Below are 57671 nucleotides of genomic sequence, written 5' to 3'. Positions count from 1 at the left end.
CACGAAAGATAAAAAGAGAGGCAGCGATTTGTTTAGTCGCTGCCTTTTTTGCTTTTCAAATAATGAGGTATTTTTAGTGTAGGACTATCCTAAGTGTTGTGGGAGTATCCTTTCTCAAGTTCTTCTTTACTTGTTGTTATTTCTATTGTGATATGATTTTTCACACTGGATTCATGTGCGATTTCTGCAATTACTTCTTTTATTTCCCTAGCCTTGTCTATGTCTGAAGGGTCTATAAGAACCGTGACGATAAGGGCGTTTTCTTCCCCGTCCAGTGACCAAATGTGAAAATGTGAGAGGTCTTTTACAGCAGGAACATTTTTAATGGAATTCGCCAAGCTCTTTACGTTTACATTTTCAGGCGAACCATTCAATAAAATTTTCATTGTGGTGAAAAATTCAGGAATGGTTTTGTAGAGGATATAGAGTGCAATCAAAATCGATAAGATAGGATCCAGACGATATGCCTCGGTAAAGTTCATTAGAATACTCACAATCAAGACTCCAATCCACCCTAATACGTCTTCCAGCATATGGAGGTTCAACATACCCTCATTTTTGGATGTGCCTTTGCTTAAAATCCAAGCAGCATATCCATTCAATGCAATAGCTACGAGAGAAAGCCAGAACATGCCACTATAATTTACGGGTTGTGGGTCAAGCAAACGTGGCACACTACGATAGATCATAAAGAACGAGCCACTAATTAGCACAACGCCAGTTATCAGCGCGCCCAGTAAAGAAAATCGGTTATAGCCAAAGGTGAACCGTTCATCTTGTTTTTTCTCTGAATAACCTTGAAAAAACCAAGCGAATCCAATTGAAATAGAGTCCCCTAAATCATGAACTGCGTCAGACATAATGGACACACTATTGAAAAGAAACCCAAAGAAAAATTCACTTATGGAGAAAATAAAATTTATGAAGAAAGCAATTTTAATATTTTTTTTCGATTGATCCTGATGCGAGTGATTATGATTTTTATCTGATTTTGACATTTTAAAAACCTCCTAAGTTTGTATGCTACATAACTAATTGGTTTTATTTTTCTAATTCACTGACATGAGTTAAAACTTGTTCGAGAATACTAAAAACATGAAGGTCATCTAAACTGTAAAGCATACTTTTTCCTTCTCTTCTTGATTTTACTAAGCGTGCGTCTTTCAACGTTTTTAATTGATGAGAAATAGCAGACTGTTCCATGTCCAGAGAAATAGCGATATTTCCAACACTACACTCTTTTTTCTGTAAAAGAAAGAGAACCGACAATCGTGTAGGATCACTAATCACCTTAAATAGTTTGCTTATTGACAGAATAGATTCTTTATCGATTGGAGAAGTTGTTTTTATATCCATAGTGTTTTTATTCCTTTCATATGACCTTTCGTTCATATCTATATTACCATATGAGCGAAACAATGCTAATCTTTTGTTTATAAAAGAGAAGTTGCGTTCTCTTTATCTTGACAAAACGTATATAGCGATATAAAATGAGAATACAAACATATGATTAGTTAGTCATATGTAAAGTAGATTCATTACGATTTACTTTTGGAATAGACGAAAGGATCCAGAAATAGCGGAAATTTTTGTGATTCAAGAAGTAAATGATGGAAAACAAAGGACTTATAAATTATATAGGGAGGCAATAGAAATGGAAACTGTCCAAAAACAACAGTCTCAAGAAAAGCATAATCACAACCACGGTCACGATCATGATCATGGGAAAATGCCAGTCGTTTTGTACTTTGTTGGTTTAGCATTAGCAGTGATTGCTCTATTTTTGAATGAAGATTATCAGTTGCTACAAAATGTTTTGTTCTCAATCGCTACAATCAGCGCTGGGTATCATGTCATTGTTCTTGAAGGCCTTGGAGAAACAATTGAGAACTCAAAAAACCAAAAAAAGTTCATGCCTAATTCTCATATTTTAATGGGATTAGCGGCAATCGGAGCTTCTTTAATGGGGAATTTTTGGGAAGGAACATTATTGATTCTTATTTTTTCTGGAGCACATTTTTTGGAAGATTATGCAGAAGGAAGAAGCAAACGAGAAATAACGAAATTACTCGAAATGAATCCAACGACTGCCCGGTTAATCCTACCTGATGGCAGTACAAAAAATGTAGATGTCAGTGAATTAAAAGTGGGAGATCAACTTCAAGTTTTGAATGGCGATCAAGTACCTATTGATGGCGTCATTTTGTCTGGATCTACATCCATTGATGAGTCGTCTATTAATGGAGAAAGTATCCCGAAAGAGAAATACAAAGGAGATGGCGTCTTCGGGAGTACAATTAATGGAACAGGTAGCTTCACGATGAAAGTCACCAAAGAAAACGAAGATACAGTATTTTCAAAAATTTTACAATTAGTGAACCAGAACCAAGATAACCAAACAAAAGCTGCGAGTATTATCCAAAAATTTGAACCCAAATACGTCACAGTTGTTTTAATTGCCATTCCGTTATTCATGTTATTGGCACCTTTTCTACTTGATTGGACATGGTCACAAAGTGTCTATAGAGGATTAGTCCTTTTAGTTGCAGCTTCACCGTGTGCTTTAGCAGCAGCTACTGTCTCGGCAACGCTATCGACGACTTCTAATTTAGCCAAAAAAGGAGTCCTTTCAAAAGGTAGTTCTTACCTGTCTCAATTAGCCGATATTAAAGCAATTGCATTTGATAAGACGGGCACCTTGACCAAAGGAAAACCTGAAGTAACCAATTATTATTTTGCTGATTCCGTGAACGAAGAAAACATGATTGATATCGTAGTAGCTCTTGAAAAAGAATCCAATCACCCTTTAGCAGATGCTATTCTAAGAAAGTTTGAGCAAAAAAACAAACTAACTATTGATGTAGAAAACCAGATTGGTAAAGGATTGACAGGAGATTACAAAGGGAGAAATTATCGTATAGGAAAACCGACTTCGTTTGATGATGTTTCAGATGAGTATAGTCGTTTAAATAATGAATGGGCTTCAGAAGGTAAGACAGTCGTGTACGTAGCAGTAGATGAAGAGGTTCTAGGCCTTATTGCCCTCATGGACATTCCAAGTGAACATGCAAAAGCAACCATTGAGTATTTCAGAAAACAAGGTATACACACCACATTAATTACTGGTGACTCAGAAATGACGGGAAAAGCGGTTGCTAAACAATTGGGAATAGATGAAGTGATTGCAAATGTCATGCCGGAAGACAAATCCAGAATAATAGACGAACAAAAAGAAAAATACGGTGTGACCGCCATGGTTGGAGACGGTGTAAATGATGCTCCTGCTCTTGTTAATGCAGATGTGGGAATCGCTATGGGAGATGGGACTGATGTGGCAGTAGAGGTATCTGATTTAGTTTTAATGCAAAACAATTTATCAAAATTGGTACAATCTCATAATATTTCTTCGAAAATGAACCGTGTTATTTGGCAGAATATTATTTTTTCAATGGCCGTTGTTGCTTTTTTAATTGTCGTTAGTTTCTTGGGCTTAACGGATATTGCCATCAGTGTCATTATTCATGAAGGAAGTACATTGGTTGTTATTTTGAATGGACTTCGATTGCTAAGGGCAGTCTAAAGAATGATTGCACACCTTCAAATTAATCGAGTAATAGAGATAATTAAGGATTACACTACATTTTTTATCTCTATTATTTATTTATATTTATCTAGATGTTCAAAGTCAAAATGATATGTCAACCATACTCTTGTGGCGTGACTTGAATACAAGACACATGAAATTGTATAAAATCATGTATCAAGAATCCTATACCTATAGGGTTCTTTTTTTTACTCCCCCCAAACACACGATTTAGTGTTATAATAACTATAATAATGTATTCGAACAGATTAAAAAGGAGGGATTGTCATGGGCTATAATGTTCAGCCACTACGGTCGCAACAGGAGATTAATGATTTTTTATTTTGCCTGCGACGGAATAAAAATGCGGAACGTGACGTTTTCTTGTTTCTAATTGGAATTAACAGCGGTCTGCGCATGTCCGACATCGTCAAACTCAAGAAAAAAGACGTGATTACCTCAAAAAACCCGCGCATCGTGGAGCAAAAGACAGGGAAAACACGCATTTTATACTTAAGCAGCTTACAGGACTTGATTCACGGCTATACCGCACCCTTAGATCCGGAGGCTTACTTGTTTCCCAGTACTAAGGGCGGCCATTTAGAAGTCAATACGGTCTACCAGATGTTTCAAAAGGTCGCGAAGCTGTTAGGAAGGGACGATATCGGCACCCACACCCTACGAAAAACCTTTGGTTACCACTATTACAAGAAAACCAAAGACGTGGCCACCTTAATGGAAATCTTTGGTCACAGCAGCGAGAAGATTACCAAACGCTACATCGGAATTAATGAAGATGAAATCAGTGAAACGTTATTAAATTTTCGGTTAGGTTTTTGATTGTATTATATAATAGATAAGCACAGTAAGACGGTTATAATCACCCACAGTATTGGACAAATCAACCTTTTTTTGGTATATTATATATACAAATGAGAGCAGGCTCATAGTCAACTTGATATAAATCCGGAACATAAGGGTCCGGCGGGTGGCGAGCACCAAAACTAAACTCGATACAAATCCGGAACGTAAGGGTCCGGCGGGTGGCAAGCACCAAAACTAAACCTGTACAAAAGGCTGCTCTTTTGAGCAGCTTTTTTTATTGGGAAAAAGGAGCATTCTTCGCACGTGGCAAAAAAAGAATACAAACGTATGTCTATAAAAGAGACAACCCAAATTACCAGACAGTTAAACGCGATTTATAAGGCTGCCCATCTCTTACAAGAACATTTTGTAGATAAAAAAGTATCCTTTGTCGGAGAAGTCTCAACGGTAGCGATTATTTTTTCGACAACTAATTTTATGCACCTCTGTGGCATTGATTATCGCAGAGGCACACACTTGTTTTTTCAAGATGCCTTAGACAGGAAAATAAATTTACAGGATATTCAAATCAAAACGGATGGGACGACCTTTCAGAAATTACAAGTAATAGGTAGCCTTGATTTATTATTGGGGAAGCATATTTCTATTGTTGGCAGAGGTGTTTACTCTTCTCTTCGCTATGATGCAGCTATTCGAACAAGGAAAAAAATATTGGCTCTGTCTTTGAAACAAAACGGATTAATCTATATCCCTATCTCTTTGTTAAACCTATCATCAAAGGAAATTGGACCTGGACAAAAAGTTACTGGCATTTTTAGCGAGGATTTAACATCCGGGGAACTTAAAATGATTATGGAAGTCATCGATTAATCATTAATAGTGATATGCGACGTCATTTTGAAGTAATTATTCTATTTTGGGTTATAAAATAAAGCATTTTAAGACGATTTCAAATCATTCATGTGGGTTATTTATCACGGATGAGCTTGAAATCGTTTTTTATACGTATCAAATTGAAATGTTCGGCATACAATCTATCGTTGTTACTACATTACTAATTGTCACTTGTTAAGGAACTTGGATCCTTTCTAAACATTCCCTAGAGATAAATTTTACTTTATCCCTCCGTTAATATCCAATTTAAGCACCTTTCCGATTCAGGGTTAATTTGCATATCAAGTGCAGCTTGTGTTCTAGTAAGATTAGCCCTTTTAGTCCGGCTGAGTTGACTTATGGATATAAGATATGGTCATAGCAAATAGATACTACGTATAGTCTGTTAATTTAGTGTCATTAATCTTAAGTTGGATAGGCTACAATTAACTAGACAGAAAAATTAAGGTGTGTAGACTAGAAGAAAACATACCAGGAGGAATTTTTATGTCTAATAGAACACGAAGAACTTTTTCACAAGAATTCAAGCAACAAATCGTCAATCTTTACTTAGCTGGAAAGCCACGTGTAGAAATCATTCGAGAATATGAACTAACGGCTTCAGCATTTGACAAATGGGTAAAGCAATCTAAAACGAGTAGTTCATTCAAGGAAAAAGATAATCTTACGCCTGAACAAAAAGAATTGTTAGAACTACGTAAAAGAAACCAGCAATTAGAAATGGAAAATGATATTTTAAAGCAAGCAGCGCTGATATTCGGACGAAGAGACAAGTAATCGATGCGAATAAGCATCTTTACCCTATATCAGCGATGTGCAGAATATTAGGTCTATCACGTCAGTCCTATTATTATCAATCAAAACCAAAGAAAGACGAATCAGAACTTGAAGAAGCAGTCGCTGAAGAATTTATCCGCAGCCGAAAGGCCTACGGCTCAAGAAAAATAAAAAAATCCTTATCAAAACGAGGCATTCGGATCAGCCGACGAAAAATTAGTAGAATCATGAAAAATAGAGGATTAAAATCGAGCTATACTGTTGCTTATTTTAAAGTACATCATTCTACTTGCAATGAAGCCAAAACGACAAACGTATTGAATCGTAAATTCTTAAGAGACAACCCATTAGAAGCGATCGTAACAGACTTGACTTATGTACGAGTCGGGAAAAAATGGAATTATGTCTGTTTCATTTTGGATCTGTTCAATCGAGAAATTCTCGGCTATTCTTGTGGAAAACATAAAGATGCCGTTCTAGTAAAAAAAGCATTTAGCCGTATCAAACAACCTCTGACAGAGGTTGAGATTTTTCATACTGATCGTGGAAAAGAGTTTGATAACCAAGCTATTGATGAATTATTAACAACTTTTGACATCAATCGATCATTGAGTCATAAAGGCTGTCCTTTTGATAATGCCGTAGCTGAATCAACTTATAAGTCGTTGAAAGTAGAATTTGTCTATCAATACACATTTGAAACCTTACAACAATTGGATTTGGAGTTATTTGACTATGTCAATTGGTGGAACCACCTTCGGTTGCACGGTACACTTGGCTACGAGACACCGGTTGGTTACCGTAACCAGAGATTGGCGCAGCGAATCCTTGATAATGAGCTCGGATGTGCTAACGCTAGCGAGGCAGTCTAACTTTAACTGTTAGCTCCTGCCGAAGATCGTCACATCCGAGGAGGCTCATTGTCAAGGACAATCGGAATAGCATACGGAAAGAAGTTCTGCACCTTATAAAATTTGTCAAAAAAACTGTTGCCATTCCAAATGAAGCAAGCAATATATGAGGGTGTCGAAATCTGGGGCTACATGGTTTGGAGCCCTATAGATATTGTCAGTTCAAGCACAGGGGAAATGAAAAAGAGATATGGATTGATTTATGTCAATAGAAATGACAACCAGAGCGGAAACTTTGAAAGATACAAGAAGAAATCCTTTTATTGGTACAAAGGGGTTATTGCTTCCAATGGGAATGATTTGTAGGAAGTCACTGCTTACTCATGAACTGTAAATGTACTTGATTTTTAGATTTAAAAGTCTCTGATATTTCAATTTAAGAAATATATTACTAAGATGAGAATTACAAGGAGAATTAATTGAGGATAAACTTATTTTAATTAATTGACTAAAGTCCTTTAATCCCCCCATTTATGTAAAGCTGAGATAGGATAAGAAAAGCTTAACAAGGAGTTGTATATCTTTTTTAATGCTACAAGGTGTAATCAGATATTGTTGAGTATCCATCGGATTACTATCAAAATCGGTTACTTGTATTTCAAAAATATGACAAAATATTTCTATTTGTTTCTATTTGTTTTAAATTCTATTATTTCGAGTATTGTTTATTCTATTTGCTATGCTTTATATAAATAATATTTATCAAAAGTATAGGAGAATTTTTGTGAAAAAAAATATTTTTATTTCCAGTATTTTGATGTTGTTTTCTATGTCGGTGGTTTCTGCATATGCGGAGGATATAGATAATGAGATTGGTAAACAGGAACAGAAAATTGACGTGATAAAGAAAGAAACAAAGACCATAGAGGAGCAAAAGTTAGATACTGATAATTCAATTAAGAAAATTGATGCCGAGATTAAAGAAATACTTGAAAATAAATCAGTTACGGAAAAAAAAGCAAATGAAATTTCTAAAGAAATAACGGAGCTGACAATAAAGATTAACAAAAGAAAAGAATTGCTAAGAAATCAAGCTAGAGATATTCAAACTTCTGATTCATCTAATAGTTTAATAGAGACATTACTTAGCTCAGAATCTATTAGTGATGCAATAAATAAAGCCGTTGCCTCTATTACGATTATGAACGCGAGTAACGGTGTAGTAGAACAGCAGCAGATGGATATAAAAAAGAGTGTTGCACTTGAAAAAGAATTAGAAAAAAAACTAACTGACATTGAAGATCAGTCTGCTGAATTAGATAAGAAACAAAGAAACTTAGTTGATATCAAATTGGGACAAGAATTAGAGTTAGCTGAATTATCCCTATCTTTAAATACTGAAGAAGAAAAGAAACAGAAACTCATTGAGGAAAGAGATGAGGCAGAAAAGAAAAAGAAATTAGCTTTAGAGGCTTTGGAAAAGCAACGAAAAATTGAAGAAGACGCTAAGAGAATGGCTGATTTGGAAGTATCTAAGAAACGAGAGACAATTATTGATAATTCAGCAGAGAATGCGGAATTGGTTGATGAAAAAGCTACAAAAGAAAATCCAAGCGAGACAAGTAAATCTGAAGAAAATGTTGTATCGAATGAAGAAAAAAGCAACGTAGATTTATCTTCCAAAGAAAAAGATGTTCTATCAACCGAGGAGTCTAGTTCGTCAAATACTGGTTGGAGTAGGCCTCTAGATTCTATTAATATTTCAAGCCGATTTGGGTTTCGCTCAGATCCCACAGGATATTCTGGAAATCAACATGATGGTTTAGATTTTACCGGATCTACTGGAACTCCAATTTTTTCAATTAATTCCGGAGAAGTTGTTGCAGCAGGTTATGGACCGTCTACTGGAAATCATGTGATTATAAAACACTCTAACGGTATGTATAGTTATTATATGCATATGAGTACCCCACCGGCGGTATCAGTAGGCCAGTCAGTCTCTTCAAGAGAATACTTAGGAGGGATGGGAACGACGGGTAATTCTACTGGAGTTCATCTGCACTTGGGCATGTCTACTGGATTGTGGTCCGGTTTTGTGGACCCAGCGACTTATATAGGCTTATAGAATTTCATGTTTATTATTTTAGAGAAATCTAGTGTTTAAGGCAGTATGCTTTATTACGCTAGATTTTTTACTGGATTTATACACTTTTTTTAAATTATTCGAAGTAATAGAATTATCTTTTAATACGTTAAAGACAAGTATAAAGAATATAAATTCCCAAATTTCAAGTGCAAGTTAGCCACTTATTGAAATTCATTGGTTATTTAGTTTTTGATGGTTATCTAGCGGCTAAGGATAGCTCCGATAGCTCGTTCAATAAACACTCACGCGGAGTGGCGTAACCCAATATTCTTCTCGGCAAATTGTTCATCCAATCCTGTACACGACGAATGGTAGTCAACGCTACATCTTCCATACGTGTTCCTTTCGGTATAAAACGGCGAATCATCCCATTATGATTTTCGTTGGTCCCTCGTTCCCATGAAGAATAGGGATGGGTGAAATAAACTTCCGTAATATCTTTAAGAAGTGTGGTTAGACCAGCGAATTCAGCACCATTATCTGAAGTAATCGTTTTGAAAAGCACTTCGAAATCGTTGCCCGCAGCTTCTTTTAAAGTAGTCAGTGCACGATCAACTGGATTAGCTGCTTTTCCATCGATTTTGATGATTATTTCGTAACGTGTTTTACGTTCGATCAATGTAAGCAATGCTTGGTCTTTGCCAACGCGCAGTCCGTTCACCGTATCAATTTCCCAATCACCAAAACGTTCACGAGTATCGACAATATCTGGTCGATTTTCGATCAAATCGCCGAGAATTTTTTTATTCTTCCTACTCTGTGATCGCTTGGTGTTTCGTCGAACCTTGAGATGCAGATCAATATTTTTTGTTTCCAGCCAGCCGAGATCAATATAGGTGTAAAGGGTTGTGGTACAAGGGATTGTCTCATTTGGAAACAAGCCGAGTTTCTTTGCACGACCAACAACGACATCAGGCGCTTGTTTTTCTGTCTTCATTTGATGATCGGCATACGCCATGAACTTTGGCGAAGAAACCCATTTCGGTTGTTTGCGAGAATTTGTTCGTGCGTTTTCGTAAGCGGCTTGACCAGCATCTGCGGAATAAACAAACGATTCATATTCGTAGGTTTTACCATTTTGGACTTGGCGCCTGATTTGGCGAACCGTACCGTCTTTTACTTCGCTATGAATGGTTTGAGGGGCACGTCCGAGTAATTTTGCGATCGCACGATTCGACAAAGGGCGATCGATTTGTTTCCAAGCTTCAATTTTATTTCGTTCTTCATAATCAAGGTGTTTGCCTTTGCGTAAAAATGTGGTATTCTCAGTTTGCGTCATTGTCATTTCATCCTTTATTGATTGTGTAGGAACTTCAATAATACATGAAATTGGGCAATGATGTTTTTTTATTTTCTTAATTGTCAAATTAAGTTAGACAAATCATCAATACTTACGTAACTCAAAAATACTTCCAAAGGTGTTCGATAATTCAGTGATTTTCTAGGAATATTATTTCGTTTCGATGCGACAGATTGAATAAAAGATTCATCTACTGAATTGAAATCCATAGATTTCAATAAACCATCTCTACGTAACAATCCGTTAGAATTCTCGTTTAGGCCTCTTTGAGACGGCGTTCCTGGATCAGCGAAATAAATGGCAATATCATTGGCATTACTGATCTGTTTCCAATTTGAAAATTCCTTTCCACAATCAAAAGTGATGGATTTGAATAGATTTTTCGGTACAGATTCAAACCAATGATTTAATTTGTTTTCAATATCAATCGCTTGTCTACCACACGGTTTCAATGTGATGATAACTTTTGATAATCGTTCAACTAAGGTAATTACAGCACTTTTATGTTTCAAACCTACGATAGTGTCACCTTCAAGGTGACCAAACTCATTTGAGAATTGGCTATAATCTTTTTCACGTTCATGAATAGAGCGACGGAAAGCTTGTTTTCCACGTCTTTCTTGATGTCCATTTGGTTTACGCTTGCCTTTCATCGGTAAGTCAGAAGGATTAAATAGCCCCTTTTTGAACATACGATAAATGGTACGAGCAGAACAACGAATAGGAAACGCTGCACGACCAACAATCACATCGGGTGTCCATCCTTGAACAACCTTTCTTTGAATATATTCTGATTGTTCCTCAGGTAAAACAAGCGGGCGTCTACCACAGTTTGATTTGTTTTTCTTATACTGTTGATAGTACTCTAAGGCTGATTTTCCTTGCTTGAAGAACAGGTATACTTTATGGATCGTTTGTCTTGAACGATTCAAGCAATGCGCAGTTTTCGCAACAGATTGATTTATTTTGAAATAAGACTCTATCATTACAAGTTCATCCGTTGTAAGATGGGTATAGGTCATTTGTACTCACTCCTTATAATTCTTTGGACGGAACTATTTTGAGTGTAGCACAAATGACTTTTTTAGTTGTCTAGCTTAATTTTACAATCGGCGTTTTATGAAGTGGCTAAGTTCATTTTAAAATTCGCCAAGAATATAAATTAGGTAATTATTTCAATATTTTTCAAAACACTTTAATCTCATTTATAGAATATGTTTTAGATATCGACGTAAATTTAGGTGGAAATCGATGGTATATATTCAAAAGCAATCGATCGAAGCTGATTGCACAGAAGAAAAACCGTAATTTTTTTAAAATGCATATGAATGATTTGACATATGTTTGATTAATCATTTATAATATTCTTATATTAACTAAAGGATGAGTAAGATGTCAAAAGAAAGAAAAAAAGAAATACGGAGAAAATTGATTAAGCTTTTAAATGAAAATCCTAACTGGTTAGATAGTGATCATACAGAACTAAAAAAAGAAATTCAGTTGTTGGGACAGTTTCTAGGATATAACTCCAAAAACAAAAAAATTGGAGACTTAACTTTAGAGAAATATTTAAAATTACTTAGCTTAGGTTTCAATAACCAAGAAATAAAAGGAATCTATCAGTTATCTGAGGGGAGCTTTAAGGAGTGGCTGAAAGAGCATGATTTTTATCGGCGAAATGTAGATGAGATTTTGAATGAAAACAAAGAATTCAAAAACTATGATTAATCATAAACAATATTTAGGAGGTAACGTAAATGGACAAAGAAGAAATCAACAACAAAAATCATTCTCTTAAAAACAAGACTAGTAACCATGGAGGCACTGAGCATAAACATAATGAAGAACACGATCATAGCCATGGGAATATCCCAGTATATTTTTACTTCATAGGGTTAATCACATTTTTAATTGCTCTATTTTTAGGAGAAGATCTACTTATACTTTCTAACATGTTATTTAGTATTACGGTGGTTTCTGCAGGGTACCATGTAATCATAGAGGGCTTTGGAGATACAATAAAAGATAGTTTGAGAACGAAAAAATTCATGCCTAATATTCATTTTTTAATGGTATTAGCAGCAGCTGCCGCAATGATTATTGGTAGTTTTGAGGAAGCCGGTCTATTGATTTTGATTTTTGCCGGAGCACATTTCTTAGAAGATTACGCTGAGGGTAAGAGTAAGAGAGAAATTACGAATCTACTAAAGCTAAATCCCACTGAAGCTAGAAGAATATCAACTGACAACTCTGTTGAAGTCGTGTCAGTTGATCAATTAGTGGTCGGAGATAAAGTGCAAGTTTTAAATGGAGGACAAGTGCCTACAGATGGGAAAATAATCTCTGGAACAACATCAATCGATGAGTCGTCTATAAACGGTGAAAGTATTCCAAAAGAAAAAACAGTGGGTGACGATGTATTCGGAAGTACAATTAATGGTACCGGTTCATTTGTTATGGAAGTTTCAAAAGATAGTAGTGATACTGTATTTGCAAAAATATTAAAACTAGTTGATCAATCGCAGAAAAATTTGAGTAAAACAGCAACAACCATAAAGAGGTTAGAGCCCAAGTATGTGACCTTAGTATTGATGATTTTCCCATTTATATTGGTCTTGGGTCCAACAGTTTTTGGATGGAGCTGGAATGTAACTTTATATCGAAGTATTGTATTTTTAATTTCATCTTCACCTTGCGCATTAGCAGCTAGTGCGGTACCAGCTACTTTATCAGCGATTTCTAATTTAGCTAAGAGAGGTGTACTGTTTAAAGGGGGATCATTTTTATCTAATTTAGGGGAACTTAAAGCTATTTCTTTTGACAAAACAGGGACTTTGACGAAAGGAAAACCCGTTGTTACAAATCAATATTTCATTGATGGGGTCGACGAAGAAGAGGTAATCGACGTTATTGTATCAATGGAAAAAGAATCAAATCATCCTTTAGCGACTGCTATAGTTAGTAATTTTCCACATACGGAGACAAAAACACTATCAGTAGAAAATGAGGTTGGCAGAGGATTAGTATCAACTTTCAATGATAATGAGTATAGAATTTCTAAACCTTCGGAATTTAACAGTTATGATAAAAACATAAAAGAAAAAGTTAATGAGTATTCAAAAGACGGAAAGACTGTTGTTTTAATAGCAATTAATAAGGAAGTTATAGGTTTAATTGCATTAATGGATGTCCCTAACTCGAATGCAAAAGATGCAATAGAATACTTCAATGATCAAGGTGTTCACACTACTTTAATTACAGGAGATGCTAAACTTACGGGTGAATCGATTGGCAATGAGCTAAAGATTGGTCAAGTAATTGCTAATGTTTTACCGGAAGATAAGGCGAAAATTGTTAAACAGCAACAGGATTCATATGGACTAACTGCAATGGTAGGTGACGGAGTCAATGATGCGCCAGCTTTAGTTAATGCGGATGTAGGAATTGCTATGGGCGATGGAACGGATGTTGCTATCGATGTAGCGGATGTGGTTCTAATGAAGAATGACATATCGAATTTAGTTTATGCTCATAAAGTATCTAGACGATTAAATAAAATTGTCTGGCAGAATATTATCTTTTCAATGTTTATTGTGTTGCTATTAATATCATTAAACTTTTTAGGTAAAATGACTATAGGAATAGGAGTTTTAGCTCACGAAGGAAGTACTGTGTTGGTTATTTTTAACGGATTGAGATTATTAATTCCTCAAAAAGAAATGTGAAAATTATAGGACGGAGATTCTAAATGAAAAATAAGGATTTAGAAAGATCAGTTGAGGGAGCCCAGAAAATCGTAAAAGTACTCAATGATCGAACCAGACTAAAAATACTGTTTTTTTTGTCGAAACAAGAAAGAAATGTCTCTGAATTACAGTCATTGGTCCAAAGATCACACACAGCAACATCGCATCATCTTTCTAAGTTGAAAAGTAATAGGATGGTTTCAGCAGAGCGTAAAGGAAAGTATATGTACTACTCCTTGAATGATGAACATATAAAAACTATTTTAAAAGTTCTGTTTGAACACACTATGGAAGAGGGTGAATTTTGTGGGACACCATCACAAAAAAGATTATTATAGAGATGACCACCATAAAAGTAACACTTACAAAAAAGAACATCATGGTAATCATGGTTCCTATAGAAGTAACAGAGGCTGCTTAGGCTGTTTAACTCAAATATTCCTAGTTTTAATTATAGTATCATTTATCTTTATCAGTGTTAATTTGTGATTATTAGCTGATGTGTTAAGTAATTGAGGTAAATATTTTGATACGGAGGAACTCAATGAATAGAGAAGAAATTTTACAAACAATCAAAGATCTAATAGCTAATGGCAATATTGAAGAAGCAAATGCTCTTTTGAATGAACAAGCTACATTCTTAGCAGATTATTATGATCAGGCAGCTGGATTATTTGAAAATTTAGATACTGTGCAAATACCTTTTTTTAATAACAAGGAAACTATATTGTTGTTATGGGAAAAACTTTCAAATTTATTCAATAAATAAATATTTAGATGATGAGGGCTTTCATGTTATTTGTAAGTGTAATATCAATATTCGTTCTTCTAAGTGTAGATCAGATTGCTAAATTATTGACAGTTAATATTTTTGCATTATATGAAGAAAGAGTCATTATTCCCGATATTTTTTCACTGACCTATATTCAAAATAGTGGGGCAGCTTGGGGGATTTTGAGTAATAATACAAACTTATTGATTGTTATATCGGTGCCCATAATCGCTATGTTGGGTTGGCTAATGTTAAAAAGTAAAAAAAAGATTCTGACGAGTGGCCTGAATTTTATTATTGCAGGTGCATTGGGAAACTTAGTAGATCGAATAAGGATTGGCTATGTAGTTGACATGCTACGTCTTGATTTTCTAAATTTCCCTGTATTTAATATTGCAGATGTAATGTTGACGTTTGGTGTGCTTTTGGTGATCACTGATTATCTATCAGATAAAATATCAAATGTAGAGAATAAAAATCATTGATTTTAATGGTCTTATGCAAGACATTCTGAGAAAAGTGCTATTAAAAAGTATCTGCTTAAATATATTCCATAAATTTTACTGATGTGACACAAACTGATTCTGTCACATTCGTTAAAATCGCTCCATCCTTAGAGGCTCTAAGAGGAAATCACTTTTCTTTTAGCGCCTTTTTTCTATAGCTTGTTTAAATGTGACTTATTGTCTGTTATAATCATATTAAGTAACATTTGAGAGGGGACTAAAAATGAAGAGCGTGGAACCGATTCGCGACAAAAAAAAGATCGATGCCATGAAGGCCATTTTGGCTTCCGGAAAATATGGGCAACGAAATTTGGTGCTTTTTTCGATCGGGATCAATACAGCGTATCGAATCTCCGATTTAAGACAGTTAAAATTAAGTGACGTTTTAGAAATTTCCCGTGGCCGGGTGATTGTCAAAGAACGTCTGGCCATGAAGGAACAAAAAACAGCTAAACACAATTCGGTCTTCATTTCGAACAAATTGCGAAAAGTGATTCTTGATTATGTTCAATCAGAATTTACTGAGCAGCTGCAAGCACAAGACTTCAGTAATTATTTGTTTCCAAGTCGAAAAGGAGCAGATACGCCTTTGACCCGACAAAGCCTTTGGCGGATCATTCATGAAGCAGGAACGGCGGTCGGGTTGAAAGAAATTGGTCCCCATTCGATGCGTAAGACCTTTGGCTATTTTTTGTACAAGCAAGGAACCAAAACAGAGATCATTCAGTCGCTGCTAAACCATTCTTCACAACGGGAGACCTTACGCTATATTGGGATCACCCAGGAAGACAAAGATACCGCAGTAAAGAGTTTGGATCTATGACAGAATAACGCCCTATATAATAGAAGGAAAAATTAAATAGGTGAGAAAATGAACGAAGAAAAGCAGCCTAACTTTCCTGATAAATACCACTTATCTCGCAAAGAATTGGTGTATTTATTGAAGAAAAACATTGTGGAACTGGTGTATAATGCGGGAAAGTTTGAAGGATTGAATACAACGCTATTACAAACAGAAGAGATTATTAAGTATAATCGGACCAATAACGTTGCTGTATATGATGTCCTGACCGTAGTTAACTTAAAAAGAGGCTTTGAAATGCTTTTAAATGACGTACAGGAGCCCCTGTTAGAGACAAGTAAGCGGATTAATCGGATCGTTGCAGCGGAAGATGCGCTTTTTCCCGGTGAAATACGATCCGGTGGGGTAGAAGTATCGACTATTCAAGGAAGATATGTGCCACCAATATTAACTGAAGATGATGTAAAGAATCAATATCACAAGATAATGAGTCAAGAGATATCAGAGACGGAAAAAGCTTTGCATCTGTTTCTATTTATTTCGAAAAATCAAATATTCTGGAATGGCAATGTGGGTACAGCCTTGTTGATTGCGAATAAGATTATGTTTAGCAACGGTTTAGGACTATTATCAATACCCGAAAATGTATTTATGAAATTTAACGAACTTTTATCAAAGTATTACAACAGTAATCTATTAGTCAATGAGTCAAATATTATATCATTTTTATATGAACAGTGTATCTTTGGTATTAATTATTTGAAAATAATCCAACATACAATTTAAGAGGTATAAGTAAATGATGACTATAGACGAAGCAAAACAATTAGCAACTTATTTTTCAGTTGGTTCAGCGGGATATATTTTAGACTTTACTAATGTAACGTGGAACATATTTACAAAGAAAATCGTAGGGATTGAAATACAAAATCATTATGGGGGCTCAAAGGGAGTATCCTTTCAAAAGTTTCTGCTTGACGATCAATTTGATGATTCGTTAAAGAATCGGTTAATCCAATCTTTAAAAGGTATTATGGATCGAGATAAAAAATATGAATCTACTGAAATGAATCCCATAGTTCAGTTGCTTTTTGAGGAAGTATTTAAAGAAGATACTTCAACTGCATTAAGAAAAATGAAATTTTCAAGCGAGATTGATTTACTTTATATTCGGCAGCTACCCATTAGGATTCAAACAGATATTAAAAACAAGGATTTTGACTCTGTTTTGACAAAAGCAAATACTTTAATAGATGAAGTTCTAAAATTTATTATTGAAAATACCGAAGGACCGAGTGTTAATATTAATTTATTTAAGTCAAAAGAATTAAGAAAAGAAGCATTTGGCCACCTCAATATTAAAACTGAAAAAGATATGGATAATAGAATCAAAGCCCTTGTTGGAGCACTCAATACATTATCAGATAAAATACTCGAAATGAGAAATAGTCAAGGAGATGCTCATGCACATGGCTCAAATAGAATAGTAATTAAGGAAGAAGAAGCAATTCTTGTTGCAAATTTTTCTATGGTTTTGTGCGAGTATTTGTTTACTAAGTATAAAGAATTAAATAGATAATAAAATGCATATTTTATAGTATACAATTCGAATTTTTATGTTATATACTATAATATAAAATCAATATATGATATAATTGGGTATGGAAAAAATATCTTTTGAAACATTTAAAAGACCTAATGGTCATGATGAATTTTTAGAATGGTTGGAAACATTACCAAAAAAAGATAGTGCGAAGCTTTTACGTACAATAGAAGAAACAGAAAAGAATGGGATGCTAGTAGCTCAACGGTTGAAATGGGTGAAAAAATTAGACACTAATTTGTACGAATTAAGAAGTAAGGTAGGATCAAACATCCAAAGAGCCATCTATTTCCATGTGGACAATGGAAGGTATGTCATTACTCACGGATTTACTAAAAAAACGGAGAAAACACCAATAACTGAACTCAAGCATGCAAAAGAACTTAGAGAGGAGTGGTTCACAAATGATGATTAAAAAATTGATTGAAGAAAAGAAAAAAGATAAAGATTTTGCAGAAGCATATGACCGTGAAGGAAGAAAACTCGAAACTGCGGTTGCTCTTTATCATGCTCGGGAGGAAGCAGGGCTAACTCAAGCGGAGCTTGCACAAAAAGCACATACAACTCAATCTACTATTGCTCGAATTGAGAGAGGGGATAACGTATCTTTCGATAAACTTGATGATATCGCCAGGGCATTAGGTAAAAAGCTGGTAGTAGAATTTGCTTAAAAGCGAGTTGAAAATATATCTATAATAGGCTCCTAACTAATCAATTAGTTTAGTGGGCCTTTTTTTACTAGATAGATAAAGGTTGTACTATAGTGTAAAAGACAATAAATTTTATACCAAAATTACTTTAAAGAGAACTAGAGAGAAAGGTACAATAAATGAAAACCATAAATCTTATAAAAGTATTTATAGCATCACCAGGTGATATAGCAGCAAAAAGGAATGAAGTAGAAGAAACCGTATATAGATGGAATATAGAAAATACAGATAATACAAAAGTGATTTTGATGCCTATACGATGGGAAACTAATGCGATTCCTACTTATATAAATAATAGCTCTGGGCAAAGTGTTATTAATAAACAAATTGTAGAAAATAGCGATATTTTATTAGCGATTTTTGGCCATAAGTTGGGCTCTCCAGTTGATAATTATAGATCGGGAACTATAGCAGAAATTGATTACTTCTATAAAAATAGCAAAGGCGAAGTAGGAATTTTTTTCTTAGACGAACCAGTTGGTTCTGTTGCGAAGTTTGAAAATCAAACGCGCCCTCTCTGAACTCCAAATATCTTAGGCTGTTATTCCCATTAATACCTTGATTTCAGTAGACACCGAAAAGCCGAAGAGCGTTCCATTTCTTCGGTTCTTTTTATATATTCCTCGAATGGTCTCCATGCCCTTAATCGTGGAAGAGGCTGTACGGAGACTTTGATAAAATTTATTTCGTCGTTTAATAGGTCGATGGTCTTGTTCTATTAAATTGTTAAGATACTTCACAGTTCGGTGCTCTGTCTTAGTATATAAACCCACACTCTGTAACTTTCTAAAGGCGGAGCCAAGAGAAGGTGCTTTATCGGTCACAATTGCTTTCGGCTCACCAAACTGTTTATGGAGTCGTTTTAAGAAAGCATAGGCTGCTTGCGTATCCCGTTTCTTTCGTAACCAGATATCTAAGGTTAAGCCGTCCGCATCAATTGCACGATAAAGATAATGCCAACGTCCCTTAATTTTGATATAGGTTTCGTCCATTTTCCATGAATAGAAGGATTGTCTATTTTTCTTCTTCCAAAGATAATAGAGGACTTTGCTGTACTCTTGCACCCAACGATAAATCGTAGTATGACAAACATTTATTCCACGATCATATAACAATTCCTGAACTTCACGATAGCTTAGATTGTAACGCAGGTAGTAACCAACAGCGACAATAATGACGTCTTTTTTGAATTGTTTGTCTTTAAAATGATTCATTACTCTGTCCTCTCTGTCTTTTTTCTCAATTTTACACTAAAATAGATTTTTTGGAAAACTTTGCAACAGAACCTGCTGGTGAAACCCTCTACTCCCTGATCGATCCACATAGCCCATTGAAAATCCGATCCACAAAGATATGACTTCAGCTTTAGCTCCCGATCTTCTCAATCTTGTTGCTACTTGATCAGCCATTTCTTTGATTACAATTTCTATTTCATTTCGACGTGTATAATCACGGTTTAACACCTGACTGTTCCCTATCGACTTAGATTTTACTTTGTATTTCTGACCTAAGAATGATCGATCGACGCCCCAGCTGTGTGCATATAGTTGAGTACCTAAGACACCAAAATTTTGCTTCAGCTGATAGTAATTTGCGTGTGCCAGATCATGCATAGTAAATATACCCATTCGCTTCAGTCTGATTGCAGTCCGACGTCCGATACCCCAAACGTCTGTAATGTTTTCTACTGACCAAAGCTTTTGATGAACGTCTTCATAACGCCATTCTGCTTTCATATCTGAATTTTTTTTACTTTCGAGGTCTAGTGCGAACTTGGCCAAGAGCGGATTGTCACCTATTCCGATCGTTGTGAAAATTCCAGTTTGTCGATAAACGTCTGTTTGAATCATTCTCGCCAGCTCTCTTGCGTCCTTTGCACTGAACAGCTTTAATGAGTCTGTGACGTCCACGAAGCTCTCATCGATGCTGTATACGGAATGATTTTGTTCGTCAGCGTACTTCTTGTAAATGTTGTTAATCTCCATATTCTTTCTCATATACAGTGCCATTCTCGGTGGTGCGATTACGAGGTCTTCCGGATACGGAAAAGGAAGATCTCGTGATCGACTGACATTAGAAATTCCATAGGCTTTTTTGCGGCCGGACTCGATGCCAGGATCAACCCACTCCCTCGCTGAGAAGGATCGTCTGAAGGATAGGACATGACAACTAACTTTGCCTTTAAAGGATTTAGTCCTCTTTCTACGCATTCTACGGACGCATAAAATGACTTACAATCGATACAAAGAATATCCCGTGAGGGTTCTTTTGTGTAGTCAAACCTTGGGTTTACGCCAAATTGCATAACCATGATAAATCACCTTTTCTAAAAAAAGATACGTTTTATACACATTAGAACACATGTTCGTTTTTTTAGTCAAGGAAATTCAACGATTAAAAATATTATTATAGATTAGTCTTCAATAAATTATAGTATATCTTATACATTAAATAATAAAGTATAAGATATACGTTTAATTAAGTATATCTTATACCATAAACGTTATTTTGAAATTTTATCAGAATGATTTTTTTACGTCAGCCAAACACTGAATCAAGAAATTTGTTGTATGAATCTGCTATTAAATGAAATATAGCAGAAATAATAAATATATTTTGTGTAACTTATATATTAAATAATAAAGTATAAGTTATACGTTTAATTAAGTATAACTTATACCATAAACATTATTTTTAAATTTTATCAGAATGGTTTTTTACTTCAGCCGGAACACTAATTCAAGGGATCTGTAGTATATATCTGCTATTAAATGAAACATATCAGATATATTGAATATATTAAGTATATCTTATACTTAATATATAAAGTATAAAATAAATATTGAATAAAATAAATATATAAGTTATACTTTAAATAAAGATTAAAGAAAGTAGGTAAAAATATGACAGCAACTACTTATACAGTCGGGAACTTTAAAGGTGGAGTAGGAAAAACCAAGATAGTTACAATGCTAGCTTTTGATAATGCTGTAGTAAATAAGAAAAAAACACTGGTAATAGATATTGATCCGCAAGCCAACGCTTCACAAATATTAGCAAGAACTGTTGACTTAGATCATATTGATAAAACAATAGTTGATGGAATCAACGAAGAAAATCTTTCAATTTGTATAACGCCGATTATGGAAAATCTAGATTTAATTGCATGTGATACAAGTTTTAGATCGTTTTCTAACTATGTTATTGCTAACTTCGAAGATGAAAAAGAACAAATCATGGTTTTAGAAAAATTGTTGGAACCTATTAAAGAAAATTATGAGACTATTTTTATTGATGTGCCTCCAACTATTAGTGCATATTCAGATAATGCTATGGCGGCCTCTGATTATAGTATAATAGCTTTTCAAACACAAGAGGAATCGTTAGATGGAATTGGAAAATATGTTGGGTACCAAAAATTTATGATTAACAACTACGATATTGATCTTGAAGTGATATCTATAATTGCATGCATGCTTGAACCAGACGATGATTTAGATAAAAGTGTATTGAGCGAGGCTATGGATTTATATGGATCCGCTGTATCGAAGAATATTGTTAATTTCCAAAAACGACTAAAACGTTATTCTAGAGAAGGAATATCTTTGAAAAAGTATCGAAACGGAAATTATGATCAATGGGACTATAGGGCACATGAACCGTTTATAAAAATACTAGCCGAACTTGAATCACGCAGAAAAATATTTGAAGAATAGCTAGGAGGGAAAGAATATGAGTGAAAGGAAAGAATTTAATGTTGATACCAAAGTTGATACAGAATATGCTGGTCTCTTACAACCAGGAATAAAAAAGAAAAAATCTGTATCAATTAGAGGAGAAAACGAATTTGGATACTCTTCTTTGATGAATAAGAAACCAAAAGCGATTACTTCAGTAGCAAGTAAAAAACGAGGACGTCCTATAGAAATTACAGATGAGAGATTTAAAGTTACAAAACCCAAAAAAATATCTCCTGCTTTGGAGTCAAAATTAAACGTACTACAAGACTACGTTGAGGAACTTCAATCAGTGCAGGGGAGGATTACCTTTGAAAAACTTATTGACACTTTATCGGAAGCGTATATTACACAAAAATTAGGTGTGGCGAAAGAGGAACACTTGAGAGAAGAAATAAAAGATGCATTTGATAAGCTTTAATTTTTTAAGTCATTCAACAATAAAAGTATAAGTTATTACTGATTACCAAAACATAAAGTATAACTTATACTTTATGTTTTTGCGTCACAAAATATTTGTTGTCAGGGAAAGCTTATTTTGAAGGTATCGTTTTATTACCTAATGAAGTGATTTAAAGTATAAGATATACAATAATGTCTAATTAGGTATAACTTATATGAGGTTTATTTAAGTATAACTTATACTTTATTAAAATTTCTTCTTGTACAAATTTAACTGTTTTGTTATATTCAAATAAATAATACATATAAAAAAGAGACGGATAAAAAAGTGAATTTGGCCTCACTTCTTCATCTGAATCACATACAACAACTATGTGTTCTCGTTCGTCTCATGGAAATTATGTGAGTGGCTGGAAACCACTTATGTGATTTGAATAAATCTATTCGGACTACCAATCCGAACCTATAGGTTTATTTTACCATTTTTTGACGAGCAACTCAATATATATACGCTTATTTTGTCGTTCCTTTGAGACTTCTAAGCTATTGGGAGAACACAAATCTTTAAGATTATTTGTGTTCTCTTTTAGTTTGGGAAGGAATAACAGTCATGGCAGCTTCTTTGGATGTCGTATATTCGACGGTATTACAAAATGGTATCCGTAAATTTAAATATAAAAACAGCCACCTAAAACCGGTCTCTTTTAGTGATCAGTCAGGAAAGGGGGCTATTTTTGCGTACCGTTCAAAGGAACACATGATCGAGGGGATTGGACTAGTGATCACTTCAGAAGAAGGGGTGATCGAAAACAATAATCGATTCACTCATTGGACACCAAATGTATTTCGCTATGGAACGTATGCTGATGAAGCCAGAATGTTTACAAAAGGTCATTCTGAGGACAATTTGCGTCAAATCAATACTTTCTTTGTTGATTTTGACACATTGGATCCAAACTTTGACTATGGAGAAATTATCTTGGCCAGTCACGAGATCGGCTTTATGCCGACAATGATTCTACGTACACCGCATGGATTTCAAGCTTTCTATGTACTAGACAAGCCTGCATACGTGACGAAGAAATCAAATTTTAAAGTGATCAATGTGGCCAAAATGATCTCAAAAAATCTAAGAAACAAATTTTCAAATGATTATCGGTTTCCAGTTGATGTAAATGCCAATCATTTTGGGATCACACGAATGCCTTCTGAAGAGAATGTTTTATTCTTTGAACCACAGTATCGTTATAGTTTCGAAGAATGGATCGACTGGTCAATGAGAGAAGATGCGGACAAAAAAGCGGAGATCAAGAACGTTTTTGTATTACCATCTACTCAAGAATTTCGTCAAGTCGATGAACCCTGGTTCCAGCTGTTGCTAAAAAGTCAAAAAATACAAGGTGAAAAGGGCGTATACGGTCGAAATAATGTCATATTCACCTTGTCTTTGGCATACTTTTCGTCAGGATACGAAGTAGAAGCATGTGAATTGACGATGTTAGAATTCAATGACCGCTTGGCTAACCCTTTATCTGATCGAGAATTAACCAGAATCATTCGTTCCGCTTACTCCGGAAAATATCAAGCAGCGCACAGAGAAAAAATTGTCCTATTATGCCAAGAGTGGGTTGATGCCAATCTTTCTGAAGAGCAACTATTCAACAAAAAACGGGGTTGGTGGAAATTCAAGAAAGAAAGAGCTGTTCGCAAGTATTCACATAGTCATGAATGGGCAGAAGATCTACTGTCCTATTTGAATGAGCAATCCTATGAAGAACAACCATACATTATTTCTACAAAAAAAGAGTTAACTAAACGTTTAAAGATCCCAAAACGTTCCCTGGACAAAGTACTGAAGCATTTAAGAGAAGAGAACAAAATTCATTTTCGTGTTCGTGCTGGTCGTAATGGAGGCATTATGCTAGCTTCGATACATGGATTGATGCGCTCCGTTATCCGGCTAAAAAAAGAAAGCCGGGAGGCTTATTTCGCTGCGATCTCAGAAGCTTTTGGAAAAGAATACACGTTTATCCAGACAGCACTGAAACGCTTGATAGATCCCAACAAGATCGGCGTGCAAACAGATCTGTTCATGATCGATACAGGCTGAAATTAAAAGGTGCAAATTGCCTATTACATTATATCTATGATACGTTCCTCTTTTTCTCTCCCTTGCTTGCTGTTCTTAAGAAAGAGTAGTATTATTATCGCAAACGTAATAATATGGTGGGAGGTCTTTCTGACTATGAGTATCAATACCTTTGTATATCCCTACCCGATCAATGTGTTTATTATTTCGCGGTTAGGTCTGACAGTAGAGCAATTTTGTGAGTTGCATGGCTATAAGCAGAGTACAGTAGCAAGCTGGGTAACAAGAAACCGTACCGTAAAGACGTTGCCTTGTGATTTTTTGTATTGTCTAAGCCTTTCTTCAGGCTTGTCAATGGATGATGTTTATCGTCATTTATTGGTGTTGGAGGAGAGGTTTTTAAAGAGTATTGATCCCAAGAAGAAGAAAGAGCAGGTGGATTGATGAATGATTGAGGAGGAAATAGCTGAGCTTAATAGGATCAAAGAATGGGCTGTTCTTTTGAAAATCTATTATGGTATTCTGATTCTTTCTTTTATTACGGCCAGATTAGTTTCTCTTTTATTGGTTCTTTTATCGTTATGGACGAATATGATGCTATTTTTGTATTTGCTTTTAGTGTTTTTCTTAGGAGTAGGGGGAGTAGGTACTGCTATTCTTGATGATTATAAGTGGTCGTTGTTTAGTGGAATTTGTAGGAGAATGAAAAAAAGTGCAACTGTTGAGTCTTATGAATGCTGGAAGAAGGAAATGAATGTGTAGAGGTATACAAAAGAGCCTAGCAATAGATACTAGGCTTTTTCCTATGGCTTTAAAATGTATACAGGTGGAATATGAATGTTGTTTGGACGATCAACGTTTCTGTCAGATAAACGTTGGAAAGCGCCGTGTAGACCTTCTACCAAATGACTGGATGGCAATAAATTGTGCCAATTTGTTACGATTTGATTTAATTTATTTAATCGATTCTGTTTTTCATTAAATTGATCATCCATGTAAATATTTAGTACGTTTGTTAGGTATTGTGCCCACATTTTTAATTCGATAGAGTCCACATGGTCTGCTACGAAAGCTAGTTTTTCCAATATGAGTTTTGATTCTTCAAAGTACCCTAAGTCCATTAAGCAGTCAGATAAGTTTCCCAAGCAGATAGGGTAATATTTCTTGTAAAAATGGTTGAATGAGTCCATGACATTGAAGTCAACAGCAAGTAGTTTTTGACTAACTATTTGCAGCTGGTCAATAGATAATGGGGTCATAAAGTCTGCGAAAAATTGGAAATCATAAGAAGTCGGGTACGTGGCTTCTTATGATTTGATTTATAAGAGCCAGGGCTTTAGTGATATCGATTTTAGGAATTTGAGTAGTGTCATTTGATAAAAATTTCTCAAGCAGCATTCTTAAATGGATTAGTGTCAAATTATTGTTTTCGTTTCTAAAACATCCTTGTATAGCAAGATAGCTTGTTGAACATCATGATGTTCAACAAGGTTGTAACTTTTTTTTGCGTGTTGTTGTCTTCGGATATCGAATTCAAGCAATCACTACTTATCACTAATATAACAAACGCCGCATTGTTTTTTTGTGCACTTTAATAATCTATTCAACTAAGGAATTAAGCTGGCTGTCAAGAGAGTAATATCGTATTGAATCTCAGGTGGAAATTTTCTGCGGTATCTTTTTTGACTGAAATGACATTAGTGTCTTTTGGGGATTGTGTATGTAAGTATTTTTTAAAATCATTTTAACAAGTTTTGGACAAAAATTCTCATGAAAAAGCAGAATTTAAATAGCATGATAAATTAGAGAAGATAGTTTAATGTGCTTATAGGAACACCCCACTTTTACAGTCACAATCAATAACCTTGCTACTTTCTTTCGAAATTGATAAGAGTCTAAAGGATTGACAACGCTTGATAGTGAGCATAAACTTAATGTACGCTAGTTATTTTACAAGTGCAAACTAAAAAAGTATGATGTGTCGTCTCTGAAATTCTCCCTGATTCAAGTCATAACCAGAGTACATATCGGTTATTTTTTGATTCCATATTTTTTCCTTTATGTGCTGAGGATTAAGGGGTACCAATTGTAATTGCGCGTTATATGGTCTTTGTTTAGAATCGCTCTCCAAAAAGCTAATTTTTTTGCATAGAATTTTAGATGTGGTACCATTAATTAGAATTATTATAAATAAGAAGTAGGTATCATTGTTTCAGTACAAAGACTAGGAGGAATGGAAGATGGAAATAGACTACAAGGATCATGGGAAGAAGCCGTATATCATTAATATTGAAGACGCCACCACAGGAAATGATAATTACCGGACGACCATTTGGACAGGCAGTAAACTGCAAGTCACCGTAATGTCCATTCAACCGGGCGATGACATCGGTTTGGAAGTGCACGAAGGCATTGACCAATTTATCCGTATTGAAGAAGGAGAAGGCGTGTGTAAAATGGGGCCTTCTAAAGATAACTTACATGTTCAACAAAAAGTGATGGATGATGACGCCGTATTTGTTCCGGCGGACATGTGGCACAACATCGAAAACACCGGTGATAAGCCGCTCAGACTGTATACCATTTATGCTGGTCCAGATCACCTTGAAGGAACGGTTCACCCTACTCATGAAGACGCCAAAAACGATCCAAACGAACACTGAGGTACACTAGGATGAAACAAAAGCCCTGCACCCGTATGGATGGTCCACTGGTGCAGGGCTTTTTTATAAAGGAGAGAAGTGGTATGAGTGATTCATTGTTTCAATTAGAGAAGGTTGGTTTTCAGGCAAACGGAAACCAAATCCTTCAAGATATCTCTTTTACAGTAAACAAAGGGGAAGTGATTGTTTTTTCTGGTCCTTCTGGAAGTGGAAAAAGTACCCTTTTGAAATTAATTGGTACGCTGCTTTCCCCAACTTCCGGAAAAATTTATTATCGAGGTACGGATCTGCAAAAAATCGATCCTGTGGAGTATAGAAAAGAAGTCTCTTATTTCTTTCAAAACGCTTCTCTATTCGATGAGACAGTTCAAGAGAACTTGTCTTTTCCTGCCCGCATAAGAGAAGAAGGATTTGATCGGGAACGTGCAAAAAAATTGTTAGAACGAGTTCAAATACCTGAAACTTACTTATCGAAAGAGGTCAAGGAACTATCAGGAGGGGAAAAACAACGGGTTGCATTGGTCCGAAATTTGATGTATCAACCGAAAGTGTTGCTCCTGGATGAAGTTACCAGTTCATTGGACCAAGAAAACAGAGCGATTATCCTTGATTTAGTCCGAGACATGATGAAAGACCAACAAACTACGGTGTTGGCCGTCACTCACAACCAGGAAGAAATCGACCAAGCTTCTCGTCTGATTACTATCAAAGGTGGAAAAATGGAGGAATCGAAATGACAAACAATTTGGAAATCAGTAATCTTTCTTTGCTTTTATCCTCTGTCCTCTTGATAGTTGCCTTGTTGATTGATTACAAAGAGAAATTGGGATTAGGAAACGACATTTTTATTGCGGGAATTCGCGCTGTCGTTCAATTAGTCCTTATTGGATATGTATTGAGCTACGTATTACGAGTGGATAACAACTTTCTCACTTTAGCGATGGTTTTGTTCATTGTGTTCAACGCTTCTTATAACGCCCATACACGCAGTGAGGGGATCAACCGCTCTTTTAAAATTTCAACGACGGCTATTGGAGTAGGAACAGCCTTGTCCTTACTCATTCTTGTTTTTTCAGGAGTCATTGACTGGACCCCTTCCCAAATCGTTCCAATTACAGGCATGATTGCCAGCAACGCCATGACTGCGATTGGAGTGACCTATCGGTCTTTGAATTCAAAATTTACGGACCAACGCCAACAGGTATTGGAAAAATTGGCATTGGGAGCCAATAAAAAACAAGCGTCCATGAGTATTGTAAGAGAAAGCGTCAAAACGGGCATGGCTCCTTCTATTGACCGAACAAAAACGGTTGGACTTGTCAGCCTACCAGGTATGATGTCAGGGTTGATTTTTGCGGGAATTGATCCTGTTCAAGCGATTCGTTACCAAATTGTTGTGATGTTTATGTTGATTTCAGTTACTGCGATTTCTTCATTTATTGCTAGTTATATGGCTTACCGTGAGTTTTATAACAATCGCAGTCAATTAATTATATGATTTGGGATGATACACTACTCTTAAAACCAGTGGTTACAATTTTATGTAGTTAAAAGAAGACCTCACGAGAATAATTGCAAAAAGAACTTCATTTTTTAAGGAAGAAGGATATTTTTGTCATCGAATCTTTGGAACGACTAGGGCGAAACTATGATGAAATTTTTTATATAGTGCAGCAACTGGATTAAAAGGATATCGGACTGATTGTTTTGAACATGCCTATCCTCAACCAATGAGAACTTTCGACGAAATCATGTTCTAGAAAGAAATTTCTATCCAATAAGAATTCCAAATCATGGACACTATTATCAAAGATGATAATTTGACAATGATTGCTAGAGAAGTTGAATCAACATTAAAAGAAGTAGTGGACGCTGCTAAATAAATATAAAAAAGACTTTCTCGTGAACTAAAATGGACCCCTATAGAGGACACTAAAAAAAGTGTCCTCTATAGTTTTTTTTGCCCATAGGGAGGAAGGTCATGTAACTTTATCCACTAGCTCTTAATACAAGATTCGGAAATACCGACATATTATGGTCGTTTTTATTCTTTTTGAAAAATGCTTTACAAAAAATATGCATGGGGGTATATAAATGAAAAATATCATTTTATTAAGTATAAAAGGTTATCAAAAAGGAATTTCGCCGTTGTTTCCACCGAGTTGCCGTTATTATCCCACCTGCTCGCACTATGCTGTTGATGCGATTGAAAAACACGGAGCAGCAAAAGGGTCTCTAATGGGAGCAGCACGTATTATGCGGTGTCATCCATTTGTTAAAGGCGGATATGATCCAGTGCCAAGTACATTTTCATTGAAAAGAAATAACAGACATAAGATAAAAGGAGATGAACAATCAAATGACAGTAAAAGTAACTGATATAACATTAGCATCAGAAGTAAAAGAGGGTATTACATTAGTCGATTTTTGGGCTCCTTGGTGCGGGCCATGTAAGATGTTAGGACCAGTATTAGAAGAATTAGAAGCAGAATTTGCACCTGAAATTAAAATTGCAAAGTTGAACATTGACGAAAACAATGTAATAGCTAGTCAACTGGGCATTATGAGCATTCCTACCATGGTTTTATATAAAGATGGTCAGCCTATTGAAAAAATAGTTGGCTACCAACCAAAAGAAGTACTAAAAGAGTATTTAATGGAAAAAGTAACAGCAGAATAATTACTATTATGAGGAGGAAAAATATGTTTTTCAAAAAAACACCTACGATTTCAACTACTGAACTGGAGAATAAATTATCCGAAAAGCCGCAAATTATTGATGTGAGAGAACCGCATGAATTCAAAATTGGTCATATTCCAGGTGCAAAAAATATTCCATTGGCTAAAGTTTCTACCTATACCCCGAAGGGTCAAGTCTACGTAGTGTGCCAATCTGGGATGCGCAGTAAACGAGCGACGAAAATATTGCTGAAACAAGGACATAATGAGTTTGGTCACCTTGAAGGTGACACTATCGTAGGTTTGAAACATAAAAGTGCTGTAATTACCTTAGTTGAACGATTATCAAAAGTTATCATCACATTGCAACCGTGTGGTAGACAAGCGATTGATATTGAAAACAAATTAAATCATTGGTTTGAATCTGTACCGAAAAATCTATTCAAATCCATCACTTTTGATTGTGGAAAGGAATTTTCAAATTGGAAACAGATCAGTAATGCCAATGATATTGCCATTTATTTCGCTGATCCAGGAACGCCGTCTCAAAGAGGCCTAAACGAGAATTCTAACGGATTGTTACGTAGAGATGGTTTATTGAAATCTATGGATTTCAATTCAGTAGATGAATCTTTTATTCAATCTGTCGCATCGAAACGAAATAATATTCCTAGAAAATCACTGAATTATCGAACACCTTTGGAAGTATTTTTGAGTTACGTAAGTATTGATGATTTGTCTAACTTAATTTGACAATTAAGAATATATAAAATATACCAATCAAAAAATCGCTTCAATAGATTATTATTGTTTCTTATTTTATTTAGGATGGAAAAAAATATGATGATTGTGGACTCGACAGCATTTGTTTTGTCAATGATTTCGAACTTAATGTATATGATCTCTTCGAGGCTAGTAAATTACCAGCCTGTTCCTCCTTCTACTTGTATTGACCAATCTTGAAAGATGTTTCCTTATTACCTAATGGACAAGAAGGTTCTTATATTTAGGTCTTAGTGCCTGAATTATCTAAATTTTATCAGTGAACTGATGAAACGATCCAAAGCTACCGTCAGCAGATCATTGGTTTACTGAAAGAAAAAACGAACATCTTTATGGATATCGATGAACACATGGTGTATGAAAAAATGTATACGGCAGATACTCTTAATGATCGGTTCAATGCTTACAAATGTACGACATTTGGTTTAAAACTAGCCTTGGCGCAAAGCCATTATTTAATAAATTTGATTATGCAGAAGTATTTATCCGGGATCGGGTGTCCCAATCGTGATCCTAAGTGCTAAGTTAGCTGTGGAGGAGTTGTTAAAAGATGATCGTTAAATGATTAAGCGTCTTTGATGAATACGATAATGATTTTTATACTGTGAAGCCATCATAAAAAAGCATTCAAAAAATTTTTATACAGTATTTTCTCAATTGCCAAAAGACAAAGAATGCGTCGTCTAAGCTTTTTACCAACGTGCCGATGATACCGTCTATGAAAAAAGCAAGACTCATTGTTTATTGAAGTCAAGAAAAAACGTTTGGAAGCAATGCAAGCATAACATTAGTATTAGCGCTATAAATTGTTTATAATTTAGATGGAAGTATCAAATCTTAGGTAGTACTATTTAAATTTTGTTTAAGAATAGATATCATGTTTTTTAGAGGAGGGAAGAAATGAAGAAGAAAAAATCGGTCTGGTTTATGATGGTTGCTATTTTGATGGGCTTTATCCCGCAAATCTTGACTGCTTATTCGAGTATCGCACAGGCTATAGAAACTCAGCCGGATAAAATCGTAGATCAATCAGGTTTAAAAGTCAGTTCCTCTGTTTCATCAGATGGAAATTCTTTAAATTGGAAATTACAGTATGAAAAAGATGTCGCAAGTGATGGCAATGATCAAGCACTGAAATTCAAAGTGACGGCTGATGGAGAAGCAATAGCTTTTAATGAAGATGCCAGTTTTGCTACTAATGATGACCAATGGTTTGCGGAAAAAGATTTTTCGAAACAATCGCAGGGTTCTCTTTCATTTACAACGGTGCTAAATGTCTCCAAGGTAGCTCTTGAAATTCAAGCCGATGCAACAAAAACGGATGAAACACAAGCTGTCACTATTAACAAGAATATTTTGACTAGTGCGGTAGAAGGTCCGCATGCGTTGAAATTACCAGCAGTGGCTACACAAAAAACGACAGAAGTAAGTGCTACTTCTCAGACAACAGCTGAAGAAACCACTAGTAGCCAAGCGACCGAAACGACGACACAAACGGAAGAAGCCAGTGAAGCAACGTCGTCTGAGATAAATGCCTCGCCGGCAACAGTGGGCGCTAGCAATCTTGAATATCTTAGTGGAATAAGTGCATTTTCTTCCATTAATTACAGCAATATTGCGCCAGAATATACGACAGATGCCACAAAAGGAACTTATCCGACTAATAGCTGGCAACCAGCTGGGCAAACAAATGTGATCAACCACCAAGGGAACAAGGAACGCAACTTTGCCACTTGGGATGGTGTAACTAGCTGGAATGGCGATCCATCAGACACAACACATTCTTATATCCAGTATGGTGAAAAACAAACAGATTTTGCCATTCGGAAGTATGCCAAAGAAACGAGTAAACCAGGGCTTTACGATGTATATTTGAATGTAAAAGGTAATGAGCAACAAGATATCAAACCAGTTGATATTGTTTTGGTAGTGGATATGTCAGGAAGTATGGAATCGAGTCAAAGTAACGGCTGGAATGATCGTGCTGGTGCAGCCAGAAATGGTGTGAAAAATTTCTTGCAAACCATTAAAGACGCAGGCATTGGGGATTACGTCAATGTTGGTTTAGTCGGATTTTCTAGTCCAGGATATGTAACAGGGGCTAACGGTTATCTTACTGTACCGATAGGTAAAGTTTCGGATACTAGTCATATAAATGCAATCAATGATACTTTAAAACCAAAATTTACAGGAGGCACTTACACTCAAATCGGGATCGAGCAAGGTCAGCAGATGCTTGCGGGAAGCTCCAATGAAAACAAAATGATGATCGTATTGACCGATGGGGTTCCTACTTTTTCTAAGAAGGTAACCGCTGCGCAAACGATTGATGGGACTACCTATGCTACTGAATTTGGTAATGGATTGGATGAACCAGGCACTACCTCTAAACTCAATCGTAGTTATGAGGTTGGTTCTTGGGGAAATAGAACAAATATTGATAGTACTTGGCCGGCCACATTAGGAGCAGCTAAAATCGCCAAAGATGCGGGCTTAACTATCCACACGCTGGGAATTCAGCTGAGTAAGGATGGAAATTTTTTAACTGAACAACAAGTTCGCGATAGAGCAAGTCTTATCGCTACACCGGGTAAATACAAAGATGCTGAAACAACAGACGATGTTTCTGATTATTTGAATGAAGAAGCTAAAAATGTAGTGAAATCTTTCAACACCATAGTCAATGGTTCGATCAATGATCCTTTGGGTGATCAGTTCTCTTATGAAGGCACTCCAACTGTGAAGAGCATCAGTACAGGGGATAGTGCTGTAACGAATTTACCGACCGTAAACCAGTCGAATGGTAAAGTGACCACTACTGAGTTGAACTTAGGCAAAGATCAAGAAATTCAGATCCATTATCAAGTGCGTATCAATACAGAAGATAAAGATTTCACGCCGGAAAAATGGTATCCGATGAATGGTCAAACAACTTTGACACCAAACGGAGACAATCCGGATAATAAAGTAGACTTTGGCGTTCCTTCCGCAAAGGCACCGGGGGTGAAACTCGATCTGAAAAAGATTTGGGAAGAATACGATAAGGATACGAGTAAACGTCCCGATTCTCTTAATTTCACCTTGAACCGAAAAGATACCACAGAGAGCAATTCTTGGAAGCAAGGTTTTATTCGTCTTTCTAAAAGCGATGTTGCTACAGATACTAATGTCTGGGAAAAGACCAATATTGAAAAAGTAGCCGAAACACAAGGAGCTACTGAATCGCTTTGGTTGCCACAATTCAACAATAAAGGGAATGATTTTGCTTATAGCTTTGAAGAAGCAACGGTCAATGGCTATGAATCTTCAAGTAATGCTGCTACAACCATTTGGACCAATAAAAAAATCTACACACCACTTGCTTTAGAGATCACTAAAATTTCTGATCAAGGAAAGACACCTCTTAAAGGAGCAGTCTTTAAACTAAGTGGAGGTAGTTTGCCAAATGCAGGCGTTGAACTTAAGGACAACGGGGATGGAACCTATACGTTGTCTGATGATAAGTACAAGCTGCAATTAAATACTGAGTATACATTGACAGAAGTTACACCACCAGCTGGACATACGGCTACTACAACTAGTTGGAAAGTCAACGTTAGTGCAGAAGGTAAAGTAACCATCAACGATGCTGTAACGGGTATTGAAATCAAAGACAACACTATCAAGTACACCATTGAAAATGAGTTTACCAAACGTCCTTTATTGGTTGAAAAATATAATAAAGATAGTGGTAAAACATTAGACGGTGCGAAGTTCACGTTGAAGCAATATGACGATAAGTGGACGAATGATGGTAAAGTTGTCGGTGATGATTTGATCGGAAATGATGCCAAATCTTTTGCTAGCCTGGCACCAGGCTATTACAGCTTGGAAGAAACGAAGGTACCGACAGGCTATAAGAAAGACGATACAGTCTTTAAGTTCCAAATCGATAGCGCTGGGAAACTACTTGATGAAAATGGCAAAGAAATCACCGCTAACTCAAAACCAACGACAGATGGTTTCTATTTAACGAGTGATAATAAGATTGTTTTAATCAAATACAATGAACTGCGTGATTTTGACTTTTCAATTCTTAAAAAGAACTCGCAAAGCAACAAACCATTAGCAGATACTGAATTCAGCTTAGCCACAAAAGAGGATTCCAATACGATTTTGGCTACTCTGAAGACCAATGATGAAGGAACGGGTCAGTTTTTAGATGCTTCGGGTAATCATTACGGTGTTCGTCCAGGAACTTACGTTATCAAAGAAACGAAAGCACCAGAAGGGTTTGTCCTTTTAGAAGGGACTTTCGAGGTCACTATAAATGCGGACGGAACTGTCGGCAATGTGACTTATGATGGTAAGGATCTTGATAAAGATGCTATCAAAGTAAATCTAAAAGATGAGGACAATAACGTCATCGAATTGACGGTTGCTAATACACCCAAAGGACAACTGCCAGCAACCGGCGGATCAGGTATACAGACTTTCATCATAGTAGCCTTAGCTCTTGTCACAGCAGCGGGTGCTCTTACGATCTGCTACTTCTACCGTAATCGAAAGGAGTTGAACTAAGATGAAGAATAAATCATTGTTCATCAAAATCACCTTACTTCTTTCAACTTTGCTGGTAGGGATCTTTACGGGGCAACAAGCCTTTGCGGATGACGGGACGATCGATATTGTGATCCACAAACAATTGTGGGACCAAGCACCTGATGCAACTATTCAAAATACGGGAGCGGCCGATCAAGATACCAAAGATCCAATCGAAGGGGTCGGCTTTACGATTTATGACATTACAGAGGATTACTATAAATTGGTCAAAGGCTCTGACGAAACAACAACTATTCAAATGATTCAAGAAAATGTTGCTGACTATCAAAAAATTATCAGAGAACAAGGCCTGACTGATGAAAAAGGCACAATCAAATTTACCCAACTACCTAAAAGCAGTGGCGGTAAAAATGCGGTTTACCTGATTGTTGAAACGGCATTGCCTGATCCTGAAAAGGTAAAAGTCGAAAAAGCGGCCGAACCCTTAGTAGTGGCTTTACCAGTATATGAAATGAGCACAGACGGTAAAACCTATACGGACAAAGAATTAGCTACCGTTCACCTTTATCCTAAAAATGTGGAAACAATCGTTGAAAAGCCAGTGACACCAACTAAACCTAAAAAACCAAGTAAACCGAAGAAACGCTTTCCACAAACAGGTGAAGCAAAATCCTTCCTAGGTATATTGGGGATTCTTTTGATCGGTACGGCGATCATTTTATGGCGGAAACACTCTGTACGAAACAATTAATCAAAGGTACAAAAGACTAAGGTCTATTGGAATATTGTACAAAAAATAAAGGAGGGATTAGAAAATGAAGAAATTATGGAAAACACTTTTTGCAGCACTACTTGTAGTGCCTTTATTCACCGGCGTGTTTGGTGCGAAAACAGTAAGTGCTGCTGAAGCAACAACGACAAATGTAACGATCAACAAACGAATCTGGAAAGATGGCGAAGCTCCAGCACAAGGTTCCATGCAAAATACTGGGGAAGAAATGGACTTTGGTGGAGATCCACTTGAAGAAGCCGGCTTTACAGCCTATGATGTAACAGATGCTTATCTTGCTCTGATTGCAGATGGTAAGTCACAAGCAGAAGCAACAAAAGAAATTGCTGATAATGCGTCAGATTACACAACTGTAGCAAAAGCAGAACAAAAAACGGATGCCAATGGTCAAACAACTTTTGAAGGACTTGCTTTAAAAGACGGCGACAAAGATAAAGTCTATATGTTTGTTGAAACAAGCACGCCAGGCAATGTTTCCGTAACGACAAAAGCCGCTCCAATCGTTTTAGCAATGCCAATCTATACGTTTAAAGATGGCAAATATTCAGATACAATCAACACCAACGTTCAAGTCTATCCAAAGAACGAAACCAAGACTGATAAAAAAGAAGTTGCGAATTTAGATAAGTTCACTGAAGTTAAGGATGCTGATGGAAATGTTTTATATCATAACCTTACAACTGGCGATGAAATCGAATATAAATTAACTTTAAATATTCCTGCGGACATTCTGGAAGATGGCGTCACTTACTCTGTAACTGATACGCCAACTGCTGGACTTGCTTATGTAAAAGATTCTTTTGCAGCAACTGGTTTAGTAGCTGGAACTGACTATGAATTAGCTGAAGATTCTGCAACTGGCGGATTTACTGTTACTTTGAAACAAAGTGAAAATGTAGGAAAATTAGCTGGTAGTCAATTGATTGCTACTTACAAAATGAAATTAACTGCTGAAGTAAATCCTGATGATTTAGTAAACAATAGTGCCCAAGTAACAATTGGTAACAACCCTCAAGATAAAATTACACCTCCAACACAATTTGGTACAGGTGGTTATAAATTCGTCAAAAAAGATTCGCAATCTGGTGCAACCTTATCTGGTGCGGAATTTGTCGTAAAACAAGGCTCTAACTTTGCAATATTTGAAGATGCTAAAAACACTAAAGGTGAATATATCTTTAAAGAATGGACGACTGATGAAGCAAAAGCAACGAAAATCATTTCTGACGACAAAGGTGAGTTGAAAGTAATTGGTTTGACAAATGGTGACTATCAATTAGAAGAAAAAGCGACTTCAAGTGATAAATATGTGTTACTTGATGAAGATGTCGATTTCACTGTTGAACACGGTCAATATGGCAGTCAAGAACTAAAGTCTGTTCTTAACACGCCTAAAGGTCTGCTTCCATCAACAGGTGGTAACGGGATCTATGCCTTCTTACTTATCGGTGCTGCTCTTATGATCGGTGCTTACGCTTGGTTCAAGAAATCTAAAACACAAGCTGAAGTCTAAGATATAGTTTTAAAATAGCAAAAGGCAGCTTCATTTCTTGAAGTTGCCTTTTCTTTCTTTTAAATAGGGAGAAGGAGGTGCAAGCATGGATCAGCGCCAAAAAAATGAACGGATCAATTTGATTTTAAAACTGCTAATGGCGATTTTATTTACGACCGGTGCCATTATTTTCAGCTATCCCTTTTTGTCCAATGCGGTGAATTCCTATTATGACCAAAAGATGATGGAAAAAAACTTGGCTGAGATGGCCGCAACAAATACCAAAGAACAAGCAAAAAGGCACCAAGAAATGGCCGAAAAAAATAAAGAGCTAGCTGAAAGTAAGAACATGACCAATATTCCTGGCATGGGACTGGTAGAAGACCCGTTTGAAAATGCGGTCGATGATGCCAAAGATCCGGGTAAAGCCTATTATGAAGAGCATACCGTGGGTGCTATCTATATTCCAAAAATTTCGGTCAGCTTACCTTTATTTGATGAAACCAATGCTGCTCTTTTGGAAAAAGGCGCGACGATTTTACAAGGAACGTCTTATCCGATCGGTGGCAATAGTACCCATTCGGTGATCTCAGGCCACAGTGGCTTGACGGAACGTAAACTTTTTACAGATTTAGAAAAGTTGGTGATTGGCGATGATTTTTATTTGACCATTGCTGGGGAAAAATTGGCTTATGCGGTCGATGACATCCAGATCGTTTTACCGTCGGATATCGACAAAGTGGTCATCCAACCGGGGCGGGACTTGGTGACCTTATTGACTTGTACACCTTATGGCATCAATACCCATCGTTTATTAGTCACTGGACACCGTGTGCCTTATGTGGAGGAAATGGCGGAGGAAGTGACCAGTACCAAAAAAGCGGTCGAACGGCGTTTTCGCTTGTATTTACTACTGATCCCGCTTTTCTTTGCCATGATTTTCTATTGGATGTATCGCAAGTTCGTCTATTATCAAAGTGGCAAACACAGTTATGACTTTTGTTTTTACTTATTGGAAAATGGTCAACCCAAAGCAGGCGTGACTTTTACCTTAGTCCGTAAAAAACGCTGGGCAACAGATGTCACTAGCCAACCAGTTGCTGTAAGCCAGGTGGATGGATGGGTGTCTTTCCCTGAGATCAGAGGGGGTCGTTATTATGCCAAGGCGATCGATGGATCGACAAAACCAGTTAAGGGCAAGGTCCGCCGTTTAAAAGATCGGCAGTTTGTTTTAAGCCGCGTCACGAAGAAAAAGCACGGTAAGAAAGTTACTTATTATCTGGAGAATGGAGCGAAAAAATGAAGAAAAATCGGCAAGTGATCTCGCAAATTGCGATCATCCTCATTTTTATGGTCGGCATCTTGACCATGCTCTATCCCTTTTATGTCGATGCGTTGAATAATGTGATCGATCAAGTGCGCGTCGATCGCTATTTGAAGGAAAGCCAGAAAGAATTTGAAGCCGAACGCAAGCGACTGGCGGAAGAAAATAATAAATTGAGCGACAGCGGGTTAGCTCCGGGTGCCGATCCGTTTGCGAATCCGAATGGTGGTACGGTTTCAGCTGCTTATTACAAAAAGCATTTGATTGGGACCATCAATCTTCCTGATTTGGCCATTGAGTTACCGCTATTTGATACGACCAATGATGATTTATTGGAACAAGGTGCGACGGTCCTAGATGGCACGTCCTTTCCTGTTGGTGGCGCAAGTACCCATGCGGTGATCTCGGCTCATCGTGGCTTGCCAGAACGGGAACTCTTCACCAATCTGCCGGAGCTTAAAAACGGTGATATTTTTCTGCTAAATGTCTTAGGGGAAACCTTGGCTTATGAAGTGTTTGACAGCCAAGTCGTGACGCCAGATCAGACTTCGGTTTTAAAGATCGAACCAGGCCAAGACTTGGTGACGCTCATGACCTGTACCCCTTATATGATCAATAGTCACCGTTTGTTAGTCACAGGAAAACGCGTGCCATATACACCGGCTGCCGAGAAAAAACAAGTCAAAGGCGATCGTTTTCGTAAGTTGAAACAAATCGCTATCTTGGCGGTGACGGCCCTGTTGATCTTAGCCGCTATTTATCAATTATATCATGTGATCGCCCGTTACCGATTGCGGAAAGTGCGTTTTGATTTCACTGTTTGCTTAGAAGGCGTGGCAGAACATACGCCAATCGCACTCTATGATAAAAAAGGGAAAAAAGCCCTGCGGCGTAATGGAAAAGCCTATCAAGAACTAACAGATCAAACCGGACAAGTCACTTTTACCGATCTACCAGGGGATTGCTATCGTTTGAAATTGGGCAAGAGTTGGTTGGTGCAGTTTGGTTTGAAGAAAAAAAAGAGGCCATCCAAGATTTGGAAGATAAATAAGAAAAAAGTTATGTTAAAAGAAGAAAGAATGCTAGAAGTCAAATAAAAAATGCTCATGTTATCAAATGATTTAAATCCATAAGATACACGTTTCATTGTTTAATATGGGTATTCTTAGCTTCTATTTTGTCATTGGTATGGGGATAAATCAATGCACTTCGTATACCTTCGTTATATTTGAGTAAATTTTGTAGTTTTTTCTAAATTCTTCGTCTAAACTTTCTGTAAGAAGTGGGAATTTAGGTGCACGGAAACTACACCAAGTTTTTTAATATTCCATCTGTTTTTAGTTAAGAAACGCCAATTTACTTTCAGTTTCTGTGCTTCATTTTTGAGCCCTTTTAATTGCAGCTTTTTCATCATTCTCACACGAAAGGCTTGAAACGGATGTTCCAGTGACCTCGTTTAGAGCGTACATTTATTCAAGAAAGTTTAAATAAGATATCAAAATGGCCGAAAACAGACACACAACTCGATTTATTTTTTAGGGTGAAGGAGAGAGTAGCACGAAAACTTTTAGTTGGCTTAGACTGAACGAAGTTATGGAAAGGCTACTAAAACGTCGAGGGCAGTGAGAGCGAAGTGAACACTTGATCTTTTGAATTTTTAATAGAATCTTAGACTATTATCCTAGTGAACTTTTTTCTAATACTTGACTTTCTTTGTATGATTAGAAATCCATATTTACCTTTAACGGAAAGAACTTTTTTATATTATTTTAGTTTTAACTACACCCGTTCATGGATATGCTATTATTCAAGAAATTGATAAGTTAAGTGATGGATCAGTTAAGGTAGCAGCAGGAACTATGTATGGAGCGATTGAAAATTTACTTAAGATTAATTTGATAGAAGAAATTCCAAGTAGACCTCATCGTCGCAAAGAGGGCAAAAATCCCTTTAAGAGATTTTTGCCCTCTTTGCGACGATGAGGCCTTTGTTTTTCGTTCTTGTTTTTCGTTTGATTAACTAGAAGATATTAAAAGACTGCGTTTTGATTTATTTTTTTAGGGCAAAGGAGAGAGTAGCCCGAAAATTTTTAGTTAGCTTGGACTGAACGAAGTGAGGGAAAGGCTACTAAAACGTCGATGGGCAGTGGGAGCGAAGCACACACTTACCTTTTGAACTTTTATTTTATATAGGACATTAAAGTATACCTATTTGTCCTAATATGATTTTAGCAGTATAATTGACTTGGTGAATAGGTCATTTAAGTTGGGCATAATAGGAGGAGTAAAATGAAAAAATTTATTTATCGAGTTTTAGAAAATGACGAAGTGGTGGCTATTTTTAATGAGCAACAATATGCGCAAGATTTTATCGCTTACGAAAAGACAATTTCTGATAAGCAATTTGAAATTGAAAAAGTAGATATTGCTGATTGGTTATTGCAACCGAGAGAATTTTAGAGGTTGGTTGAAAATGGCTAAAATTGGTTATGCACGTGTCAGTAGCAAAGAACAGAACTTAGATCGGCAATTACAAGCGTTACAGGGCGTTTCTAAGGTCTTTTCAGACAAATTAAGCGGTCAATCGGTCGAACGCCCACAATTACAAGCTATGCTTAACTATATTCGTGAAGGGGATATTGTTATTGTTACTGAATTAGATCGATTAGGACGAAATAATAAAGAATTAACAGAATTGATGAATCAAATTCAAATTAAGGGGGCAACCCTGGAAGTCTTAAATTTACCCTCAATGAATGGGATTGAAGATGAAAATTTAAGGCGTTTGATTAATAGCCTTGTCATTGAATTGTACAAGTATCAAGCAGAATCAGAACGAAAAAAAATTAAGGAACGTCAGGCACAAGGAATCGAAATTGCTAAGAAAAAAGGCAAATTCAAAGGTCGTCAGCATAAATTTAAAGAAAATGATCCACGTTTAAAGCATGCTTTCGATTTGTTTTTGAATGGTTTATCCGATAAAGAAGTTGAAGAACAAACTGGAATCAATCGCCGAACGTTTAGAAGGTATCGAGCAAGATATAACGTGACAGTCGATCAAAGAAAAAACAATGAAAAGAGGGATAGTTAATGAGTACGGTTATTTTAGCTGAAAAACCAAGCCAGGCATTAGCCTACGCAAGTTCTTTAAAACAAAGCACCAAAAAAGACGGTTATTTTGAGATCAAAGACCCACTATTTACAGATGAAACGTTTATCACCTTTGGTTTTGGGCATTTAGTGGAATTAGCAGAACCAGGTCATTATGACGAAAAGTGGCAAAATTGGAAACTTGAATCTTTGCCGATTTTTCCTGATCGATACGATTTTGAAGTTGCAAAAGATAAGGGAAAGCAGTTTAAAATTGTTGCAGAACTTCTCAAAAAGGCAAATACAATTATTGTTGCAACAGATAGCGACAGAGAAGGTGAAAATATCGCCTGGTCGATTATCCATAAAGCAAATGCCTTTTCAAAAGATAAAACATTTAAAAGACTATGGATCAATAGCTTAGAAAAAGATGTAATCCGAAGCGGTTTTCAAAATTTGCAACCTGGAATGAATTACTATCCCTTTTATCAAGAAGCGCAAACACGCCAAATTGCCGATTGGTTGATCGGCATGAACGCAAGCCCTTTGTATACGTTAAATTTACAACAGAAGGGCGTACAAGGTACATTTTCACTAGGACGTGTTCAAACGCCCACCTTATACCTTATTTTTCAGCGCCAGGAAGCCATAGAGAATTTTAAAAAAGAACCTTTTTTCGAGGTGGAAGCTAGTATAAAAGTAAACCAAGGGTCGTTTAAGGGCGTTCTAAGCCCCACACAGCGTTTTAAAACCCAAGAGGAGCTTTTAGCTTTTGTTTCTTCTAAACAAGCTAAAATAGGCAATCAAGAGGGGATAATTGCTGATGTTCAAACCAAAGAGAAGAAAACGAATAGTCCGAGTTTGTTTTCTTTAAGTAGTTTGCAATCAAAAGTCAATCAGCTTTATAAAGCGACAGCGAGCCAAACTTTAAAAGCTATGCAAGGACTGTATGAAGCAAAATTATTGAGTTATCCAAGAACAGATACACCATTTATTACAGAGAACGAATTTGCTTATTTAAAAGCGAATTTTGGCAAATATAGCGGTTTTTTAGGACTTGATCTTGAAATGGTTCAAACAGAGCCTAGAAAGCGTTATGTGGACGGTAGTAAGGTACAGGAACACCACGCCATTATCCCAACAAAACAAGTACCTACCGAATCTGCATTAGCGAAAATGGACGATTTACAACGAAAAATTTATGCTTTAGTCGTTAAAACGACCGTTGCCATGTTTTTACCTGATTACTTGTATGAAGAAACCAAGATACAAACGAAAGTAGCTGATTTGCTGTTTCAATCGATCGGAAAGACACCAAAGCAAGAAGGGTGGAAAATTCTTTTCAAACAACAAACCAAAGAAGAAAAAGAGGACGTTCAAACGTTACCACTCGTTATCATTGGCGAACGTGCCGAAGTTGGTGTTAAGAGTGTTGAAAAAGAAACGCAACCGCCAAAAGCTTTTACAGAGGGTACATTATTAACTGCTATGAAAACGGCGAATAAAACGGTTGATGATGAAGAAGCAATCAAGATTTTACAAGAAGTTGAGGGGATTGGAACAGAAGCGACAAGAGCAAGCATTATTGAAGCGTTAAAACAAAAAGAATATATCCATGTGATTAAGAATAAGCTTGTTGTAACTGAAAAAGGAAAATTATTGTGCCAGGCAGTTGAAAGTCAGCACCTTTTAACGAGTGCTGAAATGACGGCTAAATGGGAAACGTATTTAAAAAAAATCGGTAAAAGAGAAGGCAATCAAGAGAACTTTATTACGAATATCAAAAAATTCATTGTTCATTTACTGGAAGCTGTACCTAACGATATAGAAAAACTAAATTTTTCTGATTACCAGGAACAGAAAGAAAAAGAAGCAGAAAAAAGTATTGTAGGAAAATGTCCTAAGTGTGGCAACAATATTGTATTAAAAAAATCGTTTTATGGTTGTTCAAATTATCCTGAATGTAAGTTTACTTTAGCTGAACATTTTAGAAAGAAAAAACTAACCAAAACGAATGTAAAAGAATTACTGGAGGGAAAAGAAACCCTGGTAAAAGGAATCAAAAACAAAGAGAAAAAGCCCTACAATGCCGTTGTAAAAATTGGGGAAAAGGGATATATTGATTTTATATCTTTCTCAAAATAAACATAAAAGCCCTTTAAAGAGGGCTTTTATATATTAATCACAAATCACTTATCACAAATCACTTATCACAAATCACTTATCACAAATCACAAGTGATTTGTGATTGTTGATGATAAAATAAGAATAAGAAGAAATAGAAAGAAGTGAGTGATTGTGGGAAATTTAGGCGCACAAAAAGAAAAACGAAATGATACACCAATCAGTGCAAAAAAAGATATAATGGGAGATAAGACGGTTCGTGTTCGTGCTGACTTGCACCATATCATAAAAATCGAAACAGCAAAGAATGGCGGAAACGTAAAAGAAGTTATGGAAATAAGACTTAGAAGCAAACTTAAGAGTGTGTTGATAGTGCATTATCTTAAAATTTTGTATAATAGGAATTGAAGTTAAATTAGATGCTAAAAATTTGTAATTAAGAAGGAGGGATTCGTCATGTTGGTATTCCAAATGCGTAATGTAGATAAAACATCTACTGTTTTGAAACAGACTAAAAACAGTGATTACGCAGATAAATAAATACGTTAGATTAATTCCTACCAGTGACTAATCTTATGACTTTTTAAACAGATAACTAAAATTACAAACAAATCGTTTAACTTCTGTATTTGTTTATAGATGTAATCACTTCAGGAGAGATTACATGAACAAAAATATAAAATATTCTCAAAACTTTTTAACGAGTGAAAAAGTACTCAACCAAATAATAAAACAATTGAATTTAAAAGAAACCGATACCGTTTACGAAATTGGAACAGGTAAAGGGCATTTAACGACGAAACTGGCTAAAATAAGTAAACAGGTAACGTCTATTGAATTAGACAGTCATCTATTCAACTTATCGTCAGAAAAATTAAAACTGAATACTCGTGTCACTTTAATTCACCAAGATATTCTACAGTTTCAATTCCCTAACAAACAGAGGTATAAAATTGTTGGGAATATTCCTTACCATTTAAGCACACAAATTATTAAAAAAGTGGTTTTTGAAAGCCGTGCGTCTGACATCTATCTGATTGTTGAAGAAGGATTCTACAAGCGTACCTTGGATATTCACCGAACACTAGGGTTGCTCTTGCACACTCAAGTCTCGATTCAGCAATTGCTTAAGCTGCCAGCGGAATGCTTTCATCCTAAACCAAAAGTAAACAGTGTCTTAATAAAACTTACCCGCCATACCACAGATGTTCCAGATAAATATTGGAAGCTATATACGTACTTTGTTTCAAAATGGGTCAATCGAGAATATCGTCAACTGTTTACTAAAAATCAGTTTCATCAAGCAATGAAACACGCCAAAGTAAACAATTTAAGTACCATTACTTATGAGCAAGTATTGTCTATTTTTAATAGTTATCTATTATTTAACGGGAGGAAATAATTCTATGAGTCGCTTTTTTAAATTTGGAAAGTTACACGTTACTAAAGGGAATGGAGATAAATTATTAGATATACTACTGACAGCTTCCAAGAAGCTAAAGAGGTCCCTAGCGCCTACGGGGAATTTGTATCGATAAGGGGTACAAATTCCCACTAAGCGCTCGGGACCCCTTGTAGGAAAATGTCCTAAGTGTGGCAACAATATTGTATTAAAAAAATCGTTTTATGGTTGTTCAAATTATCCTGAATGTAAGTTTACTTTAGCTGAACATTTTAGAAAGAAAAAACTAACCAAAACGAATGTAAAAGAATTACTGGAGGGAAAAGAAACCCTGGTAAAAGGAATCAAAAACAAAGAGAAAAAGCCCTACAATGCCGTTGTAAAAATTGGGGAAAAGGGATATATTGATTTTATCTCTTTTTCAAAATAAACATAAAAGCCCTTTAAAGAGGGCTTTTATATATTAATCACAAATCACTTATCACAAATCACAAGTGATTAATCACAAATCACTTGTGATTTGTGATTCTTAATGATACAATATTACTATACAAAAAAAGAATGGGGCGTAGTTATGGAGAAGGAAAAACTAAAAATACTTGAAGAATTAAGACGTATTTTAAACAATAAAAATGAAGCAATTATTATCTTGAATAATTACTTTAAAGGTGGTGTTGGAAAGTCCAAATTATCGACTATGTTTGCTTACTTGACAGACAAATTGAATTTAAAAGTTTTAATGATCGATAAGGACTTACAGGCAACATTGACAAAAGACTTAGCAAAAACTTTTGAGGTAGAATTGCCACGTGTCAATTTTTATGAAGGCTTGAAAAATGGAAACTTGGCTTCTTCTATTGTTCATTTGACTGATAATTTAGACTTGATCCCTGGCACGTTTGATTTGATGTTACTGCCAAAATTAACTCGCTCATGGACTTTTGAAAATGAAAGTAGATTGCTTGCTACTCTTTTAGCACCTTTAAAAAGTGACTATGATCTCATTATTATTGATACTGTACCAACGCCAAGCGTTTATACAAATAATGCAATCGTGGCGAGTGATTACGTTATGATCCCTTTACAAGCAGGGGTACCGTCAGGAAAATGCGGATTTACAACGTTAAGGAAATTTATTAAAGAGACCAATTCCTCAGCACTAAAATTGATAATTGGGCTTTCTTTGTTACTATAGTGTTAGGTAAGCTTTTTACTTTATCACCGGTTTTCCCCTCACTTCACACCTACGGGCGAGTTTCCCCACATCCCGTTTTCCATCTAATCCAATTCATTCAATATCTTTATGTGTATGAAAGATCAGATTGCTTGATTTAGACATCTTACACGTAATTTATTCTTAAATGGGTACGGTAAACGAGCAATAATACGAGCAAAAGTATACCTACAAAAATAATAACTCTGTCTAATTTTTTTTGATTCATATGCTTATTGCTTAAACCATATAATTTCAGTCCAAGAAAGCCTCCAACAGTATTTGTAATTACATCTGTTATGTCTGTCGCTCCAATAGCGAAGATAAATTGAATTATTTCAAAAGTAAGACTTAAAACCAGTACAAAAGCAAACTTAGGTAAAAATCCGATTTCTTTAAAATTGACATTCAAAAGCAAGCCAAATGGAATAAAGATTATAACATTATCTATCATCTCTCTGAAATTCCCAGTAGCAGTAAATGGAGTCAAGTTAAGACTTCTTTGATGATAATTAAATACTGATAAAATATTGTATTGTAATTTGAATAACACTAACCAGATTAGTGTCACTAAATATAAAGCTAGCAATCCTCTAGATAATATTTTTCCCAATATAATTTCCTCTAATTCTTTTGTTTAAGTTGTATCATTAGTATAGCAATGTCCTAGTTAACGTGGGTTTTAAATTAAAAAGCTAACGTTACCCCAAAAGTGCTAGTACAATAATGCTGTTCATTAATTTCGTTGGTTTCATTCCGCCATCCTTACCTCCTTGAATTAGTATGTGTTGATCCGGGAAACACTGTCACAATTACACCGTCTATATTGTTTCCTGATATCTCATAACGAAGATTAGTCGGCACATGAATGGTGGTATTTTTAGTAACAGGATAATAAAAGATCTCATATTTTTCCCCATTTACACTAACAGAAATGGTTTTTTCTTCTTTTAGGTAATCCATATATTCCTCGAGAACGAAATTCTTTTCTTTCATAATCGCACTATGTGGTAAACCAACATAGCGAATATGCCATGGTTCATATTGAATTCCTGTTAACTCTGTTTTGTCCTCTGGATAACGTAAAATGAACCCGTATTTCCAAGCATTTTCTTCTATCCACTTTCCTTCAGGGGCTCGTTCCATTTTCGTCAAGCTTGATCCTACATCTAGTGATAAACCTGAATTATGCTCACTATAACCTGCTGGTAAGGCATACTCAGCCCCCATTTCTTGGTAAAGCACACTTTGCTCATCAAAGTCTCGATAGCCACTATTAATAATAAAATGACTAACGCCACCCTTTACAGCATCATTGACCATCTCTGAAAATTTTTGTGCTATTTCTTTTGACATATAAATATTACTATCAAGCAACCCGTATCCATTTATTAATTCGTCATGTTTAGATAAATTCACGATATCTGACTTCACACTTTCTTGGCGAAGAGGATATTTACTATTGATTAATAGCAGATTTCCTTGATAAACCTGTTCTTCTGTAATTGTTTTCTCTTGGGTATTTTCAGAAGTCCCACTATTTTCTAAATGTTCTTTGGGATTTTGATCATAATTTTGAAATTCGACTTTTTCCTGAGAAAACAGTGCTTCATTAACGTAGTCATAACCTAAGTATATTAAGAATAACAATAACAATAAAAAAAACAACTTCTTCATTTTCAGTCTCCTCCTTAACTATATAGTTGGAAGTATGAAATATTTCTAGAATCTTCCCCTTAAACGGCACAATCTCGTTTGAGATTGTGCCGTTTTGCCCCGTAAATTACAGTCAATTATTTCGCCCTACTGGATTTACTATTATCACCAATGTAGATGAATTTTCATAAGTGATACCCATGCTGAATTTAACGAGGCTGAACTGCCTGTTGACAATGGGCGGTGTGAAATACCACCCCTCTATGCGATCAGTCTTATTATCAGGCTATCTTGCCGCAGCGCACGCAGATAATGACCGCAATATCGCTCTGCCTTACATCTTCAATACTATCTACTATATATAAATTCCCTAAGAACCAGTTACATACGTCGGGTTTCCTGCCGAAAGAGTTAGCTTATATAGTTTGTCCGTGCAACGGTTAAAAGTTTATTTAACGGGGAAATCAAAATAGCTATTGGGGTATGGTTCGTCTCTTAATACATAGTGCCACCATTCGAGGCTATATGCTTCAAACCCACTGTTTTCCATGATGGAGCGCAAACGTCTGCGATTTTGCGCTTCATTGCATGATATTCCATTTGCCGCATGATGAGAGCGTTCATCCATAAAATCAAATCGGCTCCCCATTGGTACAAGCTCACCCGTGTCTAATCGATAAAGCGTAAGATCAATGGCACTGCCGCGGCTATGGCTTGATTTTGAAGCCACGTATCCTTTTGAAATCATCTCAGTTCGGTCAATATTGGGATAATAACTTTCCTTTGTCAGGTTATTTTCCGGCTGTGCAGCCCATTGCATAAAACAGTTTACAGCACGCTTAGGACGGTAACCGTCCCATAGAAGCAATCCGTACCCTTGGGTAGCAGCCAGTTCTTTTGCCTTCAAAAGCGATTCAGCCAACTCGTATGTCCCTACAATGCGATTTACTTCATAACCGTCAACCGGTTTTCCGGTGAAATTATCCCAAGTGGCATATTTAGCGTCCCAACGAACACCGTGTACTATTTCATCTAAAAAAGTAAATCCTATTTCCATGCTTATCACCCCTTTAACGCTAATACGATCAAGCGGTCAATCAGTTCGGGAAGTGCAATACCTGCAGCGGCCATCATACGGGGATAACGACTGTATGACGTGAAACCGGGCAGAGTATTGACTTCGTTCAGTACAATGCGGCCGTTATCTTGTAAAAACATATCCACACGGGCTAGACCTCTACAGCCGAGCGCTTTATATATTTTTTTTGCCGTTTCCTGTATCCGTCCTCGCTCCTCTGCTGAAAGGTCTGCGGGAACGGTTATAACTGCGTTTTCAGAGCCTTTTTCCGGCTCGACTTCCTGATGAATACGAAAGATTCCGTACTGCAGCCTGATTTGGTCCACCTCGCCAACAACTAACGCGGCACTGTTTCCCAATACCGCACAACCGACCTCACAGCCCGAAACAGCCTGCTCAATTAAGATTTTGCTGTCATATTGTCTTGCCGATTCAATTGCGTAGTCCAATTCGTCCGCGCTATTGACTTTTTTCACACCGAAGGATGAGCCTGAACGCGCCGGCTTAACAAAAACAGGATAGGTAAACGTAGCTGCCACCGGCCTATCATCTTTATTAATAACCCAAAAGGCGGGAGTAGCTATCCCAGCATTTTTCGCAACGATGTATGTCAACGATTTGTCCATACAAATTGCTGAGCTTTGAATATCGCAGCCTACAAAAGGGATACCGGACAATTCAAACAGACCTTGTATGGATCCATCTTCACCTGACTTGCCATGCAAAGCTGAAAATGCTACATCAACATGGTTGATTTCATATTCATGGTTCTTTTTAACAAGTAATCCGTGCATTTTTTTATCCGGCGAGAGTACAGCTGAATAGCAATTGTCGTTTTCCCATTCCGCGCAAGGTTTTTCGCACATTTTCCATACACCAGATTTCGTAATTCCAATGTATAACGGCTCGTATTTTTCTTTATTAATGTTAGCGGCTATCTCTATTGCAGATTTTACCGATACGTCATGCTCCTCTGAGCAACCCCCAAACAGTATTGCAACTTTTATTCTATTCATGCTCCTGTCTCCTTTCAAAATCCAAACAGTTTTTAATGGTTTTTTCAACGGTATCACGCAACGCTTGCTCGGTATAATAGGCCGTATGCGGTGTGATTATCACGTTAGGCATTCTTTGAAGTTTAAGTAAAAATTGATTATCAATTGGTTTTTGGGTGCAATCAGAGTAGAAAAACTCTTCCTCTCCTTCCAATACATCCAATGCGGCACCGCCCAGTTTCCCGTTTTCTAATGCTTTAACCAACTCATAGGTATCTACAAGTGGACCGCGCCCAGTATTGATAAGAAATGCTCCTTGCTTCATTCTCTGTATTTGTTCGTGGCTGATAATATAGTGCGTATCCGTATTGAGCGGCACATGAAGCGTAACGATATCGCTATTTTGCAGCAACTCATCAAACGGTACATAGTTTACCTCTATACTTCGGCTGCGACTATAAGCCAACACTTTACATCCAAATCCTCGCAGCCGCTCAATAACCGCTTTGCCTATCTGGCCCGTTCCCACCACACCAACTGTCATGTCGCTGAGTACCTTGCCACGGTCGCTGTCCAACCTGAAATCATGTTTTTCCACAGAGCGCACAATCGATTTTACGTTGCGTACTGCCATAAGAATTAGCATCATAGTATAATCGGCAACGCTATCCGGCGAGTACGCCACATTGTCGACAGTGATGCCCATTCTCTTAGCAGCAGTTGTATCTATATGATTGCAGCCGATGCTTCGGGTAGAAATATATTTCACACCGGCTCTCTTCAGCGCAAGAAGAATAGAGGCGGAAATCTCTGATTTATGTCCCACACTGATACATTGATTGAAAGGCGCGGATTTGGCGTTGGATTCCGACACGTTGGCGTTAATTATCGTTGCCATAACGCCAAAGCGAGGCGAAAGAGCATGGAATGCATCTGCCTCATCCTGCTCACATCCATAAACAGTAATGCCGATGTTATTCATAATTAAGACCAACCCTTTCTGTGAAAGGCACCAAATAAAACGGGGATGCCAATGGTAATCTTGTCAAATCTTTCTCTGAAGAACGAAAACGGCTCGTTCTTACGGTATTAAGTCTACCGTGTAAGAACGAGCCGTTTTTTAATATTAAATTGTTAATTTCCTAAGAAAAAGTAAAGATAACCTTGAGATTTTCCTAAAAAATTATATACATCTCTTAGGACCTCCTTTTATCAACCAAGTCTGGCATCGCTGGAAGCTCTACCCTAAACGTCGTATAGTTATCATTGCTTTCCGCGTAAATCTGCCCTCCATGCTGAACAATAATTTCTTTTGCAATCGCCAATCCAAGTCCCGCGCCACCCGTATCGGAAGAACGAGCATTGTCCAGCCTATAGAACTTTTCAAATATGGCAGCTAGCTTATCTTTTGGGATGCTTCCAGTGTTCTTGAATTCGATTGACACCACATCCCCGGAGAGGCCCGCGGTAATGTCAATGATGCTGTTATCCTCACTGTATGCAGCGGCGTTTTTCAAAATGTTGTTAAAGACTCTCGCGAGTTTATCAGGGTCGCCGGACACGGTCAGATCCTCGGGGGCGTGAATAACCGCCTGTTTTCCATGTGCGGAAAGCTGAGGATAAAATTCATCGGTCATCTGCACCAGCATATAGTATAGGTCTATGTGCGTTTTTGTTAGCGTTATCGTTTGTAGGTTATACCGTGTAATCTCAAAAAACTCGTCGATTAGCTGTTCGAGTCGATACGCTTTGTCCAACGTGATATGCACATACTTTGCCTTTTGATCTACCGGCATGTCTGGAGCCTCGTCAAGCAGGCTCAAATAACCGATAATGGATGTAAGGGGCGTTTTAATATCGTGCGCCAAGTACATAACAACGTCATTTTTTCTTTGTTCGGCCAGCTTTGCATCCTGCTCTCGCTTTTCCAGAGTCCGTTTTAATGTGTTGAGCTTTTGTTCCATAACATCCATTTCCGCAGAAAGCTCAATTTGTTTATCTTCGTTCTGAATAAGTACATCAATGCCGGTATTTATCTCGTCAAAGTATTTTGCGAATTTTGAAAGCATGACGCGACATAGAATAAGAATACTAATGACAATCGCCACATAAATAAAGATATCTATATTGTTCCGTATGGAATAATGATATAATTTCATCGCGTCCAGGTGATTTAAGTCATATTTGTTTTGCAAAATACTTACGATCCAATCCCCAAGTTTCCCTCGGATCATTGAACGAATATACAACACGAATACAATTGCTACCACAACAATTGCAACGATATACATGTAAAGTTTTCGTTCTAGTTTGGAATAGTCGTTTTTTTTATTTTTCAATTTTATAACCAACCCCCCATACCGTTTTTATATATTTCGGATTATCAATGGTGTCGTTCATTTTTTCGCGCAAATGCCGGATATGCACGGTGATGGTGTTGTTGCTCTTGCTGAAATATTCGTCGCCCCATATCTCATGAAATAGCAGCTCGGAGCTAACCACATTCCCCTTGTTTTCACAGAGGATTCGCAGTATTGAAAACTCGGTGGGAGTAAGGGATAACTGCTTCTCGTTCAGATAACACTCATGGGTGTTAACATTAATGACAAGGCCGGAGTGGACGATAACATTTTCGTTCTGCTCCTTTACTCCACTGAATTTTTTGTATCGGCGCAACTGGGCCTTTACCCGAGCAATTAACTCCAGTGGGCGAAAGGGCTTCGTTATATAATCATCCGCGCCGATTGTTAACCCTGTAATTTTATCTACCTCTGTATCTTTCCCGGTCAGCATGATAATCGGATAGGTGTGCTTGTCCCTTATTTTTTGACAGATAGTAAGGCCGCTTGTGCCGGGAAGCATGATGTCCAATATGGCAAGGTCAATCTCAGACTTGTCTATACATTCCAATGCTTCTTTGGCGGTATAGTATTTGAAAACCGTATAATTCTCGTTTTTTAAGTATAATTCAACCAAATCGGCAATTTCATGTTCATCATCCACAATAAGTATTTTATCGCTCATAGTTATCACCCTTTCACATAAGTTTGCCCTTAATAATTTATCAGATTATAGGGCCGAATTTATAAGCATTTACATAATAAATGACTAAGAATTTCTTAAGATGATGATTCTTTTTTTATCAAAGGGCTTTTCGGCATCGCTAGGAGGCTGTTAATATTTTATAGTTTCCTTTTCTTCTTTAAAAATATTGCCCATTAGCGGAATACAGAATGGCTAATTATTCACTTCTGATAATTTCCTGTATAATGAAGCCCTAGATACATTAGTAATTTCACAAATTTGATTTACAGTCATATTTCCTTCTTTATATAGCTTTACCGCATAATTCATTCCTGCGTGATTTTTATGATACTTCTTTAATCGACCTTTAAACTTTCCTTCTTTCTTAGCCAATTCAATCCCTTCACGTTGTCTCATCCGAATAAGATCTCGCTCTAATTGGTTAACACCAGCCATTACAGTAATTAAGAATTGGCTGTATGGATTATCTTCTGATAAATCAAGCCATGTATCTTTTAGTGATTTTAAACTTGCCTTTTTATCTCGTATGTTATCGATTAATTCAAATAGATCTTGTGTACTACGAGTGATTCGAGTTAAGTCTGTAACATAAATGATGTCATCTTCCTGTAAATCGTCTAACACTTTTTGAAGTTGCTCGCGATCCTTTGTTGCTCCTGAAACTTTCTCTTCATATATAATATCCATTCCGATCTCGTTCAACTGCTGAAATTGTCTTGAAGGATTCTGGTTAGTCGAACTGACACGAATATAACCGATTTTCCGCAAAATATCACCTCATTTTTGAGACAAGTCTTATGAGACGCTCTTAACTATGATTTTATCAGTCTACTACATTTGTATCAATAGAGTACACTCTATTGATATATAATTGAACTAATAAATTGAAAATACAGAAATGGAATGATACTGAATGAAAATTGCGAGAGGTAGAGAATTGCTTACACCGGAACAGAGACAGGCTTTTATGCAAATCCCTGAAGATGAATGGATACTGGGGACCTACTTCACTTTTTCCAAACGGGATTTAGAAATAGTTAATAAGCGAAGGAGGGAAGAAAACCGTTTAGGATTTGCTGTTCAATTAGCTGTTCTTCGGTATCCCGGTTGGCCATACACTCATATCAAAAGCATCCCAGATTCGGTCATACAATATATATCGAAACAGATTGGTGTTAGTCCATCCTCGCTTGATCATTATCCTCAAAGGGAAAATACACTTTGGGATCATTTGAAAGAAATTCGAAGTGAATACGACTTTGTAACTTTTACCCTGAGTGAATATCGAATGACATTTAAGTACCTTCATCAATTAGCTTTGGAAAATGGTGATGCCATTCATCTACTGCATGAATGCATAGATTTTCTAAGAAAAAACAAAATTATACTGCCTGCTATCACTACACTTGAAAGAATGGTGTGGGAAGCAAGGGCAATGGCTGAAAAGAAGCTATTTAATACGGTTAGTAAATCTCTAACAAATGAGCAAAAAGAAAAGCTTGAAGGGATTATTACCTCGCAGCATCCATCCGAATCCAATAAAACGATATTGGGTTGGTTAAAAGAGCCACCGGGTCATCCTTCACCCGAAACTTTTCTAAAAATAATAGAACGACTCGAATACATACGAGGAATGGATTTAGAAACAGTGCAAATTAGTCATTTGCACCGTAACCGCCTGTTGCAGCTGTCTCGCTTAGGCTCAAGATACGAGCCGTATGCATTCCGTGACTTTCAAGAAAATAAACGTTATTCGATATTAACCATCTATTTATTACAACTTACTCAGGAGCTAACGGATAAAGCGTTTGAAATTCATGATAGGCAAATACTTAGTTTGTTATCAAAAGGTCGTAAGGCTCAAGAGGAAATCCAGAAACAAAACGGTAAAAAGCTAAATGAGAAAGTTATACACTTTACGAACATCGGACAAGCATTAATTAAAGCAAGAGAGGAAAAATTAGACGTTTTTAAGGTTTTAGAATCGGTTATTGAATGGAATACCTTTGTCTCTTCAGTAGAAGAGGCTCAGGAACTTGCACGTCCTGCCGACTATGATTATTTAGACTTACTGCAAAAACGGTTTTATTCACTAAGAAAATATACGCCAACGCTATTAAGAGTATTGGAATTTCATTCTACAAAGGCAAATGAGCCACTTTTACAAGCTGTTGAGATTATCCGAGGAATGAACGAATCTGGAAAGCGAAAAGTGCCTGATGACTCACCTGTGGATTTTATTTCAAAACGATGGAAAAGACATTTATACGAGGATGATGGTACAACAATTAATCGTCATTACTATGAAATGGCTGTTTTAACAGAACTTCGGAGCATGTTCGGGCAGGAGATGTTTCCATTGTTGGCAGCAGACAATATAGGGATTTTGAGGAATATTTGTTTTCGGAAGATACATGGAATCAATCGAAGGGGAATACGAGATTATCAGTTAGTTTATCATTCGAAGATTATATAACGGAGAGAACCAGCAGCTTTAATGAAAGGTTAAAGTGGTTAGCTGCCAATTCCAATAAGTTAGATGGGGTTTCTCTTGAAAAAGGAAAGCTATCACTTGCACGCTTAGAAAAAGATGTTCCAGAAGAAGCAAAAAAATTTAGTGCAAGCCTTTATCAGATGCTACCAAGAATAAAATTAACTGATTTACTCATGGATGTGGCCCATATAACAGGATTTCATGAGCAATTCACTCATGCTTCCAATAATCGAAAACCAGATAAGGAAGAAACAATCATTATCATGGCTGCCCTTTTAGGAATGGGAATGAATATTGGCTTGAGCAAGATGGCCGAAGCCACACCCGGACTTACATATAAGCAACTAGCCAATGTATCTCAATGGCGCATGTATGAAGATGCCATGAATAAAGCCCAAGCCATATTAGTAAACTTTCATCATAAATTACAATTGCCTTTCTATTGGGGCGACGGTACAACATCTTCGTCAGATGGTATGAGAATGCAGCTAGGTGTTTCATCACTACATGCAGATGCAAATCCACATTATGGAACTGGAAAAGGAGCCACCATCTACCGATTTACAAGTGATCAATTCTCTTCTTACTACACAAAGATTATTCATACTAATTCAAGAGATGCGATTCATGTTTTGGATGGTTTGTTACATCATGAGACGGATCTAAACATAGAGGAACATTATACAGACACTGCCGGTTACACTGACCAAATATTCGGACTGACTCATTTATTAGGATTTAAATTTGCCCCAAGAATAAGGGATTTATCGGACTCAAAATTATTTACGATAGATAAAGCAAGTGAGTATCCAAAACTAGAAGCCATTTTACGTGGACAAATAAATACAAAGGTCATTAAAGAAAATTATGAGGATGTTTTGCGATTAGCTCATTCTATAAGGGAGGGAACAGTTTCAGCATCCCTTATTATGGGGAAGCTAGGTTCCTATTCAAGACAAAACAGCTTAGCTACAGCCTTACGTGAGATGGGCCGAATAGAAAAAACGATCTTTATTTTGAATTATATATCGGATGAATCATTAAGAAGAAAATACAAAGAGGATTGAATAAAGGAGAAGCCATGAATGGATTGGCAAGAGCTATTTTCTTCGGAAAACAAGGTGAGCTTAGAGAACGCACCATACAGCATCAATTGCAAAGAGCCAGTGCTTTAAACATAATTATCAATGCTATAAGTATTTGGAATACTCTCCACCTAACAACAGCAGTTGAATATAAAAAACGGACAGGTAGCTTTAATGAAGATTTGTTACACCATATGTCGCCCTTAGGTTGGGAACATATTAATTTACTAGGAGAATACCATTTTAACTCAGAGAAAGTAGTCTCATTAAATTCTTTAAGACCACTAAAACTTTCTTAACGTTGTTAAAACGAGGGATTCGTCAGGAAAATAGGCTTAGCGTTGTAAATCCGCATTTTCCTGACGCTACCCCAAGCAGAAGAAGAAAGTACAAACAACATTCAAAACTATATTTCCTATTTGATTGATTTACAAGAACAATTTAACCCTGGACTAGATATGATCGGTTTTGTTC

54 protein-coding genes and 7 pseudogenes are annotated in these 57671 nt (G+C 36.5%); 45 read left to right on the top strand and 16 right to left on the bottom strand.

The genetic code is table 11. From position 1 onward, the window contains the following. Nucleotides 1-89: 89 nt before the first annotated feature. Complete coding sequence (locus EsVE80_RS13500; protein ID WP_068561832.1) at nt 90-998, bottom strand: cation diffusion facilitator family transporter; 909 nt, start codon at nt 996-998, stop codon at nt 90-92. 43 nt (nt 999-1041) lie between these two features. Further along, complete coding sequence (locus tag EsVE80_RS13495; protein WP_068561834.1) at nt 1042-1356, bottom strand: ArsR/SmtB family transcription factor; 315 nt, start codon at nt 1354-1356, stop codon at nt 1042-1044. A 298-nt stretch (nt 1357-1654) separates the two neighbouring features. Here EsVE80_RS13495 and EsVE80_RS13490 point away from each other — a divergent pair, with 298 nt between their 5' ends. From EsVE80_RS13490 to EsVE80_RS13465, 6 genes and pseudogenes are all read left to right on the top strand, one after another. Beyond that, nucleotides 1655-3580 (top strand): heavy metal translocating P-type ATPase, encoded by a 1926-nt coding sequence (locus EsVE80_RS13490; RefSeq protein ID WP_173104235.1) that lies wholly within the window; start codon nt 1655-1657, stop codon nt 3578-3580. 291 nt (nt 3581-3871) lie between these two features. Further along, nucleotides 3872-4423: a tyrosine-type recombinase/integrase gene (locus EsVE80_RS13485; RefSeq protein WP_002307628.1), complete on the top strand. Its 552-nt coding sequence runs from the start codon at nt 3872-3874 to the stop codon at nt 4421-4423. A 312-nt stretch (nt 4424-4735) separates the two neighbouring features. Beyond that, a complete protein-coding gene (locus EsVE80_RS13480) occupies nt 4736-5278 on the top strand; it encodes a PBECR4 domain-containing protein (protein WP_002301358.1) in 543 nt (180 codons plus the stop codon). 510 nt (nt 5279-5788) lie between these two features. Continuing rightward, nucleotides 5789-6951, top strand: a protein-coding gene (locus EsVE80_RS13475; protein ID WP_173104234.1) for an IS3 family transposase whose coding sequence is annotated in 2 segments (ribosomal slippage) — nt 5789-6065 and nt 6065-6951 — 1164 coding nt in all. Because the reading frame shifts where the segments join, the coding sequence is not laid out codon by codon here. A gap of 126 nt (nt 6952-7077) precedes the next feature. Further along, a pseudogene (locus EsVE80_RS13470) lies at nt 7078-7296 on the top strand (family 1 glycosylhydrolase); the annotation flags it as partial. A gap of 418 nt (nt 7297-7714) precedes the next feature. Then, entirely contained in the window at nt 7715-9055 is a 1341-nt protein-coding gene (locus EsVE80_RS13465; protein ID WP_029486043.1) for a peptidoglycan DD-metalloendopeptidase family protein, read from the top strand. A 217-nt stretch (nt 9056-9272) separates the two neighbouring features. Here the strand turns inward: EsVE80_RS13465 and EsVE80_RS13460 are convergent, their stop codons facing one another. Next, nucleotides 9273-10355: an IS30 family transposase gene (locus EsVE80_RS13460; RefSeq protein ID WP_173104233.1), complete on the bottom strand. Its 1083-nt coding sequence runs from the start codon at nt 10353-10355 to the stop codon at nt 9273-9275. A gap of 83 nt (nt 10356-10438) precedes the next feature. After that, nucleotides 10439-11398 carry an IS30 family transposase gene (locus EsVE80_RS13455; RefSeq protein WP_000222573.1) on the bottom strand — a complete coding sequence of 320 codons (960 nt, stop codon included), beginning with the start codon at nt 11396-11398 and terminating at the stop codon, nt 10439-10441. A 370-nt stretch (nt 11399-11768) separates the two neighbouring features. Here EsVE80_RS13455 and EsVE80_RS13450 point away from each other — a divergent pair, with 370 nt between their 5' ends. The 11 genes from EsVE80_RS13450 (at nt 11769) to EsVE80_RS13400 (ending at nt 19036) form a co-directional block, all read left to right on the top strand. Continuing rightward, entirely contained in the window at nt 11769-12104 is a 336-nt protein-coding gene (locus tag EsVE80_RS13450) for a hypothetical protein (protein WP_029486042.1), read from the top strand. 29 nt (nt 12105-12133) lie between these two features. Continuing rightward, nucleotides 12134-14101, top strand: a complete 1968-nt coding sequence (locus EsVE80_RS13445) for a heavy metal translocating P-type ATPase (RefSeq protein ID WP_029486041.1) — start codon at nt 12134-12136, stop codon at nt 14099-14101. Between the two features lie 23 nt (nt 14102-14124). Further along, nucleotides 14125-14460 carry an ArsR/SmtB family transcription factor gene (locus EsVE80_RS13440; protein ID WP_051661423.1) on the top strand — a complete coding sequence of 112 codons (336 nt, stop codon included), beginning with the start codon at nt 14125-14127 and terminating at the stop codon, nt 14458-14460. A gap of 206 nt (nt 14461-14666) precedes the next feature. Continuing rightward, the gene (locus tag EsVE80_RS13435; protein ID WP_029486039.1) at nt 14667-14891 is read left to right on the top strand and encodes a hypothetical protein; all 225 of its coding nucleotides are present in this window, start codon (nt 14667-14669) and stop codon (nt 14889-14891) included. Between the two features lie 23 nt (nt 14892-14914). Beyond that, nucleotides 14915-15379: a signal peptidase II gene (gene lspA, locus EsVE80_RS13430; RefSeq protein ID WP_034706604.1), complete on the top strand. Its 465-nt coding sequence runs from the start codon at nt 14915-14917 to the stop codon at nt 15377-15379. A gap of 244 nt (nt 15380-15623) precedes the next feature. Then, entirely contained in the window at nt 15624-16223 is a 600-nt protein-coding gene (locus EsVE80_RS13425) for a tyrosine-type recombinase/integrase (protein ID WP_173104232.1), read from the top strand. A 48-nt stretch (nt 16224-16271) separates the two neighbouring features. After that, nucleotides 16272-16988 carry a Fic family protein gene (locus EsVE80_RS13420; RefSeq protein ID WP_173104231.1) on the top strand — a complete coding sequence of 239 codons (717 nt, stop codon included), beginning with the start codon at nt 16272-16274 and terminating at the stop codon, nt 16986-16988. Nucleotides 16989-17001: 13 nt separating this feature from the next. Continuing rightward, a complete protein-coding gene (locus tag EsVE80_RS13415) occupies nt 17002-17781 on the top strand; it encodes an abortive infection family protein (protein ID WP_173104230.1) in 780 nt (259 codons plus the stop codon). Nucleotides 17782-17863: 82 nt separating this feature from the next. Next, a complete protein-coding gene (locus tag EsVE80_RS13410) occupies nt 17864-18220 on the top strand; it encodes a type II toxin-antitoxin system RelE/ParE family toxin (RefSeq protein ID WP_002339788.1) in 357 nt (118 codons plus the stop codon). Next, nucleotides 18210-18476, top strand: coding sequence for a helix-turn-helix domain-containing protein (locus EsVE80_RS13405; protein ID WP_002339787.1), 267 nt, complete (start codon nt 18210-18212; stop codon nt 18474-18476). Before EsVE80_RS13410 ends, EsVE80_RS13405 begins: the two co-directional genes overlap by 11 nt. Before the next feature lie 158 nt (nt 18477-18634). Further along, complete coding sequence (locus EsVE80_RS13400) at nt 18635-19036, top strand: DUF4062 domain-containing protein (protein ID WP_232061366.1); 402 nt, start codon at nt 18635-18637, stop codon at nt 19034-19036. 12 nt (nt 19037-19048) lie between these two features. Here EsVE80_RS13400 and EsVE80_RS13395 read toward each other — a convergent pair whose 3' ends face one another. Together EsVE80_RS13395 and EsVE80_RS13390 are read right to left on the bottom strand one after the other, a co-directional pair. Continuing rightward, nucleotides 19049-19729 (bottom strand): IS6-like element ISS1N family transposase, encoded by a 681-nt coding sequence (locus EsVE80_RS13395; protein WP_173104229.1) that lies wholly within the window; start codon nt 19727-19729, stop codon nt 19049-19051. 57 nt (nt 19730-19786) lie between these two features. Then, nucleotides 19787-20826 (bottom strand): annotated as a pseudogene (locus tag EsVE80_RS13390) (Y-family DNA polymerase); the annotation flags it as partial. Between the two features lie 592 nt (nt 20827-21418). Between EsVE80_RS13390 and EsVE80_RS13385 the strand changes: the two are divergent. The 5 genes from EsVE80_RS13385 (at nt 21419) to EsVE80_RS13365 (ending at nt 25505) form a co-directional block, all read left to right on the top strand. After that, on the top strand, nt 21419-22231 hold the full coding sequence (locus EsVE80_RS13385; RefSeq protein ID WP_002287942.1) for a ParA family protein: 813 nt from the start codon (nt 21419-21421) through the stop codon (nt 22229-22231). A 16-nt stretch (nt 22232-22247) separates the two neighbouring features. Continuing rightward, nucleotides 22248-22673, top strand: a complete 426-nt coding sequence (locus EsVE80_RS13380; protein ID WP_002389872.1) for a hypothetical protein — start codon at nt 22248-22250, stop codon at nt 22671-22673. 591 nt (nt 22674-23264) lie between these two features. Then, complete coding sequence (locus EsVE80_RS13375) at nt 23265-24764, top strand: primase C-terminal domain-containing protein (RefSeq protein ID WP_173104228.1); 1500 nt, start codon at nt 23265-23267, stop codon at nt 24762-24764. 135 nt (nt 24765-24899) lie between these two features. After that, nucleotides 24900-25187 (top strand): hypothetical protein, encoded by a 288-nt coding sequence (locus EsVE80_RS13370; RefSeq protein ID WP_010731557.1) that lies wholly within the window; start codon nt 24900-24902, stop codon nt 25185-25187. A gap of 3 nt (nt 25188-25190) precedes the next feature. Then, nucleotides 25191-25505, top strand: a complete 315-nt coding sequence (locus EsVE80_RS13365; protein ID WP_173104227.1) for a hypothetical protein — start codon at nt 25191-25193, stop codon at nt 25503-25505. 41 nt (nt 25506-25546) lie between these two features. Here the strand turns inward: EsVE80_RS13365 and EsVE80_RS13955 are convergent, their stop codons facing one another. After that, nucleotides 25547-26002 carry a hypothetical protein gene (locus tag EsVE80_RS13955; RefSeq protein ID WP_232061371.1) on the bottom strand — a complete coding sequence of 152 codons (456 nt, stop codon included), beginning with the start codon at nt 26000-26002 and terminating at the stop codon, nt 25547-25549. A gap of 981 nt (nt 26003-26983) precedes the next feature. Here EsVE80_RS13955 and EsVE80_RS13355 point away from each other — a divergent pair. The 12 genes from EsVE80_RS13355 to EsVE80_RS13295 all read left to right on the top strand — a co-directional run bounded on the left by EsVE80_RS13355 (nt 26984) and on the right by EsVE80_RS13295 (nt 40113). Beyond that, entirely contained in the window at nt 26984-27406 is a 423-nt protein-coding gene (locus tag EsVE80_RS13355; RefSeq protein ID WP_002307506.1) for a cupin domain-containing protein, read from the top strand. An 83-nt stretch (nt 27407-27489) separates the two neighbouring features. Then, nucleotides 27490-28143, top strand: a complete 654-nt coding sequence (locus tag EsVE80_RS13350; protein ID WP_071863431.1) for an ABC transporter ATP-binding protein — start codon at nt 27490-27492, stop codon at nt 28141-28143. Beyond that, a complete protein-coding gene (locus tag EsVE80_RS13345) occupies nt 28140-28904 on the top strand; it encodes an ABC transporter permease (RefSeq protein WP_081140310.1) in 765 nt (254 codons plus the stop codon). The genes EsVE80_RS13350 and EsVE80_RS13345 overlap by 4 nt, the downstream gene beginning before the upstream one ends. Nucleotides 28905-29500: 596 nt before the next feature. Continuing rightward, nucleotides 29501-29785, top strand: coding sequence for a membrane protein insertion efficiency factor YidD (yidD, locus tag EsVE80_RS13335; RefSeq protein WP_173104226.1), 285 nt, complete (start codon nt 29501-29503; stop codon nt 29783-29785). Beyond that, entirely contained in the window at nt 29766-30086 is a 321-nt protein-coding gene (trxA, locus tag EsVE80_RS13330) for a thioredoxin (protein WP_002318457.1), read from the top strand. The genes yidD and trxA overlap by 20 nt, the downstream gene beginning before the upstream one ends. Before the next feature lie 8 nt (nt 30087-30094). Beyond that, entirely contained in the window at nt 30095-30838 is a 744-nt protein-coding gene (locus tag EsVE80_RS13325) for an IS30 family transposase (protein WP_408639882.1), read from the top strand. Nucleotides 30839-31200: 362 nt separating this feature from the next. After that, nucleotides 31201-31392, top strand: coding sequence for a hypothetical protein (locus tag EsVE80_RS13945; RefSeq protein ID WP_232061370.1), 192 nt, complete (start codon nt 31201-31203; stop codon nt 31390-31392). A gap of 376 nt (nt 31393-31768) precedes the next feature. After that, nucleotides 31769-35428, top strand: coding sequence for a SpaA isopeptide-forming pilin-related protein (locus tag EsVE80_RS13315; RefSeq protein ID WP_173104224.1), 3660 nt, complete (start codon nt 31769-31771; stop codon nt 35426-35428). A gap of 1 nt (nt 35429) precedes the next feature. Continuing rightward, nucleotides 35430-36161 carry a pilin N-terminal domain-containing protein gene (locus EsVE80_RS13310; protein WP_173104223.1) on the top strand — a complete coding sequence of 244 codons (732 nt, stop codon included), beginning with the start codon at nt 35430-35432 and terminating at the stop codon, nt 36159-36161. 64 nt (nt 36162-36225) lie between these two features. Beyond that, nucleotides 36226-37713, top strand: a complete 1488-nt coding sequence (locus tag EsVE80_RS13305; protein ID WP_173104222.1) for a SpaH/EbpB family LPXTG-anchored major pilin — start codon at nt 36226-36228, stop codon at nt 37711-37713. A gap of 85 nt (nt 37714-37798) precedes the next feature. Further along, nucleotides 37799-38995 (top strand): class C sortase, encoded by a 1197-nt coding sequence (locus EsVE80_RS13300; protein WP_173104221.1) that lies wholly within the window; start codon nt 37799-37801, stop codon nt 38993-38995. Next, the gene (locus EsVE80_RS13295; protein ID WP_173104220.1) at nt 38992-40113 is read left to right on the top strand and encodes a class C sortase; all 1122 of its coding nucleotides are present in this window, start codon (nt 38992-38994) and stop codon (nt 40111-40113) included. The genes EsVE80_RS13300 and EsVE80_RS13295 overlap by 4 nt, the downstream gene beginning before the upstream one ends. 2 nt (nt 40114-40115) lie before the next feature. Here EsVE80_RS13295 and EsVE80_RS13940 read toward each other — a convergent pair. Next, nucleotides 40116-40463: pseudogene (locus EsVE80_RS13940) on the bottom strand (transposase); the annotation flags it as partial. A gap of 270 nt (nt 40464-40733) precedes the next feature. Between EsVE80_RS13940 and EsVE80_RS13290 the strand changes: the two are divergent. The 9 genes and pseudogenes from EsVE80_RS13290 to EsVE80_RS13250 form a co-directional block, all read left to right on the top strand. Next, nucleotides 40734-40950, top strand: a pseudogene (locus EsVE80_RS13290) (PadR family transcriptional regulator); the annotation flags it as partial. A gap of 354 nt (nt 40951-41304) precedes the next feature. Then, nucleotides 41305-41475: a hypothetical protein gene (locus EsVE80_RS13285; protein WP_000713595.1), complete on the top strand. Its 171-nt coding sequence runs from the start codon at nt 41305-41307 to the stop codon at nt 41473-41475. Nucleotides 41476-41488: 13 nt separating this feature from the next. Next, the gene (locus EsVE80_RS13280) at nt 41489-42106 is read left to right on the top strand and encodes a recombinase family protein (protein ID WP_001062587.1); all 618 of its coding nucleotides are present in this window, start codon (nt 41489-41491) and stop codon (nt 42104-42106) included. After that, nucleotides 42106-44250: a type IA DNA topoisomerase gene (locus EsVE80_RS13275; RefSeq protein WP_173104219.1), complete on the top strand. Its 2145-nt coding sequence runs from the start codon at nt 42106-42108 to the stop codon at nt 44248-44250. Before EsVE80_RS13280 ends, EsVE80_RS13275 begins: the two co-directional genes overlap by 1 nt. A 147-nt stretch (nt 44251-44397) precedes the next feature. Continuing rightward, a complete protein-coding gene (locus tag EsVE80_RS13270) occupies nt 44398-44637 on the top strand; it encodes a peptide-binding protein (protein WP_000635249.1) in 240 nt (79 codons plus the stop codon). A 48-nt stretch (nt 44638-44685) separates the two neighbouring features. Further along, entirely contained in the window at nt 44686-44769 is an 84-nt protein-coding gene (locus tag EsVE80_RS13265) for a 23S rRNA methyltransferase attenuation leader peptide (protein WP_001814874.1), read from the top strand. Nucleotides 44770-44893: 124 nt separating this feature from the next. Next, on the top strand, nt 44894-45631 hold the full coding sequence (gene erm(B) / locus EsVE80_RS13260) for a 23S rRNA (adenine(2058)-N(6))-methyltransferase Erm(B) (protein WP_001038795.1): 738 nt from the start codon (nt 44894-44896) through the stop codon (nt 45629-45631). Between the two features lie 169 nt (nt 45632-45800). Next, a pseudogene (locus EsVE80_RS13255) lies at nt 45801-46061 on the top strand (topoisomerase DNA-binding C4 zinc finger domain-containing protein); the annotation flags it as partial. 102 nt (nt 46062-46163) lie between these two features. Beyond that, a complete protein-coding gene (locus tag EsVE80_RS13250) occupies nt 46164-46826 on the top strand; it encodes a ParA family protein (RefSeq protein ID WP_232061368.1) in 663 nt (220 codons plus the stop codon). 145 nt (nt 46827-46971) lie between these two features. On the opposite strand, the gene vanZ-A is transcribed toward EsVE80_RS13250, so the two are convergent. The 8 genes from vanZ-A to EsVE80_RS13210 all read right to left on the bottom strand — a co-directional run bounded on the left by vanZ-A (nt 46972) and on the right by EsVE80_RS13210 (nt 54386). Further along, complete coding sequence (vanZ-A, locus tag EsVE80_RS13245; protein WP_000516404.1) at nt 46972-47457, bottom strand: glycopeptide resistance protein VanZ-A; 486 nt, start codon at nt 47455-47457, stop codon at nt 46972-46974. 152 nt (nt 47458-47609) lie between these two features. After that, nucleotides 47610-48521, bottom strand: a complete 912-nt coding sequence (gene vanY, locus EsVE80_RS13240; RefSeq protein WP_013438844.1) for a VanY-A/VanY-F/VanY-M family D-Ala-D-Ala carboxypeptidase — start codon at nt 48519-48521, stop codon at nt 47610-47612. Between the two features lie 427 nt (nt 48522-48948). Beyond that, nucleotides 48949-49557, bottom strand: a complete 609-nt coding sequence (locus EsVE80_RS13235; RefSeq protein ID WP_000402347.1) for a D-Ala-D-Ala dipeptidase VanX-A — start codon at nt 49555-49557, stop codon at nt 48949-48951. Nucleotides 49558-49562: 5 nt separating this feature from the next. Further along, nucleotides 49563-50594, bottom strand: coding sequence for a D-alanine--(R)-lactate ligase VanA (gene vanA / locus EsVE80_RS13230; RefSeq protein WP_001079845.1), 1032 nt, complete (start codon nt 50592-50594; stop codon nt 49563-49565). Then, a complete protein-coding gene (locus EsVE80_RS13225; protein WP_001059542.1) occupies nt 50587-51555 on the bottom strand; it encodes a D-lactate dehydrogenase VanH-A in 969 nt (322 codons plus the stop codon). The genes vanA and EsVE80_RS13225 overlap by 8 nt, the downstream gene beginning before the upstream one ends. Before the next feature lie 214 nt (nt 51556-51769). Continuing rightward, nucleotides 51770-52924, bottom strand: coding sequence for a vancomycin resistance histidine kinase VanS (vanS, locus tag EsVE80_RS13220; RefSeq protein ID WP_013438845.1), 1155 nt, complete (start codon nt 52922-52924; stop codon nt 51770-51772). Then, nucleotides 52902-53597 carry a vancomycin resistance response regulator transcription factor VanR-A gene (gene vanR-A / locus EsVE80_RS13215; protein WP_001280781.1) on the bottom strand — a complete coding sequence of 232 codons (696 nt, stop codon included), beginning with the start codon at nt 53595-53597 and terminating at the stop codon, nt 52902-52904. Before vanR-A ends, vanS begins: the two co-directional genes overlap by 23 nt. A gap of 213 nt (nt 53598-53810) precedes the next feature. Continuing rightward, nucleotides 53811-54386 carry a recombinase family protein gene (locus EsVE80_RS13210; protein ID WP_001226076.1) on the bottom strand — a complete coding sequence of 192 codons (576 nt, stop codon included), beginning with the start codon at nt 54384-54386 and terminating at the stop codon, nt 53811-53813. Nucleotides 54387-54531: 145 nt separating this feature from the next. On the opposite strand from EsVE80_RS13210, the pseudogene EsVE80_RS13205 reads away from it, so the two are divergent. After that, a pseudogene (locus EsVE80_RS13205) lies at nt 54532-57496 on the top strand (Tn3 family transposase). A 72-nt stretch (nt 57497-57568) separates the two neighbouring features. Then, nucleotides 57569-57670: pseudogene (locus EsVE80_RS14115) on the top strand (ParA family protein); the annotation flags it as partial. Between the last annotated feature and the right edge of the window lies 1 nt (nt 57671).

The organism is Enterococcus saigonensis, from assembly GCF_011397115.1.
In the GTDB taxonomy this organism is placed as follows: domain Bacteria; phylum Bacillota; class Bacilli; order Lactobacillales; family Enterococcaceae; genus Enterococcus_C; species Enterococcus_C saigonensis.
Note: the sequence above shows the minus strand (reverse complement) of the source record. Positions and strands in the feature narration are given on the sequence as shown.

Bases quoted from the DNA above. Each gene is read 5' to 3' on its own strand.
- EsVE80_RS13500 (WP_068561832.1), bottom strand. From the start codon at position 998: ATGTCAAAATCAGATAAAAATCATAATCACTCGCATCAGGATCAATCG.
- EsVE80_RS13495 (WP_068561834.1), bottom strand. From the start codon at position 1,356: ATGGATATAAAAACAACTTCTCCAATCGATAAAGAATCTATTCTGTCA.
- EsVE80_RS13490 (WP_173104235.1), top strand. From the start codon at position 1,655: ATGGAAACTGTCCAAAAACAACAGTCTCAAGAAAAGCATAATCACAAC.
- EsVE80_RS13485 (WP_002307628.1), top strand. From the start codon at position 3,872: ATGGGCTATAATGTTCAGCCACTACGGTCGCAACAGGAGATTAATGAT.
- EsVE80_RS13480 (WP_002301358.1), top strand. From the start codon at position 4,736: ATGTCTATAAAAGAGACAACCCAAATTACCAGACAGTTAAACGCGATT.
- EsVE80_RS13460 (WP_173104233.1), bottom strand. From the start codon at position 10,355: ATGACGCAAACTGAGAATACCACATTTTTACGCAAAGGCAAACACCTT.
- EsVE80_RS13455 (WP_000222573.1), bottom strand. From the start codon at position 11,398: ATGACCTATACCCATCTTACAACGGATGAACTTGTAATGATAGAGTCT.
- EsVE80_RS13450 (WP_029486042.1), top strand. From the start codon at position 11,769: ATGTCAAAAGAAAGAAAAAAAGAAATACGGAGAAAATTGATTAAGCTT.
- EsVE80_RS13445 (WP_029486041.1), top strand. From the start codon at position 12,134: ATGGACAAAGAAGAAATCAACAACAAAAATCATTCTCTTAAAAACAAG.
- EsVE80_RS13440 (WP_051661423.1), top strand. From the start codon at position 14,125: ATGAAAAATAAGGATTTAGAAAGATCAGTTGAGGGAGCCCAGAAAATC.
- EsVE80_RS13435 (WP_029486039.1), top strand. From the start codon at position 14,667: ATGAATAGAGAAGAAATTTTACAAACAATCAAAGATCTAATAGCTAAT.
- lspA (WP_034706604.1), top strand. From the start codon at position 14,915: ATGTTATTTGTAAGTGTAATATCAATATTCGTTCTTCTAAGTGTAGAT.
- EsVE80_RS13425 (WP_173104232.1), top strand. From the start codon at position 15,624: ATGAAGAGCGTGGAACCGATTCGCGACAAAAAAAAGATCGATGCCATG.
- EsVE80_RS13420 (WP_173104231.1), top strand. From the start codon at position 16,272: ATGAACGAAGAAAAGCAGCCTAACTTTCCTGATAAATACCACTTATCT.
- EsVE80_RS13415 (WP_173104230.1), top strand. From the start codon at position 17,002: ATGATGACTATAGACGAAGCAAAACAATTAGCAACTTATTTTTCAGTT.
- EsVE80_RS13410 (WP_002339788.1), top strand. From the start codon at position 17,864: ATGGAAAAAATATCTTTTGAAACATTTAAAAGACCTAATGGTCATGAT.
- EsVE80_RS13405 (WP_002339787.1), top strand. From the start codon at position 18,210: ATGATGATTAAAAAATTGATTGAAGAAAAGAAAAAAGATAAAGATTTT.
- EsVE80_RS13400 (WP_232061366.1), top strand. From the start codon at position 18,635: ATGAAAACCATAAATCTTATAAAAGTATTTATAGCATCACCAGGTGAT.
- EsVE80_RS13395 (WP_173104229.1), bottom strand. From the start codon at position 19,729: ATGAATCATTTTAAAGACAAACAATTCAAAAAAGACGTCATTATTGTC.
- EsVE80_RS13385 (WP_002287942.1), top strand. From the start codon at position 21,419: ATGACAGCAACTACTTATACAGTCGGGAACTTTAAAGGTGGAGTAGGA.
- EsVE80_RS13380 (WP_002389872.1), top strand. From the start codon at position 22,248: ATGAGTGAAAGGAAAGAATTTAATGTTGATACCAAAGTTGATACAGAA.
- EsVE80_RS13375 (WP_173104228.1), top strand. From the start codon at position 23,265: ATGGCAGCTTCTTTGGATGTCGTATATTCGACGGTATTACAAAATGGT.
- EsVE80_RS13370 (WP_010731557.1), top strand. From the start codon at position 24,900: ATGAGTATCAATACCTTTGTATATCCCTACCCGATCAATGTGTTTATT.
- EsVE80_RS13365 (WP_173104227.1), top strand. From the start codon at position 25,191: ATGATTGAGGAGGAAATAGCTGAGCTTAATAGGATCAAAGAATGGGCT.
- EsVE80_RS13955 (WP_232061371.1), bottom strand. From the start codon at position 26,002: ATGACCCCATTATCTATTGACCAGCTGCAAATAGTTAGTCAAAAACTA.
- EsVE80_RS13355 (WP_002307506.1), top strand. From the start codon at position 26,984: ATGGAAATAGACTACAAGGATCATGGGAAGAAGCCGTATATCATTAAT.
- EsVE80_RS13350 (WP_071863431.1), top strand. From the start codon at position 27,490: ATGAGTGATTCATTGTTTCAATTAGAGAAGGTTGGTTTTCAGGCAAAC.
- EsVE80_RS13345 (WP_081140310.1), top strand. From the start codon at position 28,140: ATGACAAACAATTTGGAAATCAGTAATCTTTCTTTGCTTTTATCCTCT.
- yidD (WP_173104226.1), top strand. From the start codon at position 29,501: ATGAAAAATATCATTTTATTAAGTATAAAAGGTTATCAAAAAGGAATT.
- trxA (WP_002318457.1), top strand. From the start codon at position 29,766: ATGACAGTAAAAGTAACTGATATAACATTAGCATCAGAAGTAAAAGAG.
- EsVE80_RS13325 (WP_408639882.1), top strand. From the start codon at position 30,095: ATGAGGAGGAAAAATATGTTTTTCAAAAAAACACCTACGATTTCAACT.
- EsVE80_RS13945 (WP_232061370.1), top strand. From the start codon at position 31,201: ATGGATATCGATGAACACATGGTGTATGAAAAAATGTATACGGCAGAT.
- EsVE80_RS13315 (WP_173104224.1), top strand. From the start codon at position 31,769: ATGAAGAAGAAAAAATCGGTCTGGTTTATGATGGTTGCTATTTTGATG.
- EsVE80_RS13310 (WP_173104223.1), top strand. From the start codon at position 35,430: ATGAAGAATAAATCATTGTTCATCAAAATCACCTTACTTCTTTCAACT.
- EsVE80_RS13305 (WP_173104222.1), top strand. From the start codon at position 36,226: ATGAAGAAATTATGGAAAACACTTTTTGCAGCACTACTTGTAGTGCCT.
- EsVE80_RS13300 (WP_173104221.1), top strand. From the start codon at position 37,799: ATGGATCAGCGCCAAAAAAATGAACGGATCAATTTGATTTTAAAACTG.
- EsVE80_RS13295 (WP_173104220.1), top strand. From the start codon at position 38,992: ATGAAGAAAAATCGGCAAGTGATCTCGCAAATTGCGATCATCCTCATT.
- EsVE80_RS13285 (WP_000713595.1), top strand. From the start codon at position 41,305: ATGAAAAAATTTATTTATCGAGTTTTAGAAAATGACGAAGTGGTGGCT.
- EsVE80_RS13280 (WP_001062587.1), top strand. From the start codon at position 41,489: ATGGCTAAAATTGGTTATGCACGTGTCAGTAGCAAAGAACAGAACTTA.
- EsVE80_RS13275 (WP_173104219.1), top strand. From the start codon at position 42,106: ATGAGTACGGTTATTTTAGCTGAAAAACCAAGCCAGGCATTAGCCTAC.
- EsVE80_RS13265 (WP_001814874.1), top strand. From the start codon at position 44,686: ATGTTGGTATTCCAAATGCGTAATGTAGATAAAACATCTACTGTTTTG.
- EsVE80_RS13250 (WP_232061368.1), top strand. From the start codon at position 46,164: ATGATACAATATTACTATACAAAAAAAGAATGGGGCGTAGTTATGGAG.
- vanY (WP_013438844.1), bottom strand. From the start codon at position 48,521: ATGAAGAAGTTGTTTTTTTTATTGTTATTGTTATTCTTAATATACTTA.
- EsVE80_RS13235 (WP_000402347.1), bottom strand. From the start codon at position 49,557: ATGGAAATAGGATTTACTTTTTTAGATGAAATAGTACACGGTGTTCGT.
- vanA (WP_001079845.1), bottom strand. From the start codon at position 50,594: ATGAATAGAATAAAAGTTGCAATACTGTTTGGGGGTTGCTCAGAGGAG.
- EsVE80_RS13225 (WP_001059542.1), bottom strand. From the start codon at position 51,555: ATGAATAACATCGGCATTACTGTTTATGGATGTGAGCAGGATGAGGCA.
- vanR-A (WP_001280781.1), bottom strand. From the start codon at position 53,597: ATGAGCGATAAAATACTTATTGTGGATGATGAACATGAAATTGCCGAT.